This window comes from Bradyrhizobium sp. 26S5 (genome assembly GCF_036923295.1).
Classification (GTDB): Bacteria; Pseudomonadota; Alphaproteobacteria; order Rhizobiales; family Xanthobacteraceae; genus Bradyrhizobium; species Bradyrhizobium septentrionale.
In genome coordinates, this window is record NZ_CP145948.1 from 6,841,799 (window position 1) to 6,897,962 (window position 56,164).

The window sequence follows — 56,164 nt, forward strand, 5'->3', positions numbered from 1 at the left end:
AGATTCCACAGCGAGAACAGAAGAAGTGCTGCGCCGATCCGGTATGGAAGCGGTAGCTTGTCAGCGCGTCTTCACCCTGCAGGAGCTTGATCCCGCCCATCTCCGCCATGACAACGACGGCGCCTCGCATCCGGCAGTAGGAGCAAGTGCAGCGGCGGATCGAATTGAGGCCGTCGCTGAGCGTTGCCTCGAAACGCACCGCGCCGCAATGGCACCGGCCAGCCCGAATGTTCGTGTCGCTCACCATGTTGCCTGTGCTGATTGAGATTGACTTCAACGCAAAGCGTATCCCTGGAATGTGAGCCGGACAATTCAGAAATATTCGCGCAACACGCGAGAAAAACTTGCGCGAAGGCAGGCAGGCTTCAACGGTGTTGGGCGTGAACTACGCGTTTAATGCCAGCCCGCCAACCCGCCGGCTCTGGTCTGTCTCGACGGCGCGCAGATGATCCAGCATCAGGCGGCTGGTGGCCGACAGATGCGCTGAGTCGCGGATCACGATCTTCAATTCGCGGCGGCCCCAGGCGTCACGCAGCGGAATCGCGCGAAGCCCCATACCGGCGCCGACCACCTCGAAGGCGCGATCGGGGATCAGGCCAAGCCCCATATTGGCCTGCACCATGCGGCAGACCGCATCGAAGCCGGGCACGTTGATCCGCAGCCGCATCGTCTTGCCCGCCTGCGTCGCCGCATATTGCGAGCGCAGATAGATCGAGCTCGCGGTGTGCAGGCCGATATGGTCGAAATCGAGCGTCTCGGTAAACAGCAGACTCTGACGGCCGGCCAGCGGATGGTCCGGCCGCATCACGACCACCAGATTGTCGTAGCGGTAGTGGAAGGCTTCGAGCGCGCGGCTGTCGGCCTCGGCCGAGCAGATGCCGAGCTCGGCCGCGCCCTCCTCGATGCCGCGCACCACCTGCCCGCTCGGCCGCTCCTGCAGGTCGACGCGGAGCAATTCATGCGCGCCGAAGAAGGCCGAGAGATCCTCGGGCAGATACTGCACGATCGCCGAAAGGTTGGCGAGCATGCGGACATGGCCGCGCACGCCGTGCGAATATTCCGACAGCTCGACCGCGATCTTCTCGACATTGAGCAGCGTGACCCGGGCGTGATGCAGCAGCGCCTCGCCGGCGGGCGTCAGCGCCATGCCCTTGGCGAGCCGCTTGAACAGCGTGACGCCGAACGCCAGCTCGAAATCGTTCATCCGCTTCGACACCGCCGACGCCGCGATCCCCTCGCGCTGCGCGGCGCGGGTGAGATTCTGCTCGTCGCAGACCGCGACGAACAGGCGAAGCGTGGTGAGATCGACCCGGCGGGTGAGCGCGGTCTCTGCGGGCGTGGAGCTGCGTTGCGTGTCTGATACGAGCGAGGCGAGCGGCATGGGCGGCGTCCTGGCGGGAGAGGACGCAAGGTTAGCCCCGGGGGTGGCGCGGAAGATTCCAAAGCGGTGCGGGATGGCGCGAATTGTTGGTAAATGATTCCAAGAAAGTGCCTAGAAGCCAGATTTCATCCCAAGCCGTCCAATTGGAACCGCCCTTGCGAAGGTGAACAGCTCGCAAGCAAACCTCTCACCGTCACCCCCGCGCAACGGCTTAGCCCTTGTCGCTGGAGGAGCGCGCACTTGCGCGCGTCTCGAAGGGCGACGGCCCGGCCCTCTCCACAAGGCGATCGTCACGCGCCGAAGCAGCGGGGCCGTGCATCCTTCGAGACGCGCGTTCCGCGCTCCTTGGGATGACGGGTTGAATGTGTGCTCAAACGAAAAACGCGGCGCCGGGGCGCCGCGTTTCCGGATGCGTTGATTGGGCGAACCGTCAGCCCGCGACCTTGGAGGCCGGCACGTCGCGCTGGCGCTTCATCACGATCTTGTTCAGCGCGCCGAGATAGGCCTTTGCGGAGGCGACCAGCGTGTCCGGGTCAGCGGCGCGCGCGGTCATCGAGCGGCCCTCATGGGCGAGGCGCACCGAGACCTCGGCCTGCGCGTCGGTGCCTTCGGTCACCGCGTGCACCTGGTACAGTTCGAGCTTGGCCTCGTGCGGCACCAGGCGCTTGATGCAGTTGAAGACGGCGTCGACCGGGCCGTTGCCCTCGGCTTCCTCGATCTTGATCTGGCCGTCGACGTCGAGCTTCATGGTCGCGCGCTGCGGACCATGGGTACCGGCGATCACGGTCAGCGAGGTCAGCTTGATGCGGTCGTGGGCGGCCGCCATCTCCTGGTCGACCAGCGCCTCGATGTCCTCGTCGTAGATGTCCTTCTTGCGGTCGGCCAAGGCCTTCATCCGCGTAAAGGCATCTTCCAGCTGGTTGGCGCCGAGCTTGTAGCCCATCTCCTCCAGCTTGTGGATGAAGGCGTGGCGGCCGGAATGCTTGCCGAGCACCAGCGAGGACTGCTTCAGGCCGACCATCTCGGGCCGCATGATCTCGTAGGTCGAGGCGTCCTTCAGCACGCCGTCCTGATGGATGCCGCTCTCATGGGCGAACGCGTTGCGGCCGACGATCGCCTTGTTGTACTGCACCGGGAACGAGGTGGCGGCCGACACCACCTTCGAGGCGCGGGTCAGCTGCGTGGTGTCGATCTTGTTCCAGTACGGAAACTTGTCGTTCCGCACATTGATCGCCATCACGATCTCTTCCAGCGCGGCGTTGCCGGCGCGCTCGCCGATGCCGTTGACGGTGCACTCGACCTGCCGGGCGCCGCCGACGATGCCGGCCAGCGAGTTGGCGACCGCCATGCCGAGGTCGTTGTGGCAATGGACCGAGAAGATCGCCTTGTCGGAGTTCGGCACGCGCTCGATCAGCGTCCGCATGAAGTGGGTGTATTCCTCCGGCACCGTGTAGCCGACGGTGTCGGGGATGTTCACCGTGGTGGCACCCGCCTTGATCACGGCTTCTACGATCCGGCACAGATAGTCCATCTCGCTGCGGGTGCCGTCCTCGGCCGACCATTCGACGTCGTCGATCTGGTTGCGGGCGCGGGCGACCATCGCGACCGAGGTCTCGATGACCTCCTCGGGGGTCTTGTTCAACTTGACCCGCATGTGCAGCGGCGAGGTCGCGATCACGGTATGGACGCGGCCGCGGCGGGCGAATTTTACCGCTTCGGCGCAGCGGTCGATGTCGGCCGGATGGGCGCGGGACAGGCCGGCGATGACCGCGTTCTTGGAGCGGCGGGCGATCTCGCTGACCGCCTGGAAGTCGCCTTCCGAGGTGATCGGGAAGCCGGCCTCGATGACGTCGACGCCCATGTCGTCCAGCAACTCGGCGACCTCGAGCTTCTCCTCGAAGGTCATGGTGGCGCCGGGGCACTGCTCGCCGTCGCGCAGGGTGGTGTCGAAAATGATGACGCGGTCCTTGTCGGACTTGTTCGCGGTGGTCATGTCAGAAATTCCTTTGAGCTTTTGCGCCCGTCATGTTGCTGCTTGAGCGATTGCCTGGGCGAATATCAGGGTCCGGTGATCTCGTACAAACCCCTGAGTGCCCAGGCGCAAACGCCCAGCCGGCCCTCAGGGGCAGGTAAGAAGCAGGCCGCCAATAAGCAGGGTGGGCCGCGCGGCCGGGATCGTGGCGGTAGCCTGGGCCACCTCCCCCGAAATCCCATCGATTTGGCCGCGAAGCAGCATTGCCAGACCCTGTTGAGCGCCAAAATCCTCGGGCAAAACCGTTGACGGTTGGTTGCCGGGAGCGCTTACGCGCCGTCGTTCTAGACGATTATGGCAAGCCGCCGCAATGGGTAAAGATGGTCAGTGGGATTGACCTAAAGGCGGGCGGCGGGTTGGCCAGACGCCGAGGCACATGAGGGACGCACCGGCGGGAGGGTTCCCTCCTCCTTGCGGGGGAGGGTTAGGGAGAGGGGTGGCCACACGACGTGCTCTCTCCATCTTCTGCCTGGATCATCACGATGCGATCGAGATTGTGAGAACGGGTTCGTTACTGGATCGTCTCGCCCGGGGCGCACCCCTCTCCCCACCGTCCCCCGCAAGGGGGGAGGGAGCTTGAGAGATGTGCTCACCTCACGAGATCGACGCCCTGAATCGTAGGATGGGTAGAGCGCAGCGAAACCCATCGCCTTCCGACGTTGTCACGCGATCAGCGCATCGTCGGCGCTATTAGGCGCTGAGCGCGCTGCACGTATGAAGCCGGACATCCCGCGCAGCGCGCGCTCACATCCGTGCCGGGACAAGTGCGACGAAACCTGACATACACCATGACACCATAAGCGACATCATCAGGCGCCACCCACGGCACGTCCGCCTCCCGATCAATCAATCTTTGTTCAACTGGTTGCACCTAGTCTGCGGGCGGCGACCCGAGCGGACTCATTTCATGGCCGACGAGACGACCACCTGGTAGCCGCGGCGCTTTTGCCGACGATCCAGGCGAAGACTTTTTGGTTAAGGAGATATGATGCCCGCGACGAAATTGGCCGAAGGGCTCAACCAGCGACAGGTCGGCTTCAATCTCTTCCTCGTCGGATTCCTGATCCTGTTCCTCGAGCTGGCCTGCATCCGCTGGTTCTCGGCCAAGGTCGTCTTCCTGCAGTTCTTCACCAACATCGTGCTGCTCGCGGCCTTCCTCGGGATGTCCTGCGGCTGCCTCGCCGCGCGGCGCAGCACCAACTGGCTTGCGCTGTTTCCAGGACTCGCCTTCGTCACCTTCGCCGCCGTGGTCGCGATCATGGTGCTGTATTCCTACTGGGGCGGGCTCGCGGTCGACGTCGGCAATCAGGCTTCGCCGCAGGAGGTGTTTTTCGGCACCGAGTATCGCAACCCCGATCTCGCCCAATTCGTCGTGCCGATCGAGGCGATCGCCGGACTGTTCTTCGTGCTGATCGCGCTGATGTTCGTCGGCCCCGGCCAGGCGCTTGGCCGCGCCTTCGACGCCTATCCCAACCGGGTCGCCGGTTATTCGCTGAACATCGGCGGCAGCCTCGCGGGCATCGTCGGGTTCTCGCTGCTGTCGTTCGCGCAGGCGCCGCCGGTGGTCTGGTTCGGCATCAGCTGTGCCGGCATCGTCTATCTGCTCTACCAGGACAAGGCGCTGTCGATCCTGCGTCTGGTGACGCTGATCGTCGTGGTGGGTTTCATCGGGTTCTACACCGATCGTTCCGAGACCCATGAAAACCGCTGGTCGCCCTACTACGCCGTCGACCTCAACAAATCGAGCGGCGAGATCACCGTCAACAATATCGGCCATCAGGAAATGATGCCGTTCAGCGATCGTGGCTCGTCCTATTCGCTGATCCATCTGCTGCAGAAGCACAGCGGCGGCGCGCCGTTCAAGGACGTCATGATCATCGGCGCTGGCTCCGGCAACGATCTGGCGCACGCCTTGCGCTTCGGCGTCGACCGCATCGATGCGGTCGAGATCGATCCGGTGATCCAGAACATCGGCATCAACAACCACCCCGACAAGCCCTATCAGGATCCGCGGGTGGTGCCGCATCTCGATGACGGCCGGCATTTCCTGCGCACCACCGAACGCAAATACGATCTGGTGGTCTACGCGCTGGTCGACTCGCTGATCCTGCACAGCGGCTACGCCAACATCCGCCTCGAAAGCTATCTGTTCACCGAACAGGCGTTCCAGGACGTCCGCCGCGTGCTGAAGCCGGACGGCATCTTCGTGATGTACAATTACTACCGCCAGGGCTGGATCGTGCAACGCGTCGCAGCGATGGCGAAACAGGTGTTCGGTTGCGATCCGCTGGTGCTGCCCCTGTCCTACAAGGAAACGCTGACATCGTCGGAGGCGGTCGGCTTCACCACCATCATCGCGGGCTGCAATCCGCGCATCTCCACCTCGTTCCGCGACCGTGGCCAGTTCTGGCTGAACAGCCTGCCGCCGGAGAACCTGTCGGTCGACGGCTTCGACAAGCCGCAGGACAAGGTACAGGTCAAGGCGCAAGACAAGACAGCCGCCAAGCACGGCGACTGGGTGCCGCTGGCGCCGGCGAAACTGGTGGTCGACAATGCAGGCGCCGCGCAACCGACCAGCGACGACTGGCCGTTCCTGTATGTCAGCGGCAGGCTGATCCCCGACCTGACCGTTCGCTCGATGATCCTGCTCGGCGTGCTCGGGCTTGGCCTCGTCTATCTGTTCAAGCCGAAGGGCGTATGGCGGCCCAACAACCGGATGTTCTTCCTCGGCGCAGCCTTCATGCTGCTGGAAACCAAGGCCGTGGTGCAGATGGCGCTGCTGTTCGGCAGCACCTGGCTGGTCAACTCCGCGGTGTTCTTCACCGCGCTCGTGCTGATCCTCGCCGCCAATCTCTATGTGATCAAGGTGCCGTCGACCCGGCTGGTGCTGCATTATGCCGGACTGCTGGTGCTGCTGGCGGTCGCGGTGCTGGTGCCGCTCGACACCTTCCTGAGCGGCGGCCTCGTCTGGCGCTACGTGATCCCCTGCGCGCTGGCGCTCGGCCCGATGTTCTTCGCCGGCGTGATCTTCGCCCGCACCTTCCGCGACGAGGCCAATCCCGACCAGGCGTTCGGATCCAACATCGCGGGATCAGTGATCGGCGGCCTCGCCGAGTCCTGCTCGACGCTACTCGGATTCCGCTATCTCCTCATCGTGGCGATCGGGTTCTATCTCTTGTCCGCGTGGATGCCGTCGCGCAAGGGGTAGTGACGGCTGTTGTGCTCTGTTGACGCGACAAGCGAGTAAGAGAGCCACCGGCGGTAGGGTTCCCTCCCCCCTTGCGGGGGAGAGTTAGGGAGAGGGGTGCCACACGGCGTGCTCTCTCGATTCGTCTTTCGACCGCCCGCGATCGAATTGCGAAGACAGCGCTCACGTCGACGATCCCGCCCGGGGCCACCCCTCTCCCCACCCTCCCCCGCAAGGGGGGAGGGTGTCTGACTAGCGTGCTCACCTCACTTGCTAGGTGCTCACCTCAGGTGATGGCGGCACAAATGGCAAAGGACGCGCACTACTTCTTCACAGCCACCTTCTTCTCCGCCGCGCCGCCCTTGCCTTCCGCTTCCAGCGCCGCGCGGACGCGCTTGAATTCGCTTAAGTCGGCCTTGTCGACCTCGGGGAATTTCAGCTCGAGCCGGTCGAGCGCATTGATGATGGTCGAGCCGATCACGACGCGGGCGAACCATTTGTGGTCGGCGGGCACGATGTGCCAGGGCGCTTCCTTGGTCGCGGTGTGGTGGATCATGTCCTGATAGGCGGCCTGATACTTGGCCCACAGCGCGCGCTCGGAAATGTCGGCCATCGAGAACTTCCAGTTCTTGGCCGGCTCCTCGAGCCGGGCGAGGAAGCGCTGGCGCTGCTCTTCCTTGGAGACGTTAAGGAAGAACTTCAGGATCATGGTGCCGTTGCGCGACAGATAGCGCTCGATCGCGGAGATATCCTCAAAACGCTCGCGCCAGATGTTCTTGGTGACGAGGCGCTTCGGAATCTTCTGCTTGGCGAGCACGTCGGCGTGCACCCGCACCACGAGACATTCCTCGTAGTAGGAGCGGTTGAAGATGCCGATGCGGCCGCGCTCCGGCAGCGCGATCATGGCGCGCCACATGAAGTCGTGGTCGAGCTCCCTGGTCGACGGCTGCTTGAAGGAGGAGACCTCGCAGCCCTGCGGGTTGACGCCCTCGAACACGCTCTTGATCGCCGAATCCTTGCCGGCGGCGTCCATGCCCTGGAAGATCAGCAGCAACGACCAGCGGTCCTGGGCGTAGAGCTTCTCCTGGTAGTCGTTCAGCCGCTTGCGGTTGGCCTCGATGATCTTGCCGCCGGCATCCTTGTCGATGCCGCCCTTCTCGGCGGTCGGGTACGATTTGAGGTGAAACTCGCTCGAACCGTCGAAGCGGAACGGTGCGACGTAGGGTTTCAGTTCATCGGCGAGCGATGGGGGCGGTTTGTTGCTCATGACCTCTCGACGGCTTGCGTGGCGATTTGACCAGGTCGATCACGCTACCAAGAATCCCCTTGGGCAGGAAGATGATGAAAAGCACCAGCAGCACGCCATAGACCAGATTGTCCCAGCCGACCGCCTTGGTGCCGAAGCCAATGCGCAGCACCTCGGCCAGCACGATGGTGATGACGGCGCCGACCGTGGGCCCCAGCGCGACATAGACGCCGCCCACGATCGCCGCGAATACCATTTGCAGGGAGACCGCAATGCCGCTCACCGTGTCGGGCGAGATGAACATCTGGTACTGGCAGTAGAGCGCACCGGCGAGCGCGGTCATCAGCGCGCTGATCAGGGTGATCTTCAGCTTCTCCGCGGTGACGTTGACGCCGGCCGCGGCGGCGGCGTCTTCATCCTCCGAGATCGCCTCCATGGCGTGGCGGATCATGCTGCGGTCGATCGCGCGCCAGATCACGAGCCCTAAGACCCAGACCGCAAGCGCGATCAGGTACCAGGTGATCTTGTCGTCGAACTGCAGCGCAAATAGTCCCTTGCCGCTTTGGGCGCGCTGGGGCGTATAGCCGAGCGAGCCGCCGGTATAGTCGCGGGTCGCGGTGATGACCTGGAGCACGATGCCCGACAGCGCCAGGGTCACCAGCACGAAATAATGCCCGGTGATGCGGAAGCGGAAGCAGGGATAGGCCACGATCAGCGCGAGCACGCCCGCGGTTGCCATGCTCAGGGGAATGCCGATCCAGGGCGAGACGCCGAGGTGGTTCCAAAGCAGCGCGGTGACATAGGCGCCGATGCCCATGAAACCGCCATGGCCGAGCGAGACCAGGCCGAAGCGGCCCATGATCGACCATGAGGTGTAGGCGAACGACCAGATCAGGATCAGCACCAGCACATGCAGATGATAGGGATCGCGATGCACGAAGGGCAACGCGACCAGCGCAATCAGCGCGATGACCCAGAAGGCGAGCTTGCTGTTCACGAGCGCCTCGCCAAAAGGCCCGCGGGCCGGATGAACATCATGACGATGAAGAAGGCGAAGGCCAGCACGTAGCCCCATTCGAGATCGGAGAACAGGCCGCCGAGCGAGATGATCTCGGCGAACACGAAGGCGGCGATGAAGCCGCCGATGAAATTGCCGAGCCCGCCGAGCACGCAGATCAGGAAGGTGATCGGCCCGAACGACAGGCCGACGAACGGATGCACGTCATATTGCAGCACCAGGAGGCAGGCGGCGAGACCGGCAAGCCCGCCGCCGATCGCCGAGGTGACGAGATAGATGCGCTTGGGATCGACGCCCATCAGCGGCATGATCTGGCGGTCCTGCGCGATGGCGCGGATCGCGGTGCCGGTGAAGGTGCGGGTCAGGAACAGATAGACGCCGATCATGCCGACCAGCGCTGCGCCGAACGACAACAGTCGCGCGTAACTGAAATTCATCTCGCCGAGCGCAAGCACCGGCAGGCGGATGCCGAGATTGCGGAAATCGATACCGAAGGCGACGGTGGCAAAGCTCTGCAGGATGAACAGCACGCCGCCGGTGGCGAGCAGCTGGTTGATCGGCGGCGCCGTCAGCAAGGGCGCGATGACCAGGAAATGCAACGCGGCGCCCAACAACGCCACCAGCAGGATGACGAGCGGTGCGGCGGCCCAGTACGGCAAATGATAATACTGCACGAGATAGTACATGCCGTACATGCCGATCATCACGAGCTCGGCGTAGCAGATCCAGGTGACGTCGATGACACCGAAGATCAGGTTGAGCCCAAGCGCCAGCAGCGCCAGCACGCCGCCGAGCAGGATGCCGTTGATCACGGCCTCCAGCAGGTAGATGTCTAAGATGTTGAGGAAGGATTGCATCGTCGCTGCCTTTCTTACCTCTCCCCGTCGGGGAGAGGTCGGCGCGCAGCGCCGGGTGAGGGCTGCAGGTCCCACGGGAGAGCGTCACCCCTCACCCGGATCGCATCTGGCGATGCGATCCGACCTCTCCCACAGGGGGAGAGGTGAACCGTCCGAGCGGCCGCATCTCGATAACGTTCGGTCATCATCCCCTACACCCCCAAATACGCCTGCTTGATGGTGTCGCTTGCAGCGAGCTCCGCCGCTGTGCCGGCGGCGCGGATGCTGCCGGCTTCCAGCAGATAGGCGCGGTCGACCACGCGCAGCACCTGCTGCACGTTCTGCTCGACGATCAACACCGTCAGCCCGCTGGCGCGGATGCGCTTGACCAGCTCAAACACCTGCTGCACCACGACCGGCGCGAGCCCGGCCGACGGCTCGTCGAGCAGCAGCAGCTTCGGATTCGACATCAGCGCGCGGCCGATCGCGCACATCTGCTGCTCGCCGCCCGACATCGTTCCGGCCATCTGGTGCTGCCGCTCCTTCATGCGCGGAAACAGCTCGAACACGAAGTCGAGCCGCTCGGCGTAATGCGCGCGGGCGCCCGGCATGTAGGCGCCCATCTTCAGATTGTCTGATACCGTGAGCCGCGGAAACAGCCGGCGATTTTCCGGCACATGCGCGATCCCGAGGCTGACGATGCGATGCGGCGGCGTCGCGACGACGTCGGTGCCTTCCATCGCGATGGTGCCTTTGATCGGACGGATCAATCCGGAGATCACGCGCATCAGGGTGGTCTTGCCGGCGCCGTTCGGGCCGATCACCCCGACCGCCTCGCCCGCCCGGACGTCGAGGCTGACGTCGAACAGCGCCTGGAAGCTGCCATAACCTGCATCGATCGATTTCAGTTCCAGCATGCCGCTCACGCCCCGATCCGGCGGCGCGCCTGCTCGGCGACGGCGGCAGCCAGGCTCGCGTCGGCATCGGTGCCGAGATAGACCTCGATCACGCGTGGATTGCCGGCGACATCGGCCGGCAGCCCTTCGGCGATCTTCTCGCCGTGATCGAGCACCATCACGCGATCGACCACGCGCATCAACACGCCCATGATGTGCTCGACCCAGATGATGGTGATGCCGAGCTCGTCGCGGATCCGGCGCAGCATGTCGGCGGCCGCGTCCATCTCGGTCTCGTCGAGGCCGCCGAGGCTTTCATCCGCGAGCAGGAGTTTCGGGCCGGTGGCGAGCGCTTTTGCCAGTTCGAGCTTCTTCAATCCGGCAGCCCCCAGGCCCTCGACGCTGCTGTGACGATCGGTCGGCAGCCCAACCATCGCCAGCGCGCGCTCGGCCGCCTCCTCGGCCTTGGTGCGGCTGTGACGGCCCTGGCCGTAGAAGCCGGCGAGCACGACGTTCTCGAAAATGCTGAGGCGATGGAACGGCCGCGGGATCTGGAAGGTGCGGCCGATGCCGCCGACGATAATGCGGTGCGGGGCAAGGCCTGCGATCTCGCGGCCGTCGAACAGGATCGAGCCCTCGGTCGGCGGCAAGGTGCCCGACAGCATGTTGAAGATCGTGCTCTTGCCCGAGCCGTTCGGGCCGATCAGGCCGAGGATCTCGCCCTGCGCGACGCGGAACGAGACGTTGTTGACGGCGCAAAAGCCGCCAAACCGCTTGACCAGGCCTTCGACGGCGAGCACGGCGATCCCTTTCGCAGCCGAATTATTTGTAGCTGTAGGTGGTGCCGGCCGGCAGCGGCAGCTCGGTCTCGCGCTGCATCTGGCTCTTCGGCCACACCACATAGGATTTGTCGTCGATATATTGCAGCACCACCGGGAACGAGCGCTCGTTCTGCCCGGCGTACTGCTCGCCCTCGCCGAAGAACTTCACGCCGTAGCCGAGCATGGTGCCGCCCTCGGGAATGTCGGTGTCGAGCGCGGCCTTGCGCAGCGCATCCGGATCGACGCCGCCATATTTCTTGATCGCGCGCGGCAGCACGTCGTCGAAGAACACATAGGCGTTGGAGGCGCCGATGCCGACATGGGCGGAGCGGATCGGCACGCCCGGCTTGAGCTTATCGAATTCCTCGCCGACCATCTTGATGACCGGCGGAAGCTTGGGATCCATGCCCTTCTGGTTGGCGAGCCAGATCGAGATCGGGTCGGTGTTGAAGAGATAGTTGGCGTCGGCGCCAAGGCCTTCCTTGAGCTTCTCGTAGACGCCATAGCCCGCGCCATGGCCGACGATGGCGCCGAACTTCAGCCCCTGCTCGCGCGCCTGGCGGAATAACAGGGTAATGTCCGGATTGTAGCCGGTGTGGAAGATCACGTCGGGCTTGGCGCGCTTCAGCTTGGTGACCAGCGCCGACAAATCGGGCGCGGTCGCCGAATAGCCCTCCTTGAGCACGATGTTGAAGCCGGCCTTCTTCGCGCCGGCCTCATTGCCCTTGGCGACGTCGACGCCATAGGCGCCGTCCTCATGGATGATCGCGACGCGGAGGTCCTTCGGCTCCTTGCCGAACTTGGACATCGAATATTGCGCGATGAAGTCGGTCGTCATCATGCCGTACTGGTTGCCGGCGGCCTGCGGACGGAACACGTATTTGTAGTTCTTGCCGTCGAACACGCCCGAGGAGATGCAGGTCGTGATCCACATGAACCTCTTCATCTGCTCGACCCGGGCCGAGACCGGCACGCATTGCGCCGAGGAGAAGAAGCCCATCACCAGGTCGACCTTCTCCTGCTCGAGCAGGCGGACGGCCTCGTTGATGGCGATGTCGGGCTTGCTCTGCGCGTCGGCATAGACCGCCTCGACCTTGTAGCCCTCGACGCCGGTCTTGACGTAATGGTCGAGCATGATCTTGACGCCGGTATATTGCAGCTCGGAGCCGCCGCCGGCGAGCGGGCCGGTCAGATCGAAGATCACGCCGATCTTGATCTTCTTGTCCTGCGCATGGGCGGCATTGGCCACGCCGAGCGCCGCAATCGCGACAGACAGACCCGCGAGCCAGCGGACAGCCCTCCTGACCGGCATGAATCCCTCCCCAGAGATTGTGCACTGCATTTTTTGTTTTCGTGCGGCCCTATCACAGGGGGAGCGGCCGATGATGTCAAGCGCGATGGCTGCGTCGCCACGGCGCAGGCCTGCGTAAACTTTCGGCGGAGCATCGCGGACGCGCGGCGCCGGCGCGGGTGCTCATCAAACCCGCGGCCGCTTTGCCCTCAAATCAAAAAAGGCCACCCTGTGGGTGGCCTTTTGGTTCACTTTTGCAGGCTTGCGGCGAACAGCTTGGCGGCTTCGGCCTTCGATTCCTGATCGGCCTTGGCATCGTATCTGAGCGGCAAATTGAACTTCTTGCCGAGTTCTGTGGCTTCGGGGTTGGTGAACGCGTGCACAGCGCCGGGATACTCGATGATCCGGTAATCGGCCTTCGCCGCGTCGAAATCCTTCTTCAGCGCATCGTACTGCTCGAGCTTCACGAACGGGTCGTCCGCGCCGTTCAGAATGAGGATCTTCGCCTTGACCGTTCCCGGCGCCGGCGCCGGCGTGTTGAGACCAAGTGTTGCGTGAAAGCCCGCAACGGCGGCGAGATCAGCGCCGGTGCGCGCCATGTTCAGCACCACCGCGCCGCCGAAGCAGTAACCGACGGCGCCGATCCGCTGCGGATTGACCGAGGCCTGCTTGGCGAGCTGCTCGCGCGCGGCGTTGAAGCGCTGCTCCATCACCTTCGGGTTCTTCATCACCGACCCCGAGAGCGCGCCGGCGTCCTTCGGGTTGTCGGCGGTCTTGGCGTCGCCGTACATGTCCGCGATGAAGGCCGTGTAGCCCTGCTCCGCGAACTTCCGCGCCTCACTATGGATATGCGGGGTGATGCCCCACCATTCGTGCACCATGATGATGCCGGGCCGCTTGGCCTGGGTGGCGTCGTCGTAGACGACGAAGCCCTTCATCGTGGTCTCGCCGTCCGTGTAGGTGACCGGCTCTTCCTTCACTGCTGCGTGTGCGCTCGCGACCATTGCGATGGCGCAAAGTGCTCCCATTATGTCTGTTCGCATGTTTGACCTCCTGCGGGTTTGGCACAACACTACATTGGCATGCCAACGATTCCTGCGCTAGGCTCTGCAGGCAGTGTTCGCTAGGGCCGCGCCATGCCCGCCCGCTTGATTGCCGCGTGCATGATATCGCTGTCCGAGGAAAGAAAATCGATCAGGCGCCTGGCTGCTTCCGCCGCCTTGGAGTCGCTGACCACAGCGGCTGTGAAGGTTTGGACAAGCTGAAGATCTGGCGGCAGCAGACCAACCAGTTCAATGCCGGGCTCTTGGACCAGTTCGCTGGTCGGGCCTATCGAGAGATTTGCCTTGCCGGCCCTGAGCGCTTCGGCCGCCTCAGTGCCACGCGCCTCCAGGGTGAGCCTGACCGAGTCCGGCAAATTCAGCTTTGGGAAGACCTTGTCGCGGAAATATTGTCCGCTCGTGCTGCTCGGCGCCACAATCTGGCCTGCGTCGATCAAGGCTTTCCTGAGCGCGAGATCATTGCCGATATCCGGCTTGGGCGAGCCTGCCCGAACCGCGGCGGCCAGAGGCGCCGTCGCCAAACCGGTTTCGGATCCCGCACGAATCCGCCCGTCTTCGTTGAGCTTTCGAAGTCCCTCTCGCGACAGGATCACCACGTCCGCTTTGATGCCGTGGGCAAGCTGATGCCTGATCGTCTTCGGACCGGTGCCCTCCGACGCACCTGATCCGGTTTCCACCCTGATGCCCGTGCTTCGCTCGAATTCAGCAAGAACTTCCCGGTAAACCGCGGCGAAACCGCCGGAAATGATGACCTTGATCGTCGCGGGGGTGTCGGAGATTGCCGGCGTCGATGCCGCAGCAGTGGCGGGTTGCTCGATCATTGCATCTTCCTTGCTTACTGAGGCGAAACTAGCATTACCGGGCTGACCGACAAGGTTTGGTGACTCGCCGGCCTGTCGGTCGGCTCCTCTATCAGAAGCGGGCACCAGACCGAATACAGAGCATGGCCGCTCGGGGTTTCGGGACTAGTCCACCGAGAAAAGAAAAGGACTGACTGAAACGAGCGGCGTTCCGTCGGTCGTTTGCCTCACTCTAAACTCTATTTCTTTTTCCGCGCTCGTGTCCAAAACGCTGACAGACAGTATCGCAATGCACGTGACTTCTCGCGTTGCCTTGTCCCTTGACTTCACGAGTATCGTGCCATCCAGGCTGTAGACAGCGCTTTTCTTTGCACCGTCCAAAATCGCCGATTTTTCAGTTTCCGATTTCGCAGCATTCATCATTGCGTCAAGTGAACTTGAGTATTTGAGGGTAAAAGTCACCAGCTTGTTGTTTTGATCGTCCGAAAATGTCTTGAGTACCGAACTGCGGGCATCCGAAGAACGACACTCCTGCTCCGCCATCTGGTCCGCCGCTTCTCCACAGCCACTCAACAACAGCAGCAGAACGAAGCGTGTCAGAAGCGCCTGCCCTTCCCTCATAGGTCTCATTGGATTGCCCGCGTCGGATTGCCTCGATACGCTTTGCGCCAGACCGACGACAGAGCGACACCGTGGGCAGATTATTGCGCTGGAATTTCGGTCGGCTGAGCCGTTGCACAGCCTCGGTCCAAAGCGGACCATCCGGGCGCCTCAACAGTCGGATTCCGCTTGCGGTCTGTGCCGAACACCTCATCAAAGCGCCGGTCCACGGTACTTGAATTCGGCGGCATGGAGCTTCACGAAATCGCGCGTGTTCACGGGTGCTTCGCCGTGAGCTTGTACATGGTGTCAATCAGTTTCGCGGAAAGAGCCATTTGCCTGCTCCTGGGGACGGGTTTATTATTTAGACGACGTATAATTTATACATTGTAAAAGCAAGAGGGCCAATGCCGAGAACTGCCGATCCGGAGCTGCCTCACAGGATCTTGAAGGCCGCCGACACGCTGTGGCAGTCGGGCGGCGAGGAGGCCGTGACGATCCGCGGCGTGGCGGCAGAAGCAGCCACCACGACGCCGACGGTCTATAGCTACTACGCCGACCGGGAGGCGTTGCTGACGGCGTTGCGCACGCTGGCCTTTCAGCGCTTCTCGGCCTACCTCGCAAAATCCCGCGACTTTCAGGACACCTGCGTACGACATCTCGAGTTCGGCAGCACCCACCCGCGCGATTATGAATTGCTCTACGGGCGTGGCTGGATGGAGCGCGTCACAACGAGTGCGCAGGCCGGCGAGATCGAACGATACACCACCCATATCGTGCGCGCCGGTGTCGACGAAAGCAGGGCCGCGCACGTCGCCTATCCGATCATCATGATGCTGCACGGCGTGGTGATGCATCGGCTGTTGAACAAGAAGCCGGGTCCCCTCGGCCGGACGATTGCTGCAGCCTGCCTCGACGCCTGCATGACGCTGCTCGAAAGCGCGCGGCAGGAGAAATAGCAGATTGCGATTTAGAACCGCGGAGACGATTGGCCCGATGCGCTGAAAGCCAGCTTCCGAACACGGCCGCAATGGGTCAAACGCGGAAGTCGGAGCGCGCAACCGTGACGTCCGCTTCACCCCCGACGCCGGACTTTCGATAGCAAGCGCTACGCTTCCGAAAAGGGCCATGAGCCGACTCATCCAATGCAGCAAACAGCACTCTTACTTGATCACCTCATCGATATTAAGATCGCTCGCCTCCGTTCCCGGCATTGGTGAGCGCTGGGCTGCAACGTTTTCGGTGTTGGTCGGTTCATGTCGGGGCGATCTCCGTAAATGCCGCGCTGCAGAAGTGGCGCAGCTCATCAACGGATCGACACAAAAATTTAGTTCGGGCCCTTCGCGGTTAGAAGCTCCGTGTCCCGATTGCTGCTGTGGACCCTCACCCACTACCGCCCATCTGATCGCGCCGATTTGTCAGGGCCGCTGGCGCTCGCGAGAAACACGTCGTGCTTGGGAAACTTCTCGAATAATTCCGGCGGTTGCGCGAAATTGACGGCGAGCACGTCAGCGGGGTTGCCGGCAATCCACTGCGACAGATTGATCGTCTCGTAAGTGCCAGTGTTGAACCCGATCAGGATGCGCGCAGGCGTATTGCCAACATTTTCGATCGAGTGCCCGTAGCCCTGCGGAATGTAGCCAACGTCGCCTTTCTCCAGCGTCTCGACGCGGAACCGTCCGTGGGAGCCGAACAGGGTGACGGACACCCGCCCGTCGATGACGTATTGCCACTCGTCCGCGTTAGGGTGCCAGTGCAGCTCGCGTAACGCGCCAGGATCGAGATCGAGGATGACGCCGGTCACAGTCGTCGAGATCGGGAACCGACTGGCATCGACGCGCCACTCCCGGCCGCCCTTGTAGACCCCGTGTGGTTCTTGGGCGAGCAAACGGTATTTGTGCGTCTGCGGCGGCAGATTTACGCCTTGCAACGGGGCGGCCGGCTGTGCCGGAGCGATTGCCCCGCGGGCAAAATAGACCTCCGTCTTCGGAAACGAGTCAAACGTCGCCGCGGGCACGCCGAAGTTCTTGGCCAGAAGAGTCTTCGGCGCGTGGCCGATCCAGTCCGTGATGCTGAAGGTGCCGAACTCAGAAAAATACCCGTTGTCGAAAATGAGAATAAAGTGGCAGGCCTGGCTACCGAGACACTGCAGCATGTGGCCGTGCCCGCGGGGAAAGTACCAGATATCGCCAGGCTCGAATTCGTTGGTCTCCGCCCGGCCCTGCGGATCGATGACCGTGGTGCGCACGCCGCCCTCGATGACGAATGCCCATTCGGCTGCTGTGGCGTGCCAATGAAGCTCGCGCATCGCGCCAGGTTCGAGCCGCATGGAGACCCCAGCGATGCCTTTGGAGATCGGCAGCTGCTTGACCGTCGCCTCCTTGCCGTAACTTTCGCCGATAACTTTTCCCTCAGATTTCTCCAGGGCGAACTTGAAGGTCGGCAGGTCATCGGCCGCGAGAAGCGGATCGGGGACGTTGTTCATGAAGCTCGGATCGCCGGCCAGCGCTGGCTTTGCTGCGGCCACAGCTGCCGCAGCAAGCGCTGAGCCGATAAGAACGTCACGCCGCTGCACGTTTGACATGATGATATCTCCATGATGGCGTTGATCGTGATGTACCGAAACCACGCGCCCGCCCGGCCATTCATTGCAGCAGGTTGCCCCGACACCTGATGTCGCACTACCGAGCGACCGCGGTAAGTTGCTGGAAATATTTAGACCGCTCGCGGGCCGGCGCCCCGAATGCCTTGCCTCCTTTTGATGCAATGTTACAACTGGTCTAAACCACCGTACAGGGGTGCTAGTGTCAGCGTCGGGTCAAAAGCCGTCAATGACGGACGATCCAGGCAACGACCGCTTCATCCTCGGAAGCGGAGCTTTACGCGTACGCGCCTACGCCGGAAGCTGCGTCTCGATGAACGCGGTGACGAAACGCGGCATTGCGGCTGTGAGATCGGCGCGGCTGCGCACCAGATGGATGCCGGCGAGCTCCGGATGCTCCTGCCGCGCGAGATTGGCCTCGATCCGCGCACGCAGCGCGTCCGCTGGCATGTCGACGCGCAGGATCTGCATCATCGCCAGCGCAACGCCGGTGTAGATGCAGTGCCAATCGGCATCGGCATGGCAATCCGCGGCGGTGAGGCCGGTCTCTTCCTCGAGCTCGCGCATCACGCTGCCGGCGATATCGACCGTCTCGCCCCTGATATCGTCGAGATCGGGCGTGCCGGAGGGGAAATAGATCCGGCCGGCATTCGCCGTGTGCTTGCCCATCACCCCGCACACAAAGGCGCCGTCGCTGGCAAGCAGCGCGCCCATGCCAAAACCATTGAAGATCTCCTTGTCCGGAAAGCCCCAGTCACGCCAGGCCAGGAAGCTCGCGAAATCGGTCTCGAAATAGCTCGCGCTGAGCCGCTCGCTGGCAAACACCGGATCGCGCCCGAGCAGGACGCGGCCGTTCCACAATTTCGGGTTCAGCCGCTGCTGCTCGGCGAAATGCGCGTCGATCTCGGCGCGCCGTTGGTCCGCGAAGGGCCAGGGACGCCGCTGCAATGCGAGGTCGAGCGCGGTGACGCGACAGATGAGTGGAGACTGCATGTCACTCGCCAAGTAGTTTACTTCGCGCTTCCGGTCGTCTTCTTGGCCTGCTCGACATATTTGTTGGTGTAGGTCTTGGTGACGTCGATGGCGGCCTTCGCGACCTCGGGCGAGCCCTCGCTGAACACCGCGAGCACGGCCTCCGCGCCCTTGGGATCCATCTTGCCGGTTTCCGAATACATCGGGATCGTGTTCCTCAGCGCGGCCAGATATTGCTCCTTGTTCTTGCCGACGAGTTCCTCCGGCATCTTGGCCATGATGTCCTCGGCGGAATGCGAATGAATCCAGGCCAGCGTCGCCATGATCGCATTGGTCAGCGCCTGCACCTCCTTCTCGTGGCCGTTGACCCAAGCGGTGGTCGAATAGAGCGCGCCGCCGGGATATTCGCCGCCGAACACCGCAAGCGTGTCGTGCTGGGTGCGGGTGTCGCTGAGGATCTTGAGGTCAGCGTGGCTGCCCTGCAGCACGGTGACGGAGGGATCGAGCATCACGGCGGCATCGATCTGGCCCTGCTCCATCGCGGCCACTGCAGTCGCGCCGAGGCCGACGCCGATCACGGCGGTGCCGGCCGGATCGAGGCCGTTCTTCTTCAAGAGATATTTCAGGAAGAAGTCGGTCGAGGAGCCCGGCGCACTGACGCCGACCTTCTTGCCCGCGAGATCCTTGATCGAATTGATCTCACCGGTGTGCTTCGGCGAGACCACCAGCACGAGGCCGGGATAGCGGTCATAGACCACGAAGGCCTGCATCTCCTGCTTCTTGGCGGCGATATTGACACAATGGTCGAAATAGCCGGAGACGACGTCGGCGCTGCCGCCGAGCACGGCCTTGAGCGCATCCGAGCCGCCCTTGAGGTCGACCAGCTCGACCGCAAGGCCGGCCTTGTCATATTCGCCAAGCTGCTTGGCCAGCACGGTGGGCAGATAGCACAGGCAGGCGCCGCCGCCGACCGCGATGGTGATCTTGCTTTGCGCCGCGGCAAGGCCCGTGGACAGGGTCAGCGCCAGCAGCGTTCCGGCAAGCTTGCCAAGCAGTTTGTTCATGACGTCCTCCGTTCGACCGGCCGGCAAGATAGAGGAGCCGGCGCGGCTTGAGAAGGCGACTTTCCGACAGCTGGTCAAGCCTGCGGCGGCGGCATAGCATCGCGGATACAAGGAAACGCCGAAGAAGCACCAAGAATACTTCAAGGGAAACACCAAGGGAGGTCTTCATGAATCGGATTGCAACCGCGCTGTCGATCGGCGCCGCCTTCGCCGCCGGCTGCGGCGTCACCCATGTGCTGCGGCCGGCGCTCGCGGCCGAGAGCATCACGGCGCAGGTCATCCACACCGGCGAGATGGAGGGCGACAAGCTCGGCGACGCCAACAAGGTCGGCTTCCGCTCCAAGATGTTCGTCTCGGCCGACGGCGCCACTGTCTCGATCCAGGACGGCAATGTGCCGAAGCACCTGCACCCCAACACCAACGAGATGCAGTTCGTGCTTGAAGGCACCGGCACGGTCTGGCTCGGCGACAAGGAAGTGACGGTGAAGCCGGGCGATCTGATCGTGATCCCGAAGGGCACGCCGCATGGCGGCAACAAGCCGAACGGCCGCGCCATCAAGTCGATCGCGATCAAGACGCCGCCGCAGGCGCCGGATGATACCAAGCTGTTGGATTGACAGCAGCCCCCTTCACGTCATTGCGAGCGAAGCGAAGCAATCCATCTCTCCCTATATGCGGACCGATGGATTGCTTCGTCGCTTCGCTCCTCGCAATGACAGCAGCTTACGGGCGCACGAACACCAGCAGCGGTTCCATCACATGACCACTGACAGATAATTCACTTGCTTCACGCCAGGCCGACTCATAATATGATGATAGTCATTTTATAGAGAGCCGGAACCATGAGCCTGGACGATCACCCTACGGTCAGGGCTGTGCGCGCTCGCAGCAGCCGGCACGTCCACGACGTCCCGGTTTCCTCGGAACTCATCAAGCGGATCGCGCGGGAGTGCAGCGCCGACGATGTCGGCATCATCGAGTTCGACCGGGCGGCCATCGCACCGCAGCGGGACTTCATCCGAAAGGTCTATGGCCGGACGCGCTCGCTGCTCGCGATCGCCTGCCACATGAACCGCGAGCCGGTGCGCTCGCCTTCGCGCTCGGTTGCCAACGAGGAATTCCACAGCACCTACGATCACGTCAACGAGACCGCACGCGCGATCGTTCGCGCGCTCGACGAACACGGCATCCCGTCCTGCAATTCGGTCGCCGCCTTCCCGATGGAGATGGACCTGCCCAGGATCATGATGGTCCAGCACAAGCCGATCGCGGTCGAAGCCGGTTTGGGACGCATGGGCATCCACCGCAGCGTCATCCATCCGAAATTCGGCAGCTTCGTTCTGCTCGGCACCATCCTGCTCGGATGCGAGGCGGATGCCTACGACCAGCCGATCGACTACAATCCCTGCCTGGAATGCAAATTGTGTGTGGCCGCCTGCCCGGTCGGCGCCATCAAGCCGGACGGCGGCTTCGATTTCCTGTCCTGCCACACCCACAATTATCACGACTTTCTCGGCAACTTCGCGCAGTGGGTGGAGAAGGTCGCGGATGCAAAGGACGCCAGGGATTATCGCGCCCGCGTTCCCCGCACCGAGACGCTGAATGTCTGGCAATCGCTGTCGTTCAAGCCGGGCTACAAGGCGGCCTATTGCATCTCGGCCTGCCCGGCCGGCGAAGACGTGATCGGACCTTTCCTCAGCGATCGCGACGGCCATTTCGCCGACGTCGTGCAGCCGCTGATCGACAAGGATGAGTTCGTCTATGTGATCCCGGATACCGACGCCGAGGACACGGTGACGCGGCGCTTCCCGCACAAGAAGGTTCAGCATGTCACCTCCGGCCGCCATACCGGCAGCCTCCAGGCCTATATCTTCTCGCTCTCGCTCGGATTTCAGCGCGGCAGGGCGCGCGGCCTGGATCTCGTGACACATCTGCGCTTCACCGGGGCAAGCGCGCTCGATATGACGGTCACGATCAAGGGTAGGAATCTCCAGGTGGTGCCGGGCCGGCATGTGGGAGAGGCTGGCTTGCTTGTTACCGCCGATACAAAGGCATGGTTAAGCTTGCAAAACCGCGACCTTACGCTTGCCGATGCGATCGCCGCAGAGCTGGTGAGCTACAGCGATGAGACATTGTTTGCGGCCTATATGCGGTGCTTCCCGCTCTGAGCCCGCAGCGTCGCTGCGTAGGGTGGGTTAGCGAAGCGTAACCCACCGTCTCTTTCGCCGCGACATGGTGGGTTACGCCTTCGGCTAACCCACCTTACTCTGCTTGCTACGCGAAATAAGCGGGATGATCGATGTCGGCGATCAGCCCTGGCTGCTGCGGCTGCCAGTCGAGCCGCGACCTGGTGCGGGCGCTCGAGGTCGGCACGTCGAAGGCCGCGAACCTGGCGAACCAACCGAAATGCTCGGCAGCCTCTTCAGGTGATTTTGAGACCAGCGGCACGTTGAGCCGGCGCGCGATCACCTCAGCGATTGCCTTGAACGACACGCCCTCATCGGCGACGGCATGGAACGGACCGCGTTCGACGCCGCGTTCGAGCGCAAGCCGGTAGACGCGGGCCGCATCAAGGCGATGCACGCCCGGCCAGCGGTTGAGTCCTTCGCCGATATAGGCCGAGGCGCCCTTCTCACGCGCGATGGCGACGAGGCGCGGCACGAAACCATGATCGCCATGACCATGCACCGAGGGTGCCAGCCGCACGACGGACGCGCGCACACCGCGCGATGCCAGCGCCATCGTTGTCGCCTCAGACGCACGCGGATAAGCAGACGAGGTAGGAATCGGCGGGTCCTCCTCGGTCGCGACGCGACCCTGCCCGACCCGCGCCACGCCTGATGTCGTGATGAACGGACGCTGCGAGCCTTCGAGCACCGCACCGAGAGTCTCGATCGCGCGCCGATCGGTCTCGCAATTCTCTGCGAACTTCGAAAAGTCGTGGTTGAAGGCGCAGTGGATCACCGCATCCGCCTGCGCGGCGCCGGTTCTGAGGCTGTCGAGATCCTCCAGCGTTCCGTAGTGAACCTCGGCGCCGGCGGCGGCGAGCGCTTCTGCGCCCTTGTCCGAACGGGTCATGCCGAGCACCCGATGGCCGGCGGCAATCAGATCGTCAGTGACGGCCGAGCCGACCCAGCCGGTCGCTCCAGTAACAAACACGCGCATCAGCAAGTCTCCAGGTTTGCTGGAGACAAATCTGGGTCGCAGCGCTATCGTGGTAAAGTAGTGACCTTATCATGGTATAATGACTAACACGATGATCAAGCCGCGCACCCAAGGGAATCTGCATGAGAAGCTGCATGAGAACCTGCTCGGCGCCTATCTGAAGGACCGCCGCAGCAAGCTCGATCCCGCGACGTTCGGCTTTCCGCCAGAGCGGCGGCGCACGCAGGGCCTGCGCCGCGAGGAAGTGGCGCAGCGCGCCAACATCTCAGCGACCTGGTACACTTGGCTCGAACAGGGCCGCGGCGGCGCGCCGTCGGCGGATGTGCTCGACCGCATCGCGCGGGCGCTGATGCTAACCGATGTCGAACGCGAGCATCTGTTCCTGCTCGGCCTCGGCCGCACGCCCGAGGTGCGCTACCACAGAAGCGAAGGTGTGACGCCGCGGCTGCAGCGGGTGCTCGACGCGTTGCTGCCGAGCCCCGCCGTGATCAGGACCGCGACGTGGGACATCGTCGCCTGGAACCAGGCGGCGACCGTGATGCTGACGGACTATGGATCGCTGCCGCCGCGCGAGCGCAACGTGTTGCGCTTCATGTTCCTCGATCCGCGCGTCCGCGCCGCACAGCACGACTGGGCAAGCGTGGCGCGCTTCGTCGTCGGCGCCTTCAGGGTGGACGCGGCGCGCGCCGGAGCTGCCGCCGAGGTGCAACCGTTCGTCGATGAGCTCTGCCGGCTGAGCCCCGAATTCGCGGCGCTGTGGCGCGACAACGACGTGCGAACCCATGGCGAGGGCATCAAGCAGCTCCGGCACCCGATCCTGGGCCCGGTCAAGTTCGAATATTCGGCGTTCGCGGTCGATGGCCGGCCCGACCTCAGCATGATCATCTACAATCCTGTCGACCCGGAGGTGGCGGAGAAGATCCGTGGGTTGATGGAGGCCGCGCCGGAGCACGAGCGCGCGTGGTCGATTGAATGAGATTATCCTCGCACCGACTGACGTTGCGAACATGGCAAGAACCGATAGGGCTCGATTTGCGGAGATGTCAGCAGACCCCGCCGTCATGCAACATCTGCGCCCTCTCCCGACACGAGAATCCAGCGATGCCTGGGTTGATTTCCAGATCGAGCATCAATCAACCCATGGGTTCTGCATGTGGGCCGTGGAATTGAGCCCTTCCGGGACTTTTGTCGGCGCGGTCGGACTGCTGGTTGTCAATTTCCCGGCCCACTTCACGCCCGCCGTGGAAGTTGGCTGGCGTCTGGCACGGGCTTGTTGGAGACAGGGGCTCGCCACGGAAGCAGGTCGCAAGGCGCTTGAATTTGGCTTCCGAGAGCTGGGTCTACCCGAGATTGTCGCGCATGCGAGCGTCCACAACACGCGCTCTCTTCGCGTCATGTCCAAATTGGGGATGACGCACAACCCGGCCGACGATTTTGACCATCCGCGCGTCAAGGAATCGGACCCGCTCCGGCGACAGGCGCTCTATCGCTTGAAACGCAATGACTGGCCTGGCACGGCCGAGCCGCCGCGTCGATGAGTAGCGCAGATCTTTTCAACTGCACGCGGCAGACGAACGGAGATGATCGTCGCCGCCTTTCACACCGCGAAACGCGAATTGAATCGCTCCCGCCGTACGACCTGTAGTATAATGCCCCACCCACCGAGCCAACGGTGGGATTTGGGAGAAGATAGCCATGAAAGCCTCGTTACTCCTCGCGGGCCTAGCTGTCGCGATCTTGTCGATTGCCCCCGCAAATGCCGAGAACAAACCCGCACTCGCTAAGCAGGCAACCTCGGGAGCACCCTGTTCCGTCTCCAGTAGCTGGCCCAATCCTACGCCAGTGGTTTGCTGGCCAGAGGGCGTCAAACGTTTCCACAACTTCAACGAATGTAGAGAATCCCTGCTCAAGTTTGGCCACGATACCAATGGCATTTCGTGGTGGTGCCACAGCCAGGGATACAAGACCTGACGGTTTCGCACCCAGAACGCGTGAGGCCGCCAACGCTGGCGGCCTCTTTTATTGCAGTCCGACGTAGCCAGCTCGCTGGCATCAGCCCAACGCCCGGATCGCGCTATGGAAGTAGGCTCGGACCGCGCGACACGTGCTAGTCCCGCGTGACCGCCGTCGGCCGCCAGACCAAGAGCCGCTTCTCGACCATCGTCACCGCCATATCGATCAGGATGACGAACGCCGACAGCACGAACATGCCGGCGAACACGCCGGCGACGTCGAACACGCCTTCGGCCTGCTGGATCAGATAGCCGAGGCCGGCCGCGGAGCCGAGATATTCGCCGACCACGGCGCCGACCACCGCGAAGCCGACCGAGGTGTGCAGCGAGGAGAACATCCAGGACAGCGCCGACGGCCAGTAGACGTGGCGCATCAACTGCCGTTCGTTCATGCCGAGCATGCGGCCATTGTCGAGCACCGTGGTCGGCACTTCCTTGACGCCCTGATAGACGTTGAAGAACACGATGAAGAACACCAGCGTCACGCCGAGCGCGACCTTGGACGAGACGCCGAGCCCGAACCACAGCGCGAAGATCGGCGCCAGCACGACGCGCGGCAGCGCGTTGACCATCTTCACATAGGGATCGAACACCGCGGCGACGCGCGGCTGCCGCGCGAACCAGAAGCCGACCAGGATGCCGCTGGCCGAGCCGATCACGAAAGCGAGGATCGATTCCCACAGCGTGATCGCAAGATGCTTCCAGATCACCCCGCTCGAGAACCACTTTACAATTTGGCTGAAGACGTCGACCGGATTGGAAAAGAAGAACGGCGGCAGCAGCACCTTGCCGAACACCGGCACGGTGGCAAACAGCTGCCACAACGCCAGCGTGACGACGGCGACCAGAATCTGCAGGAACAATAGCGTGACGCGCGACATCAGGCCGCCCCCGCCTGCGTCGACTGGACATAGCCCTTCATCACCTCGTCCTTCAGCACGCCCCAGATCTCGCGGTGCAGGGCATGGAAATCCTTCTCCATCCTGATTTCAGAGATATCGCGCGGCCGCGGCAGCGTGATGCGCCAGTCGCCGATGATGCGGGCGGAAGGACCTGCCGACATGATCACGACGCGGTCGGCCAGCGCGATCGCCTCCTCGAGATCGTGGGTGACGAACAGCACTGCCTTGCGGTCGGCGGTCCACAATTCCAGCAGCAGATTTCCCATGATCTGCCGGGTCTGGGCATCGAGCGGGCCGAACGGCTCGTCCATCAGCAGGATCTTCGGATCGCGGATCAGCACCTGCGCCAGCGCGACGCGCTTGCGCTGGCCGCCCGACAGCATATGCGGATAGCGGCCCGCAAAGGCACCGAGCCCGACCGCTACAAGCCATTTCTGCGCACGCGCGAGCGCCTCGGTGCGCGGCGTGCCTGATATCTCGAGCCCGATCGCGACATTGTCGATCGCGGTCTTCCACGGGAATAGCGCATCGGCCTGGAACAGGTAACCGGCGTCGCGGTTGAGGCCGCCCAGTGGCTTGTCGAAGATCCGCGCCGACCCGGCGACGGGTTTCAAGAGCCCCGCGGTGACATTGAGCAGCGTCGACTTTCCGCATCCGGTCGGGCCGACAATGGCGACGAACTCGCCATGCGCCACCGCAAGATTGGCCTGCTCGACCGCGGTATAGACGCGTCCATCCGCCAACCGAAACGCCACCGTCGCATTGTCAAGCGCGACCGCCGTCGGCTCCGTCATCCCCACCGCACTGCCTCCCGAACTTTGCAAGATGGCTTAGCGGTTTGGGCAGGCAAGTTCAACGCAGGAAGATGGCGCAGGACGCGCCGACGAGACTGCGCTCACGCCGTTTTCACGGCAGACCGGGTTGCGCATTGATCCGACATCGTCGAGGGTGCGACCAAAGTGACAGGCAGGAGATAAAGACATGCGGATCGCAGTGGTAGGCGCCGGAGGTGTCGGCGGTGGCTTTGGTGCGGCGCTCGCGCATGCCGGCGCCGACGTCACCTTTATCGCGCGCGGCGCCCATCTCGCCGCGATGCGCAGCGAGGGGCTGAAGGTTCAGGGCGGCCGCGGCGAAACCCACCTGGTCCCGACCCAGGCGACCGACGATCCCGCAAGCGTCGGCCCGGTCGATATCGTGCTGTTCTGCGTCAAGCTGTGGGACGTCGAAAGCGCCGGGGCGCACATCAAGCCGATGGTCGGTCCCGACACCGCCGTGATCCCGCTGCAGAACGGCATCGACGCGCCCGACCGGCTGATCCCGATCCTCGGACCTAACGCCGTGATGGGCGGCGTCGCGCAGATCTCAGCCTCGATCATCAAGCCCGGCGTGATCAACCAGGTCGGCACCTTCATGCGCATGATCTTCGGCGAGCTCGACGGCCGCATCACGCCGCGCGGCAAGGCCCTGCTCGAGCTCTGCCTGAAGGCCGGCTTCGATGCGACGCTGAGCGAAGCGATCAACACCGAGCTCTGGATGAAGTTCGTAGGCCTCGCCACCAATGCCGGCATGACGGCCGTGACCAGGCTGCCGATCGGTAGGCTGCGCGACGATCCCGATTTGCGGCCGTACTTCGTGTCGGCCTGCGAGGAGACCATCGCCGTCGCCCACGCCAGCGGCATCAAGCTGCCGCCGGATGCGCTGGAGAAGGTCCTCGCCTTCATCGGGCACGCGCCGCCGGCCATGAAGGCCTCGATGGCGCTCGATCTGGAGCGCGGCAACCGGCTCGAACTGCCCTGGCTGAACGGCAAGGTGGTCGAGCTCGGCCGCAGGCTCGGCGTTCCGACGCCGACGCACGACATGCTCTATGCCGTGCTGAAGCCCTATGCGATGGGCGCGCCGTCCTGATATCCGAGCAGGACTGAAATCTGCCGGCCCGCCGCGCGGACCAGCCTGGAAAATTCCAGCAGCTTCTGCTCATCGATGCGCGCGCTCGGTCCGTACAGACCAACCGAGCCGACGACGCTGCCGCGGTGATCGAAGCACGGCGCGGAGACCGCGACCGTGCCGGCGAAGATCTCGCTGTGGCTGGTCGCATAGCCGTTGCGCCGGGCAAATGCCAACGCTTCCTCCAGCCGCGCACGGTCGGTACTCTTCGGGATGGTGGCGAGGAGTGCGGCCTGCCGCGCCGGGTCCATGAAGGCCAGCATCGCTTTGCCGGTCGAGCCTCGGGTCAGGCTCGAACTGTCGCCGACGCCGCGGCTGATCGAGAGCACGTGACGGCTCTCGCATTCGAGGATGCAGATGCCGCGATCCTCCTGCATGCGAAACAGCGCGGCGGTCTCGCCGGTCGCCTCGCGCAGGCCTTCGACAACGGGGCGCGCGACCGTGACGACTTCCAGCCCCTTCAGCCAGACATGGGACAGCTTCATCACGCCGTGCGACAGCCGGAAGCGCTGCGGATCGCCTTCGGCCTGGATCAGGTCGCGCTGCGCCAGCGTCTGCAGCAGGCGATAGAGCGTCGGCCGGCTCAGCCCGACGCGCTTCTGGATTTCGATCACGCTCATCGCCGGTTGATCGGGCGTGAAGCATTGCAGGATCGCGATCGCGCGATCGACCGCCCGGACGCCTGACGCGACCTGCTCCGCGTCCGGTTCCGTGGCCTGTGCCGTGTCCTGCGCTTCCGCCTTCGGTTTCTTCGCCATCGTCCACATCCGCAAATTCCGCAGGGCGCGCTGCATCCAGCGCGCTTGACCAATCGGCCCGCGCGGATACTATCTCATATTATGAGAATTGTGTCCACCAAATGGACATATCAAAAGTCGACGGGAGGATTGCAATTGCTTCAGACAGACGCCTCGCGCAGATGGGCCGCCGCCACGATCGCCACGCTGATGCTCTCGACGCCGCTGGCGCATGCCGCGCCCGACGGTTCGGGCATCTCGGACGGCGTGGTGCGGATTGCGGTGCTGGGCGACTACGGCAGCGGCCGCGATCTCGGCGGGCCGGGCTCGGTGACCGCCGCCAAGCTTGCCGCTGAGGATTTTCACAACAAGGTGCTGGGCAAGCCGATCGAGATCATCTCGGCCGATCACCAGAACAAGCCTGACGTCGCGGTCGGGATCGCGCGGCAGTGGTTCGACGTCGAGCATGTCGACGCGGTGACCGACCTTGCGGTGAGTTCGGTCGGTCTCGCCGTTGCCGGGCTCGCGACGCAGAGCAACCGGACCGCGCTGGTCTCGGGCGCCGCGACCTCCGACCTCACCGGCGACAAATGCTCGCCCGTCATCACCCATTGGGCCGACGACACCTACGCGCTGTCGGCCGGCCTGGTCGGCGAGCTGGGCCGCCGCGTCGGCAAGGAATGGTTCTTTGTCGCGGTCGACTATTCGTTCGGCACCGCGATGGTGAAGGACGCCTCGCGCGCGGTGATCGATGCCGGCGGCAAGGTGCTCGGCGCGGTGCGCTATCCGTTCAACACCACCGATTTCTCGTCCTTCCTGCTGGCGGCGCAGAGCTCCGGCGCCAAAGTCGTGGCGCTGGCCGGCACCGGCGCCGACACCGTCAACGCGGTCAAGCAGACCCACGAATTCGGCCTGCAACAGGGCGGCCAGACCATCGTCGGCATGCTGACCTTCATCTCTGACGTCCACTCGATCGGGCTGCGCGACGCGCAGGGCATGTACATCGCATCGCAATACTATTGGGATGACGACGACGGCACCCGCGCCTTCGCCAAGCGATTCATCGAGATCGAGAAGCGCGAGCCGACCAAGCTGCAGGCCGCGACCTATGCCGCCGTGCGCCACTATCTGAAGGCGATCGAGGCCGGCGGCAGCGACGAGGTGAAGGCGGTCAATGCCGAGATGCGCAAGCTGCCGGTCGATTTCTTCGGCCGCCCCGCGCATATCCGCAAAGACGGCCGGGTCGTCTACGACCTCTCGCTCTACCGCGTGAAGAAGCCGGACGAGAGCAAATACCCCTGGGACTACTACCAGAAGATCGCTGTCATCCCCGGCGACAAGGCGTTCCGCCCAGAGGGTACCGGCAGCTGCAAGCTCGACAAATAGGACGCACCATCATTCGACGCGACGCAGCGTCGCGCAAGCCAGACAAGGAGAAGCCGATGCCGCTTCGCAACGATTTCGATCAGCTTGTTGACGTCAAGGGTGGCTTCATCAGCCGCGAGATCTTCGTGGACGCCGATATCTACCGGCAGGAGCTCGACAAGGTCTTCACCCGCGCCTGGCTCCTGGTCGGGCACGAAAGCCTGGTGCCCAATCCCGGCGACTTCTACACCTCGCGGATGGGCGAGGAGTCGGTGATCCTCTGCCGCGACAAGAAGGGCGAGATCCACGTCTTCCTGAATTCGTGCCGGCACCGCGGCATGAAGGTGTGCCGCTACGAGCAGGGCAACACGTCGCTGTTCACCTGCCCCTATCACAGCTGGACCTACACCACCGACGGCAAGCTGCAAGGCGTTCCGCTGCACCGGACGCTCTATGACGGCGTGCTCGACCGCGAGGCCAATTCGCTGGTCTCGGTAGCGAAGCTCTGCAACTACAAGGGCTCGATCTGGGCGACCTGGGACAAGGATGCGCCCGACTTCATCACCTATCTCGGCGACGCAAAAATCCATCTCGACCAAGCGCTCGACTGCCGCGACGGCCGCGAGGGCGGCTCCGAGGTGATCGGCGTCCACAAATGGGTGTTCCCCGCCAACTGGAAATTCGCCGCCGAGAATTTCCTCGGCGACACCTATCACAATCCGAGCCACCGCTCGGTCGATCTGATCGGCATCGGCCCGAGCGCTGCCGCCGGCAAGAAGGGCCGCCGCGACGACGAGCTGGAGAAGGCGCAGCACGTCTGGATCAGCTTTCCGGAAGGCCATGGCGTGCACAGCGCGATCCAGCCGGAGGCCAACGAATATACCGAGTCCTTCCTCGATAATCCGATCCTCGAAAAATACTTCCGGCACTGCTTCGAGGAGCGCAAGCGGCGGCTCGGCGAAGGAGCAAGGCTGCTGCCGTTCGTCGGCACGATCTTCCCCAACACGTCCTATCACGGCCGCCAGCCGCGCGGATTGTGCGCCTGGCATCCACACAGCCCGACCTCGACCGAAGGCTGGCGCTTCTTCCTGGTCGACAAGGACGCGCCGCAGGAAGCCAAGGATTATCTGCGCCACTACTACATGCGCTACTCCGGCCCGGCCGGCATGACCGAGCAGGACGATATGGAGAACTGGCTCTATGCGACCGCCGCGAGCACCGGCACCGTCGCGCGGCGCTATCCCTTCAACTATCAGCAGTCGATGGGCGCCTACACGAGCGACCATCCGCTCGGCGGCGATGTCTCGACCCAGGTCACCGAGCAGATTGCACGCGGCTTCTACCGCCGCTGGACCACCTACATGCAGGGCGGCGACTGGCACGAGCTGCTTGGATCGCCCGCAAGCAACCGGCAGGCCGCAGAATGACCGCGCCCCGAAAAACCGTCCTCGTCAGCGGCGGCACCTTCGGCATCGGCCGCGCGATCACGCTCGGCCTCGCCAGGCGCGGCCATATGGTGGTGGCGTTCGGCCTCGAGGCGCCGCAGGTCTCGAGCACGGCGCAGAACGCCATTCCGTCCCTGCGCGAGGAGCTCGATCGCGAGGGCCTCTCCGCCGAACTGATGGAAGCCGATGTGTCGCAGTCTCGCGACGTCGCGCGGGTGGTCGAACACGCCATGACGCGGTTCGGCCGCATCGACGGCGTCGTCAACAACGCGGCGATCGGCCCGCTCGGCACCGTGCTCGACACCGACGAGGCGCTGTTCGATCGCATCATCGCTGTCAACCTGAAGGGACCCTATCTGACCAGCCGCGCCGCGATCCCCCACATGATCGCGCAAGGCGGCGGCTCGATCGTCAACATCGGATCCGGCGCCGGCTGGGGCAAGCCGAACATGGCGGTCTACAGCGCGAGCAAGGGCGGCGTTGTCGCGCTCAGCGCGGCGATGGCCTACGACTTCTTCCACCAGCGCATCCGCGTCAACACCGTGATCCCCGGAGGCGGCGGGATCGTTAGCGGCATGAGCCTCGGCCGTGTCGGCGGCGATGCGGCGCGCTTCGGCAAGGGCGCACAGGGCACCGCGGCCGGGCGTGTCGCCGCCGGCGACGACATCGCCAATGTCGTGGCGTTCCTGCTGTCGCCGGAGGCGGAAACGCTGTCCGGCACCGTGATCGATGTCGGCTGCTTCGCCCAGCAGGGCGGACCGATTCCGCCCAAGCCGGCGCTGTGACAAGTCAGCGATACCCGATGAGGAGATCATGATGACGACAACCGTTCAGGATCAGGACAGACAAGCGCAGGCTTCGAACGCCACGATCGAACGTTCGGCGGCCTACTACCGGCTGAAGGCCGATGTCGAGGATTTCTACTACCACGAGGCCGACCTGCTCGATGACCGGCGCTTCCGCGACTGGCTCGAGCTGCTCACTGAAGACATCAGCTATTTCATGCCGATCCGGCGCAATGTGAAGTTCGGCCAGCAGGCCGCACGCGAGAACACCAGACGCGGCGAAGGCATCAGCTGGTTCGACGAGGACAAGTGGACATTGACCAAGCGGGTCGAGCAGATCCTGACCGGCGTGCATTATGCCGAGGAGCCGCTGTCGCGGATCACGCACATGGTCAGCAATGTGCAGATCAAGGGCGCGCGACCGGATATCGACACCGCGCGCGAGCTCGATGTCACGAGCCGCTTCCTCGTCTACCAGAACCGCGTCGAGTACGAGACCTACATCTTCGTCGGCCGCCGCAACGACACGCTGCGCCTGACCGACCATGGCTGGAAGATCGCAAGGCGCGAGATATTGCTTGAACAGAACATCCTGCTGGCCAAGAATCTCACCACGTTCTTCTGAGCGAGGCCAAGGAAAGCAAGGGAAGCGATGATTGACGTGACGGCGATCAAGGTGGGGACGCGGCTGAAGCTGGAGGCGGGCGTCGTCGCCGAGGTGGTGGAGAACATGGACGATGGGCAATGGCTGCAGGTGCGCTATCTGGAATCCCCTGCCCGGCCCGGCGACGTCGGCATGGTCGAGCTGTGCCACGCCCAGGATGTCCTCAAGGTGCTCAGCGAGTAGCTCCGGCCAACGGACCAACCATCATGCTGCGATTTGAATACATGCCGAGCGATTTCAATCCGCTGTTCCTGTTCCTCGGCGAGGCCGCCGATCTCGCCGCGCTGGCAAAACTGTTGCGGCGCTTTGCCGAGAACCCGCAAACCATTGCTGTGGCGGAGCGGATTCCCGGCGCCATCTCGCGCAACGCGCTGGTACTGGTGCCTGCCGACGACGAATTCGGTATGCGCGATCTCGGCGGCGCCTTTGCCTGGAAGCTGACGGATTGGCAAGCGGTGCGGATCGCCGAGCGCATCGAGCTGCTGACATCAGAGGATAACAAGTCGGGCTCGGAAATCGTCGAGATCGGCAGCGAGGGCGAAATTCCGGTCAAGCTGTCGCGCGGCGAGTTCACCGACGACTTCCTGATCACGCGCAGATAACGGCGGCATGGCGCGTGAGTGAACAACGCACACCAAAAGTCCTGATTGCCGGCGCCGGGATCGGCGGCCTCACCGCGGGTTTGGCGCTGCTGCAGCGAGGTATCGAGGTCGAGATTTTCGAGCAGGCGTCCGAGCTGCGCGAGCTCGGCGCCGGCGTCCAGCTCAGCGCCAACGGCACCAGCGTTCTGATTGCGCTCGGCCTCGAGCAGGCGATGCAGGCGATCGCCTGCGAGCCATCCGGCAAGGAGATCAGGCTGTTCAGCACCGGGCGGACCTGGAAGCTGTTCGATCTCGGCGCCTCCTCGCGCGCGATCTATGGCGCACCCTACTGGATGGTGCATCGCGGTGACTTTCACCGCGTGCTGGTCGACGCGTTCAACGCACGCGCCCCTGGCAGGCTGCATCTCGACAGCCGCTGCGCCGGCTTTGACGAGGACGGCGACGGCATATGGCTGCGTCTCGCCAATGGCGCGCGCCACCGCGGCGACGTCGTGGTCGGCGCCGACGGCGTGCACTCCGAAATTCGCCGGCAGATCGGCGGTGACACCAAACCGTTCTTCTCGGGCGTGGCCGCCTGGCGCGGCCTGGTGCCGATGGCACGGCTGCCGGAAAGCCTCAGGCGCGACGTCGGCACCAACTGGGTCGGCCCGGGCGGCCACGTCATCACCTATCCGGTGCGCGGTGGCGAGCTGTTGAACTTCGTCGGCATCTTCGAGGGCGAGAGCTGGTCGGTCGAATCCTGGACCGAACGCGGCACGCGCGAGGCTTGCAGCGGTGCCTTTGCCGGATGGAATGGCGAAATCCACAGCATCATCGACAACCTCGATGTACCCTACAAATGGGCGCTGCTCGGCCGCGATCCGCTCGATCGCTTCGTCGCGGGGCGCGCCTGCGTGCTCGGCGACGCGGCGCATCCGACGCTGCCGTTCCTGGCCCAGGGCGCCAACATGGCGATCGAGGACGGCATGGTGCTGGCGCGCTGCCTCGAACGCTTCCCTCCCGAGGAGGGGCTGCAGCGCTACCAGGCCGCGCGGCTCGCGCGGACCAATACGATCGTGGTGAAGTCGGCCGAGAATGCCAAGCGCTTCCATAATCCGGCGCTCGCCGACGCCGAAGGCGCCGACGCCTATGTCTCGCGCGAATGGCAGCCGGACCGGGTGCGCGAGCGCTATGACTGGCTGTTCACCTACGATGCGCTGAACGTGCCGGTCTGACGGCGTCCCGCGTCAGTAAGCGCGATGATGCCGTCCGCGATGCGCCCGGCGCTTCGGGGGCGGTTGCGGGGCGAAAAACGGATTCACCGAGCACATTGCGCCACGGCCCGATGCGCTCGCCTGGCACTGCGGGATCGAGGTGAAGCTGCAATCGATGTAGTTTCCGCCGAACCGGCCGCCATAGACATGCATGCACACCGGATAGTTCGGATCGTAGGCCTGCCCGGCGGCAGGTCCGGCAAGCACACCACCAAAAGCGGCGACCGCACATGCGGCGATCGCGAACAGTTTCAGGCGCATCGGTCTCTCCTTGTCGTCCGGAAGGTTTCCACGCAACTGCCGGAGTGTGTCAACAGCACCGGCGAAGCGTCCGCCATACGGGCCGGCACGGGCGAACAATATGCCAGTGCCCGGACGCGCTACTCCGTGCGTTGGCGTTGCCCCTTCTTCGGCGCCGTTTTTGGACCCTTGTAGAAGGGATTGACCGAGCATGTCGCCGATCGCCCGGAGGCCGTTGCCTGGCACTGCGGAAGCGATGTGAAGCTGCAATCGATGTACTCGGGCGTCATCCTGCCCTCATAAACTTCCATGCACACCGGATAGTTCGGATCGTACCTTTGTGCGGCGGCGGGCCCGGCGATGCACACGCCAAGGACCGCGGTGACAAGCGCGGCGGCGACGGTGAATTTCATGCGCATCGCGTTCTCCTCACGCCTGATCCGGAGCGCCGGGCATTATCGCTGGCCGTCTGCCGGCTTGCTGTCGTCTTCGCCGAGACAGCGGATCATGAAGGCCGTCGTGTCCCGCGGCAGCACTTGCGCGGCGCGCGCCTTGAGACGGCATTCGAGCTGCGCGATCTGGCGCGCCCGTTGCCGTTCCGACGGCAGCGTTGATTGCCGCAACCGGCGCAGCGTCATCGGCGAGCCATCCGACTCGAAGCTCAGTTCGTACTTCTTGCCGTTCTGGTCGGTGGCGGCGCAGGTGATGGTGGACACCTGCCGCGTGATGAAGCTTCCGACCTGGCGGCAGGAACCCGTCGACATCTCGACCAGCGGCACCGGCAGGCCGTCGACGCGCGGGCGGTCACTCGACTTCAGCAGCATGCGGTCGACCGCAAGCTCGAACAGATTATCCTGGGTGCGCTCGGTGCTCTCGCCGGAGAACGAGATGATGTGGCTCTTGTCGGCGGGATCGTCGAGCACCACGGTGAATTCGGAACGGCCGCGCAGGGTGTGGAAATAGGCCACCGCCTTGCAACTGTAGCTGCGGCCCGCGACGGTGACATTGCGGCAGGTGCCCGACATCAGCGCATACAGGTCGACATCGTAGACCGGCCCGGCGGCAACAGCGAGCGCAGGCCGGCAGACAATGGCGATCGCAATTAGTTGAGCGAAACGGGAGATCATGCTGAAACGGTCGAAAACGCGGTCGTTGGAGAAGTCCATGGCGCAAAGTCGCTGATTTCCACGGACTGTGCAACGATGAAGCAGGCCTAAATGTGGAGACTCCGCGAACGGTCGGGGAACGGAAGCGCGATCCGTGCTGAAAGGCCGCGGCCCGCGTGCGCCTGGCGTCAGATCTGCGGGCCGGACAGCGTGACCTCGCGCTCGGCGCGGAACACGTTGCTGTAGAGGTTCGCGATCCACTGGCGGCCGCTTGCCGTCATGTTCAGGCAGTTGATGGCGCCCTGGATGTGCGGCGCAACCATATTCCAGTAAAATTGCGGATAGCGGTCGACGATATCGGCCGGCGATTCATAGCCGAGCTGACGGTTGATGCCGACTTCCTCGAACTCGTGATAAAGCGCGTTGGCCTTCCTGATGTAGTTGGGATCGCCGAGCTGTCCGATGAAATCGGCCGCCCGGACGATCGCCGCCTCATCGTCATACTGCTGGCCTTCGGGCGCCGGAAACCGCGTCCCCTCGATGTTGCGCGCGACGCGCTCGCGATCGAGCGGAAGCACGGCCTCGAGTCTATCAAGCACGTACAGCTTGGAGCGGTCGACATGATACGGCATCAGGCCCGCATCCGACGAGCCGCGCGGCAGCACCACCTTCTTGCCGGAGGCATCGATGACGTAGCCGTCCGGCCCATCGCCCTTCAGCAGGCCGCGTACATAGCCGATGTCGTGGGTCAGGCAGGCGATGATCGTGTGGGTGTAGTCCTCGGCGGTGACGTGGGTGTGCAGCGCGCGGCCGCGGATGATGTCGTGCCCGGCCAGCGTGACCAGCATCGTATGTTCGACATTGTGATACAGCGCATCGCTGTTGCCGATGCATTCCAGCGCGATGCGAGCGGCGGCCGGCAGCAGTTCGCCGAAGCGCGCCTGCGAAGCTCCAAAGGTGCGGCTCACATGCGTTGCGAGAAACTTCTCCAAAGCACCTGCCGCCAACTCAGGTAACGTCATCATCGATGCAGCCCCGACCGCGCAACGTCCCTCGCTGGCCCCGATCTCACGTCGTAGTTGGGCGGCAACTATAGCGTATCTGCGCGCGTGCGGCTACGCGCTGGCGGACGCGGTGATTCGCTCCAGCCGTACTTTCCCGGTCTAGCCGGGCGCGACGTCAAGGCTGCTGATAGTGGCATGAACCCTGCATGAGTCGGTACAGACCGGGTTAACCCCACCGATAAAGGCTATCATGCTCGTTACGCTCGTCGCCATCCTCTGCAATTCTCAGCTCTGTATGGAAAAGGTCGTTACCACCAGTGACCAATCCGGCATCACCATGGGGGCCTGCGCAGTGAATGCGCAAATCGGCATCGCCGACTGGCTCGCCAAGGGGCCGTATCACGAATGGCACCTGCAGAGTTACAAGTGCATCATGGGCAAGTACGTACCCAAGAACGAAGTGTGATGTATGCTCACAGCCCCCGAAGGGGCTGATCCACTTCAGTTGCCCGACTGGAACAGCCTGCGGGACCACGCGGCGCAGCTGCGCCTCAAGTCAAAGTCCGTTTTATGGGCTATCACTGTCGTTCACGATGGTGAGACATGAGGTTGCACTGGAATGCCCGCAACGCCGCTGATTGCCTACGCGCATGTCGGCAAGAGTTTTGACGATGGTCGCGTGGTGGCGGTCGACGACGTCTCGCTTGACGTAGCCGAGGGCGAATTCCTGGCTGTTGTCGGCGGCTCGGGCTCGGGCAAGACGACGCTGCTCCGGCTCGCCAACCGGCTGATCGAAGCCGATCGCGGCAACATCGCCGTTGAGGGCGAGGACGTCAGCCGCATCGACCCGATCCTGCTGCGGCGCCGCATCGGCTATGTCTTCCAGAGCGGCGGGCTGTTTCCGCATCTCACCGTCGCCGGCAATATCGGCATCACGCCAAAACTTCTCGGCTGGCCCAAGCCGGAGATCTCGGCCCGGATCGACGAACTGCTCGACCTCGTGCGGCTCGACCGCTCACAATATCGCGACCGTCTGCCGCACGAGCTGTCCGGCGGCCAGCGGCAACGCATCGGCGTCGCGCGCGCGCTGGCTGCGAAGCCGCGCATCGTGCTGATGGACGAGCCGTTCGGCGCGCTCGATCCGCTGACCCGCGACGCGCTCGGCGACGACTATCGAACCCTGCACCGTGAGCTCGGCCTGACCACGGTCATGATCACCCACGACATGACCGAGGCGTTGCTGCTTGCCGATCGTGTCGCGGTGATGCACGGCGGCAGGCTGCTTGCGCTGGGCACGCCGGCTGAGCTCACGGCCAGCACCGATGGCTATGTCGGCGAACTCTTGCGCACGCCGCGGCGACAGGCCGAGCGGTTGGGCGCATTGCTGCCGCGGGACGGCGCGGCATGAGCCTGTCAGCCGATCCGCGCTGGAGCGAGGCGCTTGTCCACCTGCCCGATTATCTCGGCAATCATGTGCGGGTCAGCGTCGCCGCGCTGGCGCTCGGACTTCTGATCAGCCTGCCGCTCGCGATCATCGCCCGCAACCGGCCGGTGCTGCGCACCGCCCTGCTCGGGCTTGCCAGCATCGTGCAGACCGTGCCCGGTCTTGCGCTGCTTGCGCTGTTCTATCCGCTGCTGCTGGCGCTCGCCGCGCTGACGGCGGCGTGGCTCGGCTTCAGCTTTTCCGCCTTCGGCTTTCTGCCCGCGGTGCTGGCGCTCGCGCTCTATTCGATGCTGCCGGTGTTGCGCAACACCATCACAGGACTGTCGGGCGTCGACCCCGCCGTGTTGGAGGCCGCCCAGGGCGTCGGCATGACGCCGCGGCAATCGCTCACCATGGTCGAGCTGCCTCTGGCGCTGCCGGTGATGATGGCGGGCATCCGCACCGCGGCGGTGTGGGTGATCGGCACCGCGACGCTGTCGACGCCAATCGGCCAGACCAGCCTCGGCAATTACATCTTCGCAGGCCTGCAGACCCAGAACTGGGTATTCGTGCTGTTCGGCTGCTTCGCCGCGGCCGTGCTCGCGCTGGTGGTCGACCAGTTGCTGGCGCTGATCGAGAACGGCCTGCGCAACCGGAGCCGGATCCGGACCGCGCTCGGCGGGCTCGGCATCGCCGCCCTGATCGCGGCAACGCTGGTCCCGGCGATCGCGCGTCCACATGCGCGCTACGTCGTCGGCGCCAAGACCTTCACCGAGCAATATGTGCTGTCGGCATTGATCGCGCAGCGGCTGCAAGCCGCCGGCCTTTCGGCCACGACCCGCGCCGGCCTCGGCTCCAACGTGATCTTCGACGCGCTCGCATCCGGCGATATCGATGTCTACATCGACTATTCCGGCACGCTGTGGGCCAACCAGTTCCACCATACCGATATCAAGCCGCGCGCCGAGCTGCTGGGCGAGCTCAAGACGACGCTGGCGAAGCAGGACATCACGCTGTTCGGCGAGCTCGGCTTCGAGAATGCCTATGCGCTGGTGATGCCGCGCAAACGCGCCGACGCATTGGGCATCCGTTCGATCGCCGACCTGGCGTCGCGCGCCCCGACGATGTCGATCGCCGGCGACTATGAGTTCTTCTCGCGGCCGGAATGGGCCGGCATCCAGAAGGCCTACGGCCTGACGTTCCGCGGCCAGCGCCAGATGCAGCCGGATTTCATGTACGCCGCCGTTGCCTCCGGCGAGGTCGACGTCATCGCCGGCTACACCAGCGACGGGCTGATCGCGAAATACGACCTGGTCACGCTCTCGGACGACAGGCACGCCATTCCGCCCTATGACGCGATCGTGCTGCTGTCGCCAAAGCGGCGCGACGACGAGGCATTCAAGGCCGCGCTGCGGCCGCTGCTCGGCAAGATCGGCATCGCCGAGATGCGCGAGGCCAACCTGCGCGCGTCGGGCAATGATGCATCATCGTCGCCCGACATCGTGGCGCGCTGGCTGTGGGAGAAGGTCGGGGGAAAATCGCAGGATCGCTAAAGTCCCTTGATGATCCCGGCGTCGATCAACATGCGATTGAAGCGGCGCGCTTCCGCGCCGTCCTTGCAGGAATAGAACGCGCCGTTGCAGCGAAGCATGATGGCCTTCTGCTCCTCGAACGACGGATCGAGCGGAATGCCCGCGGCCTCCTGGATCACCAGCGGCAGATAGGCGGCATCGATCGTGTCCATCACCGCCGGGCTCTTCACCGGTTCGAAGTTGACGGCATCGATCGCATAATATGTCGCGTAGTAGCGCGGATCGTAATCCATCAGCTTCTTGCCGATGCCGGCCTCGTCGAGCTTGGGATCGAGCAGCTGCGGCGAGAACTCCGGCTGATGATCGCCATAGCGCACGATCAGGAACGGCTGCGCCGGAAACTTCTTCTTCAGCGCCGCGACGAAGCCGGCATAGTCGCCGGCGCTCATCGCCTGCCGGCGCAGATATTCGTCGACCGACTGCGTGTTGCCCGGCCGCTTCCAGGCCGGCAGCAGGTCCGGCCGGAACTTGGTCTCCCACGGGAAATGGTTGGCGGCGAGATAGACGAAGGTGAACAGCGGCGTGGTCGATGTCTTCTGCTCCGCCATCAGCTTCAGCGCCTTGTCGTAGAAGAAGCTGTCGGGCTCGACGTCCTTGGCATGCAGATCATGCGCGTCGTAGAATTGCTGGATGCCGGTCGTGGTCTGGAAGTTGCGCGCGCTCATGAAGGCGCCGAACGCCGGATACAGCGAGAGCGTCTCGTAGCCGCAGCGGCGCAGCGCCAGCGGCAGGCCGCGCGCGACCCGGCCGGATGCGATGCGGGTGACGAAATAGGAGAACCGGCCGAACGAGCGCGACGACAATCCCGCCAGCACGTTGTACTCGGTGAACCAGCTCGGCCCGCCATTGCTCTCGGCGAGGAATTTGCGCTCGACGCCGTCATAGGACTTGAACTGGCTGCCATAGCCCGGCGGCACCTTGATGCCGGAGGCGGCACGGATGTCGAAGCTCGATTCATCATGGATCATGATGATGTTCGGCCGTCGCCCGGCGGGATGGCAGGCGTCGACCAGCGGCACCTTGAGCTGCTCGCTCGCGGTTGGATCCGACTCCATGAAGCCGTAGGCGACGAAGTCGGACACCGCGGTCACGCCGGAGCGCGCGAATTTCGACAGATAGCCGTCGTCGTAATAGCCGCGCCAGGCTTCATCGGGCCAGGCGAAGGCATAGCCGGAGAGCGCCGCGGTGCAGGCCAGGCAGGCGGCCGCGGCCGGCAGGCGGCGGATGCGGAACGGATCGAGCCACCACAACGCGTACATCAAAGGCAGCGTGACGAGGCCGGCGCCGATGATCGACCAGCGCAGGTTCGGAAAAATCGTGAGCAGGAACGCCGCGGTGTCGCGATCGATCACCATCAGGTCGACGAAGTTCGCGGTCATCTGCACCACGTCGTGCTTGAACCGCGACAGCAGCACCAGCACCACGACCAGCGTCAGCGACAGCGCGCCCGACAGCGCCGGCCGGCGCAGCAGCGCGATGAACACGAAGTTGAGAATTCCCCAGGTGAGCAGGAAGCAGAACCGCGAGCCGAAATCGGTCTCGGTCCGCAGCATCAGGATCAGCGCGCCGAGATGCGGCGCGGCGACCGCCATCAACCGCCAGATGCCGAGCGCAGCGAGACCGCCGGCGAGCGCGGCAACCGAAGAGTTTTGCTGAGGCGCGGGCGCCATGGGCGGGACGCAATACAACCCGGCGCAATGGCACGGCCTTGGCTGGCAATGGCCAGGAGGCACACCGCACAGCCGGTGTCTGCGCCGTGTCACAAAATCGTAATTGAATCGTCATGAACGCGCAATGAATTTGCCCGCCCCGGAGTGCCGCAGCAGGCAGCGCGCGCCTTAGACCTTGGCCGCAGGCGCCGCGCTCCCCGCGATGCCGGCAATGAAGAGATCGACGATGTCAGCGGCCATCTGTTCGACCTCTGTTTCGCCGACGCCCCAGCGCGGCAAGTGACCGTCGATGCGCATCCGCGCAAAGCCATAGACCAGCGCGCGGCCGGCGATCTGGACCTGCTTCAGATCGCGCGCGGCGAGCTGACCGGCCGCAAATGCCTCGGCCAGCGTGCGCTCGGTCAAGCCGATCAGCTCGGCATTGTCGCTGGAGACGCCGGCCGAGCGGTCGTGGTCGAAGAAGCGGCGGCTCGAGATGATCTCGAAATGGGTCGGGTTCTTCATCGCCCAGCGCAGATAGGCGATCCCGAGGCAGCGGAAGCGGCCGAGCGGATCGTCCGGCGGCGTCTCGGCCAGCGCGGCCCCGATCTCGGCGCGGAAGCGGCGCTGCGCCTCCTCCGCCACCGCCTTCATCAGGGCGTCCCGGCTCGGGAAATGCCGGAACGGTGCCCCCGGCGAGACCCCGGCCCGGCGGGCGGCCTCGCGCACGCTGACCGCCTCCGGCCCGCCCTCGCCGACCAGTTGCATGGCGGCATCGATCAGGACCCGGCGGAGGTCGCCGTGGTGGTAGGGCTTGGCCGCCGGTGCCCGCGCTGGACGCGGCTTGGACGACCGGCGTCCGGCAGGCTGGCTGCTGGGGGATCTCTTGGCGGGACGGCGCATGGCGCACCTCTAGCATCACCCGCTTGTGAATGTAAGCACCGATTACACAGATTGACCTGCCGCACCCGCGATATGTAACTGGTGATTACATCAACAGCGGGAGGCGGGATATGGCGACGGGTCGAAACTGGTTCGAAGGCTGGCGGCTGTTCGGCCTGCTCACGCTGACCCTGATCGGGCTTTCGATCTGGATCGCCGCGATGCGGCAGTTCGAGGTCGAGGGCGTGCGGATGGTGATCCGCTTCACGGCGCGGACCTCGCTGCTGTTGTTCTGCCTCGCCTTCTCGGCCGCCGCGCTGGCGCGGCTCTGGCCGAACGCCTGGACGCACTGGCAGCGCCGCAATCGCCGTTACCTCGGCGTCACCTTCGCGGCCTCACACGCCATCCATGCGGTCGCGATCGCCGCGTTCGCGGTGCTCGATCCGGCAGGCTTCGCGGCCGCGAGCTCGGTGGTGTCGTACGTCTTCGGCGGCATCGGCTATGTCGTCATCATCGCGCTGACCGCGACCTCTTTCGATCGCACGGCTGCGATGCTGGGCCCGCGCGCCTGGCGCACGCTGCACCTGGTCGGCGGCTATTATCTGCTGCTGCAGTTCATGGTCTCGTTCGGCAAGCGGATTCCGGAGATGCCGCTTTACGCGCTGTTCCTGGTGCCGCTTGCCGTCGTGTTCGCGCTCAGGATGATCAGCATGGCCGCGCGGCCCGCGCCACGCCGGGCGTCGGCGAACTGAGGCACGACCGGATCAGGTCCCCTCACACAAGGTGAAACTGGCGGCCAAGCCGGCGATGCACCGACAGCACCGCGCGATCGACGTCGCTGATCAAGCTGTCGCCGAGCACGACGTTCGGAATCTCCCAATTGCGCCCGATCTGCGCATCGGGCAGCGCGGCGACCGCCGGCACGCGCGCGGTCTCGCAGCCGGGCTGGGCGCGCAGCGCGTCCTCCGCGAGCTGGGTCAGTTCGTCCTGGCTTTTTCCGTCGGTCATGATCGCGGTCGTGACACCGGAACATGCCTCACTGATGGCCAAGATTCTCCAGTTCCTTGGCCCGGGTCTCGGTCATGCTGCGCATGCATTCGCCGGCATCGAGGCGGGCGATGGTGCCCTCGCCGAGGTCGTAATACAGGCAATTGGCGTCACGGTACTGGATCCACAGCCGTTGCGCGGTGCGGAGCTGTTCGCGCTGCTTGTCGCCGGCGGCATCCTTCAGCGCCTGCTGATAGGCGACGTTCATCCGTTTGTCCCACTGCGCGGTCTTGGCCTTCAGGCATTCGACCATCTGGTAGGTGTTGCCGTCGCAGGACGGCTCGGGATCACCCTGGTCGCCGGCATGAGCCGCCGCTGCGAGGGCGGTGACGAACACGGCCGTGAGCAGAGGCCTTAGCTTAAACACCGTTTTCATGCCGCCGTCCCTTTCCGATCGATCCCCGCCATCGAACCATACATTAGTGCCGCTGCAGCGTATCCCGTTCACCCCCGACCGCGCCGTGCAACCGCTAGCCTTCCCGATCCGCGCAGGATATTTCATGGATGTGGAGGGACCATGCGGCGCGCGGTGACGCCTGCGATCGTTCTGGCCGTGTTCGGTCTGCTCGTCGGCGGACTGTTTCGCTACGCCTTCGATGAATCCGACGAGGCCTCGGTCGCGAACTATTCGCGCAGCGGCCTCGAGGGCGCCGCCATCTCCCTGATCGTCTGGGCGTCGCATCTCTATCTGGTCGCGCGCGGCGGCTGGCTGCGGCGGCGGCCGCTCATTGTCGAGTTGATCGGCCGCTCCGTGATCCTGGCCGCCATCGTCGCAGTCGCCGCGATCGTGCTGGAGATCGTTCTGTACGGGCATGGGCTCGAGGCGAAGTGGATTCGCGACACCTTCCTGAAGATCATCGGCGTCGGCCTCTTGATGTCGATCCCGATCACGACGATCTACGAGTTGGTCCGGATGATCGGCGGTCGGACGCTGCTCAATGTCGTGCTCGGGCGCTACCGCCGACCGGTGCGCGAGGAGCGCGTGCTGCTGTTTCTCGACCTGGTCGGCTCGACGTCGCTGGCGGAGGCGATGGGCGAACTGCGCGTGCAGGAGCTCTTGACGCGCTTCTTCTTCGACATCGACGACGCGATCGTGGCGCATGGCGGCGAGGTGCATGCCTATGTCGGCGACGAGGTCATCGTGACATGGCCGGCCGGTGCGGACGAGACATCGCGGCGCTATCTCGACTGCGTGTTCGCGATCGAGGACCGCTTGGCCAGGCGGGCCGATCACTATCGCAAGGAGTTCGGCGTGGTGCCCGCATTTCGGGCCGGAATGCATGCCGGTCCGGTCGTGATCGGCGAATGCGGGGACTCGCGGCGGCAGATCGCCTATTTCGGCGACACCGTGAACGTCACGGCGCGGCTGCAGGCGCATTGCAAGGAGGCCGGCCGGCCGCTGCTGATCTCGGGCGAGTTGCTTCGCCTGCTGCCTTCGGAACAGGATTTCGTCATCGAGCCGCTCGGCTGGACGCAATTGCGCGGGCGCGCCGCATCGATCGACATCTTTGCCGTCGCGCGGCGTGCGTCGTCCTAAATAATCTCTTAATGCGCATTAGAGCGCTTTCGAGCGAAGTGGGCACCGGTTCGCGTGAAGAAAACGCGTCATAACAAGAAGCCAGAGCTTCGGTTCTGATTCAATCAGAACCGAAGCTCTAGCTCCGACGGCTCCGTCGAAAGCGTAAATTGCATCGTGTCCGGTCGCGCCCTGTTAAGGATGCGATGCACCCGTATTTGCACCGGGTTCCACCTTAACGCACGTGTAAGACCGCGCCCTGCATGGTGCAGATCAGGTGTCATTCAACAAAAACAAGGTTGCCCATCGATGGCGCAACAGGCGTCACAATCGATTATTGCCGAACTCGAAGATGCGGTCAGGGACGGGACATCCGCCAAGCGCGTGCAGACGCTGCGGCAGGTCACCGATCTGTTCCTGAACGACGGCGACCGCCTCAACGATGAACAGGTCAAGGTGTTCGACGACGTGCTCTGCCTGCTCGTCGCGCGCGTAGAGACGCGGGCGCGGGCCGAGCTCAGCAAGCGGCTCGCACCGCTCGACTACGCGCCGTTTGAGGTGATTCAGCACCTCGCCTGGGACGACGACATCGGCGTCGCGGGCGACGTACTGACCCACTCCAGCCGCCTCTCAAGCGACGCACTGCGCGAGATCGCGAGCAGCAAGGGACAGGATCATCTGTTCGCGATCTCGGCGCGGGAAAACCTGCCCGCCTCCGTCACCGACGTGATCATCGACCGCGGCGAAGACAGAGTGATCCGGCGGCTCGCCAACAACGCCGGCGCGCAGTTCTCGGACAACGGCTATTCCTCGATCGTCGCCCGCGCCGCAGGCGATGACGAGCTGGTCGAGATCCTCGGGCTGCGCATCGACATTCCAGCCAAGCTGCTGCGCGACCTGCTGCAGCGCGCCAAGGATACGGTGCGCGCCCGCCTGCTCGCGATCGCGTCGCCCAGGGCGCGCGAGGAAATCAGCCGGGTGCTGAACGACATCGCGCAGGAAGAGGCCGCTGCTCCGCGCCGCAACTACGGCATCGCCGAAGAGCTGGTCAAGCTGATGAAGCAGCTGAACGAGCTCGATGACGCGGCCGTCTACAAGTTCGCCGAATCCGGCAAGTTCGACGAGGTCACGGTCGCGCTCGCCGTGCTCAACGACATGCCGATCGCGATGATCGAACGCCTGATGCTCGGGCTGCGCTCTGACCTGATCCTGATCCCGTGCCGTTCGGCACGGCTGAACTGGCCGACGGTCGAAAGCATCCTGCGCAAGCGGCCGCTGCCGCATTCGATCGACAACGCAACGCTCGAGATCGCACAGCGCGATTACCGGCGGCTGTCGCTGGAGACCGCACAGCGCACCGTGCGGTTCTGGCAGCTGCACAACAGGATCGAGAAGCAGCCGATCGCGGCGGGTTAACTGCCGCTACGTCGTCGTGACAACGAAAAAGGGTGGGCAACGCGTTTGCCCACCCTTTTTGATTTGATGCGTAGGGTGGGTTAGCCGAAGGCGTAACCCACCATGCCGAGGCGAAGCAGCGGCGGGTTACGCTTCGCTAACCCGCCCTAAGTTCGCGTCCAGCGCTTAGTTCTTGGTCTTGTCGACCAGCGCGCCCTTCTTGATCCAGGGCATCATGTCGCGCAGCTTGGCGCCGACTTCCTCGATCGGGTGCTGGGCGAGCTTGGCGCGGGTCGCCTTGAACGAGGTCTGGTTGACCTTGTTCTCCAGCATCCAGTCGCGGGCGAACTTGCCGCCCTGGATGTCGGCGAGCACGCGCTTCATCTCCGCCTTGGTCTCGGCCGTGACGATGCGCGGACCGGTGACGTACTCGCCAAATTCGGCGGTGTTGGAGATCGAGTAGTTCATGTTGGCGATGCCGCCTTCATAGATCAGGTCGACGATCAGCTTCACTTCGTGCAGGCACTCGAAATAGGCCATCTCGGGCGCGTAGCCGGCCTCGACCAGCGTCTCGTAGCCGCCCTTGATCAGCTCGACCAGGCCGCCGCAGAGCACCACCTGCTCGCCGAACAGGTCGGTCTCGCACTCTTCCTTGAAGGTGGTCTCGATGATGCCGGCGCGGCCGCCGCCGATCGCCGAGGCGTAGCTGAGGCCGAGGTCATGGGCGTTGCCCGACGAATCCTTGGCGATCGCGATCAGGCAGGGCACGCCGCCGCCGCGCTGATATTCCGAGCGCACGGTGTGGCCGGGGCCCTTCGGCGCGATCATCAGCACGTCGAGGTCGGCGCGCGGATCGAGCAGGTTGAAGTGCACGTTGAGGCCGTGGGCGAACACGAGCGCCGCGCCCTTCTTCATGTTGTCGTGCAGGTGCTCACGATAGATGTCGCCCTGCAGCTCGTCCGGGGTCAGCATCATCACGAGGTCGGCCCACTTGGCGGCCTCGGCGACTTCCATCACCTTGAAGCCGGCGGCTTCCGCCTTCTTGGCCGAGGCCGAGCCCTTGCGCAACGCAATGGCGACTTCCTTGACGCCGGAATCCTTCAGGTTCAGCGCGTGGGCGTGGCCCTGGCTGCCATAGCCGACGATAACAACCTTTTTGCCCTTGATCAGGTTCAGGTCGGCATCGCGATCGTAGTAAACTCGCATCGTGGTTTCCTCGTTTGAAGGGGGCCAAAATCGGCCGATGAATCAGGCTTTCGGAAGGTCAGAACCGCCGGGCGCCCGCGAATTTCCGGCGTTGTCTAGAGCATTTTCCCCCTCAGGGGAAACCCCCATCTCGCATGGCGCGGTGCGGCATCATGCGTCCATGAAGACCGGGTAGAGCGAGGCCATCAGCAGGATGGCCATGACGACGTTGAAGGCACGGATCGCCCGGGGCGAGGTCAGGATCGGCCGCAGCGCGGTGCCGAACAAGGCCCAGACGATGCAGGACATCGTCCCCAGGATCAGGCTCAGGCCGACCTGGATCGCGATGTTCCACGGAAAGGCAGCGATCGCCGCATAGGCCGTGATGGTGCCGATCACCATCACCCAGCCCTTGGCATTGATCCACTGGAACATGGCCGCGCCCCAGAACGTCATCGGGCCGCGGCCGCCCTTGTCGTCCTTGTCCGCCGAGGGCGGCTCGGCCATGGCGATGACGGCGGCGAGATAGACCAGGTAGGCCACGCCGCCATATTTCAGGATCGTCTGCAGCACCGGATAGGCGAGGAAGACCGCCCCTAACCCGACCCCGACCGCCCCGACCATGAAGGCGAAGCCGACCGTGATGCCGACGATGTGCGGCACGGTGCGGCGGAAGCCATAGGTCAGCCCCGACGACAGCAGCATGATGTTGTTGGGGCCCGGCGTGAAGAACATCACGACCGCGAACACGACAAAGGCGAACAGCAGCGAATTCGACATTGTGCCCTCACGCGACTTTCGGCAGAGTTTTTGGCCGTTTCGACAGCAGCATCACGGCGATGCCGGCGATGACAGTGACCATGCCGGCCAGCCGCAGCGGCCCGAACTTCTCGCCGAACACGACGCTGGAGGCGGCGGAGCCGACGAACGGCACCAGCAGCGCGAACGGCACCACCTGCGCCGCCGGATAATCCCGCAGCAGCCGGCCCCAAAGCCAGTAGGCGATGCTGGTGGAAATGGCGCCGACAAACAGCATCGAGACAATGCCGGCCGGCGACAGATGCGACAGCGACTGCCAGATCGGCTTCGCGCCCAGCGTCAGCAGCGACAGGCCGAACAACGGGACCGCCGCGCACAGGCACAGCCATGCGAACAGATCGAACATCCGCGCGCCCTGCGCCGGCCGCAGCAGCAGGTTTCCGATTGCGAACGAGACCGGCGAGATCATCAGGATGGCAAAGGCGGTGACGCTGAAATCGTAGCCGACGGTGCCGCAGATCATCAGCAGGCCGATCGCGGCGATGGCGATGCCGACGGTCTGCGGCCGCGACGGCAATTCGCCGAACAGCAGCGCGGCAAAGCCGATGGTGAACAGCGCCTGGCTCTGCACGATCACGCTGGTGAGCCCGACCGGCACGCCATGGGCGATTGCGATCGACTGCGCAAGGAATTGGCCGAGGAACAAGGTGAGGCTGATTCCGATCAGGAGCGGCCACGAGACCTGGCGCGGCTTGCGCAGCAACAGGCACGGCAGGGCCGCGATGCCGAAGCGCAGCGCCGTCATCAATTCGGGCGGCAGCTCATCGAGCGCGATCCGGCTTGCCACGAACGCAAGTCCCCAGATCACCGCGACCATGACGGCGATGCCAACATCGGCCGGCTTCATTGTTGTTCTTCTTTTGCTTCCGTTACGGTCGGGATCTAGATTTGTTGGTCCGGCATCGGTTTGCGCAGCAGGTAGGTACCGTGCAGCGGCGCGTGGTAATCGACGGAGACCAGCGTGAAACCGGTCTCGGTCAGCATGCGCTCCATCACCCAGCCGAAGGTCGAGTATTCGTCGCGCATGTGGGTGATCACGCTTTCGCGCTCGAAATCGTGATTCTTGATCGAGAAATCGGCCCACCCTTCGACATCGCGATCGACGCCGTCGGGCATGCTGACGAACACCATGTCGCGCAGATAGAAGTTCGCGCCGGGCTTCAGGGCGTTGAAGATCCGCGACAGCGCCACCGCCTTCCAAAAGTCGGGCAAATGATGCAGCGTGAACTCGCTGACGATCAGGTCGTAGGAATTCGGCTGATATGCGAACGACAGCAGGCCGGCCGGCTGGGTCCGGATCTTCGCCTTGCGGTCGCGCGCATAGATTTCGGCGAGCCCGATCATCGCGGGCGAGATGTCGATGGCGTCGACCTCGGCGCCCAGCAGCGCCGCCTCGGTCGCCAGCACCCCGTTGCCGCAGCCGATATCGGCGATCCGCCAGCCCGGCTTGGCGCCGAGCATGGTCAGCGCCTGACGGGCACGGACGTCGCTGTCCTCGCTGACGTCATAGATCGAGGCCACCGCGGTATCGAGACCGACCTGCCGCCGTTGGGTGTAGTACCAGTCGCGCGCCAGCATGATTCACATCCCTTCCGGCCCGCGCGTGATCGCGGCCACCCCGGTTCGTGACACCTCGACCAGCCCCAGCGGGCGCATCAGGTCGATGAACTGACTGATCTTGGACGAGTTGCCCGTGATCTCGAACACGAAGCTCTCGGTCGTGGCATCGATCACCCGGGCGCGGAACGCGTCCGCCAGCCGCAGCGCCTCGACGCGGTGATCGCCACCGCCCCTCACCTTGACCATCGCAAGTTCGCGCTCGATCGAGCTGCCGGTCAGCGTCATGTCGACGACGCGGTAGACCGGAATCATGCGGTCGAGTTGATGCTTGATCTGCTGGATCACCATCGGCGTACCCGTGGTGACGATCGTGATCCGCGAGAGGTGCTTCTGGCTCTCGGTCTCCGAGACGGTAAGGCTCTCGATGTTGTAGCCGCGGCCGGAGAACAGCCCGATCACGCGCGCGAGCACGCCGGGCTCGTTCTGCACGAGCACCGACAGCGTGTGCGTCTCGTTGGGATCGTGGCGCTCTTCGAGGAAGTAGGCGGATGCGGGCTGGTTCATGGTCGTCCCCTTACATGCTTTTCACGCCACCGCCCGCTGGGCGGCCGGCGCGGCATCCGTCCCGATCCAGGTCCGGAACAGATCGAAATCGATATTGCCGCCGCTCAGGATCAGGCCGACCCGCTTGCCGGCGAGCCTGGTCTTTTCCTGCAGCGCAGCCGCAAGCGCCGCAGCACCTGCGCCCTCGGCGAGATTATGGGTGTCGGTCCAGTAGGCGCGGATCGCCTGCCCGACCTCGTCGTCGGTGACCTGCACGATGCGGGATGCGCCCTTGCGGATCAGGGCGAACGCGTCCGCGTCCGGAATCCGCGTCGCCATGCCGTCGGCAAGGGTGTTGCTGGTCTCGGTGGTCACGATCTTTCCGGCCGCAAGCGACAGCGCATAGGACGGCGCCTCGGTCGACTGCACGCCGACGATCTCGGTCTTCAGCCCGAGTAGGTCGCGCGCCATGATGCAGCCCGAGATGCCGGAGCCCTGCCCGATCGGCACGTAGAGAATGTCGAGGTCGGGCGCGGTGCGGAACAGTTCGAGCGCATAGGTCGCAACGCCGAGCACCAGGTCCGGGTGGAACGACGGCACCATGTGCAGGCCGGCGAACTGAGCGCGGCGCTCGGCCTCTTCCCGCGCCGCCTGAAAATCCTCGCCGTGCTCGACCAGTTCGGCGCCAAACGCGTGCATGGCGCGGTTCTTCTCGACCGAGTTGCCACGCGGCACATAGATTGTCGCCGGCACGCCGTGACGGCCCGCGGCAAAGGCCAGGCTCTGACCATGATTGCCGCGCGTCGCCGAGATGATGCCGGGCACATCGGGCCGCTCGCGCTTCAGACGTTCGAGATAGACCAGCCCGCCGCGCACCTTGAAGGCGCCGGTCGGGGTGTGGTTCTCATGCTTGACCACGACCTCGGCGCCGAGCCGCTCGGCCAGCAGCGGCCAGGCATGCGCCGGCGTCGCCGGCACCGCGGTGCCGACGATCCTGTGCGCGCGCTCGAGCTCGTTGAGGTCAAACATGATCCGTCCTCACCTCACACCAGCGCCTTGCCACCCGCGAAGGCCCTCGCGGTGGCCTCATCGGTGGCTTCTTCCGGCAGCAGCATCTCGTTATGCGCCTTGCCCGACGGGATCATCGGGAAGCAGTTCTCCAGCGCGGCGACGCGGCAGTCGAACAGCACCGGACGCTTGATCGAGATCATCTCCTTGATCGCGCCGTCGAGATCGGAAGGCTTGGTCGCCTGCAGGCCGACGCAGCCATAAGCGTCGGCGAGCTTGACGAAGTCCGGCAGCGCCTCCGAGTACGAATGCGACAGGCGGTTGCCGTGCAATAGCTGCTGCCACTGCCGCACCATGCCCATGTACTGGTTGTTCAGGATGAAGATCTTGATCGGCAGCTCGAACTGGACCGCCGTCGACATCTCCTGGATCGTCATCTGCACCGAAGCGTCGCCGGCGATGTCGATCACCAGGCTGTCCGGATGCGCCACCTGGACGCCGACCGCGGCCGGCAGGCCGTAGCCCATGGTGCCGAGACCGCCGGAGGTCATCCAGCGGTGCGGCTCCTCGAAGCCGAAGAACTGGGCGGCCCACATCTGGTGCTGACCGACTTCGGTCGTGATGTAGGTATCCTTGCCGCGGGTCAGCTCGAACAGGCGCTGGATCGCATATTGCGGCAGGATGATATCGTTGTTCTTCTTGTAGGACAGCGACTTGCGCGCGCGCCATTGCGCGATCTGCTGCCACCACGCCTTGATGTCGGGCTTTTTGGCTTCCGCCTTGAACACCTGCAGCAAGTCGCCGAGTATGTTACCGGCGTCGCCGATGATCGGCACGTCGACGCGGATGTTCTTGTTGATCGAGGATGGGTCGATGTCGATGTGGATCTTCTTCGAGCCCGGCGAGAACGCGTCGGTGCGGCCGGTGATGCGGTCGTCGAAGCGCGCGCCGACGCACAGCATGACGTCGCAATCATGCATGGTCATGTTGGCTTCGTAGGTGCCGTGCATGCCGAGCATGCCGAGCCAGTTCGGCCCCGACGCCGGATAGGCGCCCAGCCCCATCAGGGTCGAGGTGATCGGGAAGCCGGTCGCCTCCACCAGCTGGCGCAGCAGTTGCGAGGCCTCGGAGCCCGAATTGATCACGCCGCCGCCGGAATAGATCACCGGACGTTTGGCATTGGCGAGCAGCGCCACCGCCTTGCGGATCTGGGTCGCGTCGCCCTTCACGCGCGGCGTGTAGGAGATGTGCACGTCCGACTTGCGCGGCGGATGATAGGTGCCGGTCGCGAACTGCACGTCCTTCGGCACGTCGACCACGACCGGGCCGGGCCGGCCGGTGGTGGCGACGTAGAAGGCCTCGTGCAGCACCTTGGCGAGGTCGTTGACATCGCGCACCAGCCAGTTGTGCTTGGTGCAGGGCCGCGTGATGCCGACCGTGTCGCACTCCTGGAAGGCGTCGTTACCGATCAGATGGGTCGGCACCTGGCCGGTGATGCAGACCAGCGGGATCGAATCCATCAGCGCATCGGTCAGCGGCGTCACCATGTTGGTGGCGCCGGGACCCGACGTCACCAGCACCACGCCGGGCTTGCCGGTCGAGCGCGCATAGCCCTCGGCGGCATGGCCGGCGCCCTGCTCATGGCGGACCAGGATGTGCTCGACCTCGCTCTGCTGGAAAATCTCGTCATAGATCGGAAGCACCGCGCCGCCGGGATAGCCGAAGACATGCTGCACGCCGTGATCGATGAGCGCGCGCACGATCATCGCGGCGCCGGTCATCTGATTGGGATCGTGGCTCTTGTCGGTCATGGTTCGCTCCGGATGCGCTTGTTTTTGCGCGGCTTTTGTCAGTTCTCGTCAGTTCGGCTTCGGGCAATAAAAAGGGGCCCCAGAGGCCCCATGCACACCGCCCGAATTTGGATGGCCGCTAGCCATCCCCGGCGGTGTGCCTGGGTACGACGGCGATAAGGAGTTTGGTAATAATATTGCGCACGATACGACCCAGTCTTCCCAAAGGTTGCGCGAACATAGCGGCCAAAGCCCGAATGTCAAGGCAAGGCAAGCACTTTCGCGATTTTTGGAGTGTAACGGGGTTCCAGCCGTTCGGCGAGCATTTTTGCGCGGCGCAATGCGCATGGCAGACGGGCGCGCGCCGCCACGGGCCCGGCGGAGCGGGCTCCATCCGGGCTTCTGTAACGGGCCTTTGTAAGTCAATCCCTTTTTGCGTGATCCACTCGCCGGGCACTTGCTTCTGTACGGGATCGGCGCGAAGGCCGTCGCCTGATGGGGTGCATTGAGGAGCCGGCCGGCCAATCTACGGAAGCGTGGTTGTGAGCCACTTCCCGGATGGCGGCCTGACCGGATCCATCGTCCCGGCGCAGGGACCTCGCTCAGGGAGAGCCTGGTGTCGTGGCCCGCCCAGAACCGATTGCTGCTCCTTGCTTAGGTTGCCGAGGCCTTGGCCATCGGGTTGAACGGTTTGGCGTCGGCGAGCATGCGATGCAGAACGACGGCGAGCTTGCGTGCGAGCGCCACCTTGGCCTTGCGCAGGCCTGCGCGCCGGGCGATCCGCATCGCCCAGCCTTTCAGCGCCGAGCAGTTCCTGACCGGCTTGGTCAGCATGACGTGAGCCGCCTGATAGAGCGCCTCGCGCACGGAGGCATCGCCGATCTTGCTGATGCGGCCGGTATAGTCGGTTTCGCCCGATTGGTACTTCTTCGGGGTGAGGCCAAAATGCGCTCCCGTCGCCTTCGAGGACCGGAAGCGCTTCGGGTCGTCGACCGCCGAGGCGTAGGTAAGCGCCACGATCGGGCCGACGGACGGTGTCGTCATCAGGAGGCGGGCTTGAGGGTGCGACCTGGCGAGCTTTTGGGTGTGCTTATCCAGGCCATTGAACTCGCGCCGCAGCACGGCGTGGGCTTCGAGCAGCGCCTGTGCCACGATCTCAAGTCCGGGATGGCCCGCTACGAGCTCCCGGATGCGTTCGGCGAACGTGCGCTCGGTGGTCGTGCCGACCTTCAGACCGAAGCCGCGGAGCACGCCGCGCAGGCTGTTCTCGATGTCGCGCAGCTTGGACTGCAGCAGCTTGCGTGCCGTCAGAACCGCCCGCGTCTCCTGCGCTTCGATCGACTTGCAGTGCACCGGCCGGAACCAGCCCAGCCGCATCAGTTGCGCGATCCCGCGGGCATCGTTGCGGTCCGACTTCACCGGCATCGCCTTGAAGGCATCGCGGACGTGCCGCGTCTCCAACAGTTCGACTGCCAGGCCCGCATCCCGCATCGCTGCGTAGAGCCATTGCGACAGCGGACCAGCCTCCAGCCCGATCCGTTCCAGCACCAACCCCAGCGACCGCAACCAGGTGATCAAGGCCTCCGGCTCACTCGCAACCCTCGCCTCGCGCAAAATCTTACCTGTCCCATCGACAAGGCAGACGCTCGAGCATTCCAAAGACACGTCGATTCCTGCATAGTGGTACATGGTCGTCCCTTAATGATGCTTGGAGCGGGCTTGCCCGACTCCGTTTATTGACACCATCAGTTTGAGGGACGACCGCCTTCCAACCAACAGGCCGCTCGCGAGCGCGCTTCCAAATCGCGCCGTAGCGAGCGGGCGGCCGGCCCGTTACCCCATCTACGAGGTCCGCTCTTGCAGCCATTCCTTCGCCGCCTCGGGCGCGACCCATTCGAACTCGGGGAGCTGGTGGCGGAACCAGGTGAACTGGCGCTTGGCGTAATGGCGGGTGTCGGCGCGGCCGATCTCGGCGGCCTCCTCCCGGCTGATCTCCCCCTTCAGGTGCCGGATCAGCCCCGGAACGCCGTGCGCCTTCATGGCCGGCAGCAGCGGATCAAGCCCGCGCGCCGCCAATGCGGCGACCTCGTCGAGCGCACCGGCATCGAGCATCGCGCCGAACCGCGCGTCGATCCGCGCATAAAGCCAATCTCGCTCCGGCGCGAGAAACACCGCGTGGAATTGGCCCGGCGGCAGCAGCGGTGGCAGGCCCTCGCGATGCCAGTCCGGCAGCGGGCGGCCGGTGGCCTCGACGACCTCGAGCGCGCGCGCGATGCGGGTGCGGTCGCGCGGCTTCAGCCGCTCGGCCGACACCGGGTCGCGCTCGGCAAGCTCGGCATGCAGCACCTACGAGGTCCGCTCTTGCAGCCATTCCTTCGCCGCCTCGGGCGCGACCCATTCGAACTCGGGGAGCTGGTGGCGGAACCAGGTGAACTGGCGCTTGGCGTAATGGCGGGTGTCGGCGCGGCCGATCTCGGCGGCCTCCTCCCGGCTGATCTCCCCCTTCAGGTGCCGGATCAGCCCCGGAACGCCGTGCGCCTTCATGGCCGGCAGCAGCGGATCAAGCCCGCGCGCCGCCAATGCGGCGACCTCGTCGAGCGCACCGGCATCGAGCATCGCGCCGAACCGCGCGTCGATCCGCGCATAAAGCCAATCTCGCTCCGGCGCGAGAAACACCGCGTGGAATTGGCCCGGCGGCAGCAGCGGTGGCAGGCCCTCGCGATG

General features: G+C 64.3%; 56 protein-coding genes and 1 pseudogene (2 of these 57 cut by a window edge). 20 read left to right on the top strand and 37 right to left on the bottom strand.

What is annotated here, in order from left to right; all coding sequences use genetic code 11:
- From V5279_RS32305 to V5279_RS32315, 3 genes are all read right to left on the bottom strand, one after another.
- A protein-coding gene (locus tag V5279_RS32305; protein WP_338701503.1) for a GFA family protein crosses the window boundary here: on the bottom strand, positions 1–247 show its 5' portion. The gene continues 179 nt to the left of window position 1, outside the view; only the first 247 of its 426 coding nucleotides appear in the window; its start codon is at positions 245–247; the stop codon falls past the left edge of the window.
- A 138-nt stretch (positions 248–385) separates the two neighbouring features.
- Positions 386–1,381 carry a LysR substrate-binding domain-containing protein gene (locus V5279_RS32310; RefSeq protein WP_338691171.1) on the bottom strand — a complete coding sequence of 332 codons (996 nt, stop codon included), beginning with the start codon at positions 1,379–1,381 and terminating at the stop codon, positions 386–388.
- Positions 1,382–1,811: 430 nt separating this feature from the next.
- Entirely contained in the window at positions 1,812–3,374 is a 1,563-nt protein-coding gene (locus V5279_RS32315) for a 2-isopropylmalate synthase (RefSeq protein WP_166305154.1), read from the bottom strand.
- Positions 3,375–4,401: 1,027 nt separating this feature from the next.
- Here V5279_RS32315 and V5279_RS32320 point away from each other — a divergent pair.
- Entirely contained in the window at positions 4,402–6,621 is a 2,220-nt protein-coding gene (locus tag V5279_RS32320; RefSeq protein ID WP_338691172.1) for a hypothetical protein, read from the top strand.
- A gap of 301 nt (positions 6,622–6,922) precedes the next feature.
- On the opposite strand, the gene V5279_RS32325 is transcribed toward V5279_RS32320, so the two are convergent.
- The 9 genes from V5279_RS32325 to V5279_RS32365 form a co-directional block, all read right to left on the bottom strand.
- Positions 6,923–7,867: a polyphosphate kinase 2 family protein gene (locus tag V5279_RS32325; protein ID WP_338691173.1), complete on the bottom strand. Its 945-nt coding sequence runs from the start codon at positions 7,865–7,867 to the stop codon at positions 6,923–6,925.
- Positions 7,833–8,843, bottom strand: a complete 1,011-nt coding sequence (locus tag V5279_RS32330) for a branched-chain amino acid ABC transporter permease (RefSeq protein ID WP_338691174.1) — start codon at positions 8,841–8,843, stop codon at positions 7,833–7,835. The genes V5279_RS32325 and V5279_RS32330 overlap by 35 nt, the downstream gene beginning before the upstream one ends.
- Complete coding sequence (locus tag V5279_RS32335) at positions 8,840–9,721, bottom strand: branched-chain amino acid ABC transporter permease (protein ID WP_338691175.1); 882 nt, start codon at positions 9,719–9,721, stop codon at positions 8,840–8,842. Before V5279_RS32335 ends, V5279_RS32330 begins: the two co-directional genes overlap by 4 nt.
- 191 nt (positions 9,722–9,912) lie before the next feature.
- A complete protein-coding gene (locus V5279_RS32340; protein WP_029078783.1) occupies positions 9,913–10,617 on the bottom strand; it encodes an ABC transporter ATP-binding protein in 705 nt (234 codons plus the stop codon).
- Between the two features lie 5 nt (positions 10,618–10,622).
- Complete coding sequence (locus V5279_RS32345; protein WP_338691176.1) at positions 10,623–11,396, bottom strand: ABC transporter ATP-binding protein; 774 nt, start codon at positions 11,394–11,396, stop codon at positions 10,623–10,625.
- A gap of 22 nt (positions 11,397–11,418) precedes the next feature.
- Entirely contained in the window at positions 11,419–12,729 is a 1,311-nt protein-coding gene (locus V5279_RS32350; protein WP_338691177.1) for an ABC transporter substrate-binding protein, read from the bottom strand.
- Between the two features lie 227 nt (positions 12,730–12,956).
- A complete protein-coding gene (locus tag V5279_RS32355) occupies positions 12,957–13,751 on the bottom strand; it encodes a dienelactone hydrolase family protein (protein ID WP_338691179.1) in 795 nt (264 codons plus the stop codon).
- An 80-nt stretch (positions 13,752–13,831) separates the two neighbouring features.
- Positions 13,832–14,590, bottom strand: a complete 759-nt coding sequence (locus tag V5279_RS32360; RefSeq protein ID WP_338691180.1) for a substrate-binding domain-containing protein — start codon at positions 14,588–14,590, stop codon at positions 13,832–13,834.
- A 144-nt stretch (positions 14,591–14,734) separates the two neighbouring features.
- Positions 14,735–15,190: a hypothetical protein gene (locus V5279_RS32365; RefSeq protein WP_338691181.1), complete on the bottom strand. Its 456-nt coding sequence runs from the start codon at positions 15,188–15,190 to the stop codon at positions 14,735–14,737.
- A gap of 386 nt (positions 15,191–15,576) precedes the next feature.
- Here V5279_RS32365 and V5279_RS32370 point away from each other — a divergent pair, with 386 nt between their 5' ends.
- Positions 15,577–16,128 carry a TetR family transcriptional regulator gene (locus V5279_RS32370; RefSeq protein WP_338691182.1) on the top strand — a complete coding sequence of 184 codons (552 nt, stop codon included), beginning with the start codon at positions 15,577–15,579 and terminating at the stop codon, positions 16,126–16,128.
- A gap of 431 nt (positions 16,129–16,559) precedes the next feature.
- Here the strand turns inward: V5279_RS32370 and V5279_RS32375 are convergent, their stop codons facing one another.
- The 3 genes from V5279_RS32375 to V5279_RS32385 form a co-directional block, all read right to left on the bottom strand.
- On the bottom strand, positions 16,560–17,753 hold the full coding sequence (locus V5279_RS32375; RefSeq protein ID WP_166305127.1) for a cupin domain-containing protein: 1,194 nt from the start codon (positions 17,751–17,753) through the stop codon (positions 16,560–16,562).
- Between the two features lie 309 nt (positions 17,754–18,062).
- Positions 18,063–18,764, bottom strand: a complete 702-nt coding sequence (locus V5279_RS32380; RefSeq protein WP_338691183.1) for an NUDIX hydrolase — start codon at positions 18,762–18,764, stop codon at positions 18,063–18,065.
- Positions 18,765–18,781: 17 nt separating this feature from the next.
- Entirely contained in the window at positions 18,782–19,807 is a 1,026-nt protein-coding gene (locus tag V5279_RS32385) for an ABC transporter substrate-binding protein (protein ID WP_338691184.1), read from the bottom strand.
- A 167-nt stretch (positions 19,808–19,974) separates the two neighbouring features.
- Between V5279_RS32385 and V5279_RS32390 the strand changes: the two genes are divergently transcribed.
- Both V5279_RS32390 and V5279_RS32395 read left to right on the top strand, forming a co-directional pair.
- Positions 19,975–20,424: a cupin domain-containing protein gene (locus tag V5279_RS32390; RefSeq protein WP_338691185.1), complete on the top strand. Its 450-nt coding sequence runs from the start codon at positions 19,975–19,977 to the stop codon at positions 20,422–20,424.
- 225 nt (positions 20,425–20,649) lie between these two features.
- Positions 20,650–21,975 carry a 4Fe-4S binding protein gene (locus tag V5279_RS32395; protein WP_338691186.1) on the top strand — a complete coding sequence of 442 codons (1,326 nt, stop codon included), beginning with the start codon at positions 20,650–20,652 and terminating at the stop codon, positions 21,973–21,975.
- Positions 21,976–22,081: 106 nt separating this feature from the next.
- On the opposite strand, the gene V5279_RS32400 is transcribed toward V5279_RS32395, so the two are convergent.
- Positions 22,082–22,972 carry an SDR family oxidoreductase gene (locus V5279_RS32400; protein ID WP_338691187.1) on the bottom strand — a complete coding sequence of 297 codons (891 nt, stop codon included), beginning with the start codon at positions 22,970–22,972 and terminating at the stop codon, positions 22,082–22,084.
- Positions 22,973–23,063: 91 nt separating this feature from the next.
- On the opposite strand from V5279_RS32400, the gene V5279_RS32405 reads away from it, so the two are divergent.
- Both V5279_RS32405 and V5279_RS32410 read left to right on the top strand, forming a co-directional pair.
- Positions 23,064–23,948, top strand: a complete 885-nt coding sequence (locus V5279_RS32405; RefSeq protein ID WP_338691188.1) for a helix-turn-helix transcriptional regulator — start codon at positions 23,064–23,066, stop codon at positions 23,946–23,948.
- Positions 23,949–24,012: 64 nt separating this feature from the next.
- Positions 24,013–24,510, top strand: a complete 498-nt coding sequence (locus tag V5279_RS32410) for a GNAT family N-acetyltransferase (protein ID WP_338691189.1) — start codon at positions 24,013–24,015, stop codon at positions 24,508–24,510.
- A gap of 569 nt (positions 24,511–25,079) precedes the next feature.
- Here V5279_RS32410 and V5279_RS32415 read toward each other — a convergent pair.
- Together V5279_RS32415 and V5279_RS32420 are read right to left on the bottom strand one after the other, a co-directional pair.
- The gene (locus V5279_RS32415; RefSeq protein ID WP_338691191.1) at positions 25,080–25,865 is read right to left on the bottom strand and encodes an ABC transporter permease; all 786 of its coding nucleotides are present in this window, start codon (positions 25,863–25,865) and stop codon (positions 25,080–25,082) included.
- Positions 25,865–26,680, bottom strand: a complete 816-nt coding sequence (locus V5279_RS32420) for an ABC transporter ATP-binding protein (protein WP_338691192.1) — start codon at positions 26,678–26,680, stop codon at positions 25,865–25,867. Before V5279_RS32420 ends, V5279_RS32415 begins: the two co-directional genes overlap by 1 nt.
- A gap of 187 nt (positions 26,681–26,867) precedes the next feature.
- Between V5279_RS32420 and V5279_RS32425 the strand changes: the two genes are divergently transcribed.
- Positions 26,868–27,791, top strand: coding sequence for a 2-dehydropantoate 2-reductase (locus V5279_RS32425; protein WP_338691193.1), 924 nt, complete (start codon positions 26,868–26,870; stop codon positions 27,789–27,791).
- Here V5279_RS32425 and V5279_RS32430 read toward each other — a convergent pair.
- Complete coding sequence (locus V5279_RS32430) at positions 27,767–28,588, bottom strand: IclR family transcriptional regulator (protein ID WP_338691194.1); 822 nt, start codon at positions 28,586–28,588, stop codon at positions 27,767–27,769. The genes V5279_RS32425 and V5279_RS32430 overlap by 25 nt on opposite strands.
- A gap of 129 nt (positions 28,589–28,717) precedes the next feature.
- On the opposite strand from V5279_RS32430, the gene V5279_RS32435 reads away from it, so the two are divergent.
- Genes V5279_RS32435 through V5279_RS32465 form a run of 7 tightly spaced genes read left to right on the top strand, consistent with a single transcriptional unit; the run spans position 28,718 to position 34,642 of the window.
- On the top strand, positions 28,718–29,953 hold the full coding sequence (locus tag V5279_RS32435) for an ABC transporter substrate-binding protein (protein ID WP_414645859.1): 1,236 nt from the start codon (positions 28,718–28,720) through the stop codon (positions 29,951–29,953).
- Between the two features lie 56 nt (positions 29,954–30,009).
- Complete coding sequence (locus V5279_RS32440; RefSeq protein ID WP_338691197.1) at positions 30,010–31,359, top strand: aromatic ring-hydroxylating dioxygenase subunit alpha; 1,350 nt, start codon at positions 30,010–30,012, stop codon at positions 31,357–31,359.
- Positions 31,356–32,162 (top strand): SDR family oxidoreductase, encoded by an 807-nt coding sequence (locus V5279_RS32445; protein ID WP_338691198.1) that lies wholly within the window; start codon positions 31,356–31,358, stop codon positions 32,160–32,162. Before V5279_RS32440 ends, V5279_RS32445 begins: the two co-directional genes overlap by 4 nt.
- Positions 32,163–32,193: 31 nt before the next feature.
- Positions 32,194–32,787 (top strand): 3-phenylpropionate/cinnamic acid dioxygenase subunit beta, encoded by a 594-nt coding sequence (locus V5279_RS32450; protein WP_338691199.1) that lies wholly within the window; start codon positions 32,194–32,196, stop codon positions 32,785–32,787.
- Between the two features lie 27 nt (positions 32,788–32,814).
- Complete coding sequence (locus tag V5279_RS32455; protein WP_338691200.1) at positions 32,815–33,009, top strand: hypothetical protein; 195 nt, start codon at positions 32,815–32,817, stop codon at positions 33,007–33,009.
- A 23-nt stretch (positions 33,010–33,032) separates the two neighbouring features.
- Positions 33,033–33,428: a hypothetical protein gene (locus V5279_RS32460; RefSeq protein ID WP_338691201.1), complete on the top strand. Its 396-nt coding sequence runs from the start codon at positions 33,033–33,035 to the stop codon at positions 33,426–33,428.
- A 14-nt stretch (positions 33,429–33,442) separates the two neighbouring features.
- Positions 33,443–34,642 (top strand): FAD-dependent monooxygenase, encoded by a 1,200-nt coding sequence (locus tag V5279_RS32465; protein ID WP_338691202.1) that lies wholly within the window; start codon positions 33,443–33,445, stop codon positions 34,640–34,642.
- A 12-nt stretch (positions 34,643–34,654) separates the two neighbouring features.
- Here the strand turns inward: V5279_RS32465 and V5279_RS32470 are convergent, their stop codons facing one another.
- The 4 genes from V5279_RS32470 to V5279_RS32485 all read right to left on the bottom strand — a co-directional run bounded on the left by V5279_RS32470 (position 34,655) and on the right by V5279_RS32485 (position 37,052).
- Complete coding sequence (locus V5279_RS32470) at positions 34,655–34,942, bottom strand: DUF3551 domain-containing protein (protein ID WP_166305040.1); 288 nt, start codon at positions 34,940–34,942, stop codon at positions 34,655–34,657.
- Between the two features lie 119 nt (positions 34,943–35,061).
- On the bottom strand, positions 35,062–35,340 hold the full coding sequence (locus V5279_RS32475) for a DUF3551 domain-containing protein (RefSeq protein ID WP_338691204.1): 279 nt from the start codon (positions 35,338–35,340) through the stop codon (positions 35,062–35,064).
- A 36-nt stretch (positions 35,341–35,376) separates the two neighbouring features.
- Positions 35,377–36,087 carry a hypothetical protein gene (locus tag V5279_RS32480; protein WP_338691205.1) on the bottom strand — a complete coding sequence of 237 codons (711 nt, stop codon included), beginning with the start codon at positions 36,085–36,087 and terminating at the stop codon, positions 35,377–35,379.
- Between the two features lie 128 nt (positions 36,088–36,215).
- On the bottom strand, positions 36,216–37,052 hold the full coding sequence (locus tag V5279_RS32485) for a hypothetical protein (protein ID WP_029078817.1): 837 nt from the start codon (positions 37,050–37,052) through the stop codon (positions 36,216–36,218).
- A 229-nt stretch (positions 37,053–37,281) separates the two neighbouring features.
- Here V5279_RS32485 and V5279_RS32490 point away from each other — a divergent pair, with 229 nt between their 5' ends.
- The 3 genes from V5279_RS32490 (at position 37,282) to V5279_RS32500 (ending at position 40,007) form a co-directional block, all read left to right on the top strand.
- Complete coding sequence (locus tag V5279_RS32490; protein ID WP_166215098.1) at positions 37,282–37,497, top strand: hypothetical protein; 216 nt, start codon at positions 37,282–37,284, stop codon at positions 37,495–37,497.
- 153 nt (positions 37,498–37,650) lie between these two features.
- Positions 37,651–38,439, top strand: a complete 789-nt coding sequence (locus tag V5279_RS32495; RefSeq protein ID WP_338691207.1) for an ATP-binding cassette domain-containing protein — start codon at positions 37,651–37,653, stop codon at positions 38,437–38,439.
- Positions 38,436–40,007 carry a glycine betaine ABC transporter substrate-binding protein gene (locus tag V5279_RS32500; protein ID WP_166305031.1) on the top strand — a complete coding sequence of 524 codons (1,572 nt, stop codon included), beginning with the start codon at positions 38,436–38,438 and terminating at the stop codon, positions 40,005–40,007. Before V5279_RS32495 ends, V5279_RS32500 begins: the two co-directional genes overlap by 4 nt.
- Here the strand turns inward: V5279_RS32500 and V5279_RS32505 are convergent.
- Positions 40,004–41,716 carry a sulfatase-like hydrolase/transferase gene (locus tag V5279_RS32505; RefSeq protein WP_338691209.1) on the bottom strand — a complete coding sequence of 571 codons (1,713 nt, stop codon included), beginning with the start codon at positions 41,714–41,716 and terminating at the stop codon, positions 40,004–40,006. The genes V5279_RS32500 and V5279_RS32505 overlap by 4 nt on opposite strands.
- A gap of 168 nt (positions 41,717–41,884) precedes the next feature.
- Entirely contained in the window at positions 41,885–42,598 is a 714-nt protein-coding gene (locus V5279_RS32510; RefSeq protein WP_338691210.1) for a TetR/AcrR family transcriptional regulator, read from the bottom strand.
- 110 nt (positions 42,599–42,708) lie between these two features.
- Here V5279_RS32510 and V5279_RS32515 point away from each other — a divergent pair, with 110 nt between their 5' ends.
- Positions 42,709–43,329 (top strand): hypothetical protein, encoded by a 621-nt coding sequence (locus tag V5279_RS32515; RefSeq protein WP_338691211.1) that lies wholly within the window; start codon positions 42,709–42,711, stop codon positions 43,327–43,329.
- A 22-nt stretch (positions 43,330–43,351) separates the two neighbouring features.
- Here the strand turns inward: V5279_RS32515 and V5279_RS32520 are convergent, their stop codons facing one another.
- Together V5279_RS32520 and V5279_RS32525 are read right to left on the bottom strand one after the other, a co-directional pair.
- Positions 43,352–43,585, bottom strand: coding sequence for a hypothetical protein (locus V5279_RS32520; protein ID WP_166305020.1), 234 nt, complete (start codon positions 43,583–43,585; stop codon positions 43,352–43,354).
- 28 nt (positions 43,586–43,613) lie between these two features.
- Entirely contained in the window at positions 43,614–44,000 is a 387-nt protein-coding gene (locus tag V5279_RS32525) for a lysozyme inhibitor LprI family protein (protein WP_338691212.1), read from the bottom strand.
- A gap of 141 nt (positions 44,001–44,141) precedes the next feature.
- On the opposite strand from V5279_RS32525, the gene V5279_RS32530 reads away from it, so the two are divergent.
- A complete protein-coding gene (locus V5279_RS32530; RefSeq protein ID WP_338691213.1) occupies positions 44,142–45,161 on the top strand; it encodes an adenylate/guanylate cyclase domain-containing protein in 1,020 nt (339 codons plus the stop codon).
- Between the two features lie 288 nt (positions 45,162–45,449).
- A complete protein-coding gene (locus tag V5279_RS32535; RefSeq protein WP_338691215.1) occupies positions 45,450–46,556 on the top strand; it encodes a DUF2336 domain-containing protein in 1,107 nt (368 codons plus the stop codon).
- Positions 46,557–46,721: 165 nt separating this feature from the next.
- Here V5279_RS32535 and ilvC read toward each other — a convergent pair whose 3' ends face one another.
- The 10 genes and pseudogenes from ilvC to miaA form a co-directional block, all read right to left on the bottom strand.
- On the bottom strand, positions 46,722–47,741 hold the full coding sequence (gene ilvC / locus V5279_RS32540) for a ketol-acid reductoisomerase (RefSeq protein WP_338691217.1): 1,020 nt from the start codon (positions 47,739–47,741) through the stop codon (positions 46,722–46,724).
- A 150-nt stretch (positions 47,742–47,891) separates the two neighbouring features.
- Entirely contained in the window at positions 47,892–48,500 is a 609-nt protein-coding gene (locus V5279_RS32545; RefSeq protein WP_338691219.1) for a LysE family translocator, read from the bottom strand.
- Positions 48,501–48,507: 7 nt separating this feature from the next.
- Positions 48,508–49,386: an EamA family transporter gene (locus V5279_RS32550; RefSeq protein ID WP_338691221.1), complete on the bottom strand. Its 879-nt coding sequence runs from the start codon at positions 49,384–49,386 to the stop codon at positions 48,508–48,510.
- A gap of 35 nt (positions 49,387–49,421) precedes the next feature.
- Positions 49,422–50,117 carry a class I SAM-dependent methyltransferase gene (locus V5279_RS32555; protein ID WP_166215076.1) on the bottom strand — a complete coding sequence of 232 codons (696 nt, stop codon included), beginning with the start codon at positions 50,115–50,117 and terminating at the stop codon, positions 49,422–49,424.
- Between the two features lie 3 nt (positions 50,118–50,120).
- Positions 50,121–50,663 (bottom strand): acetolactate synthase small subunit, encoded by a 543-nt coding sequence (ilvN, locus tag V5279_RS32560; protein WP_016841057.1) that lies wholly within the window; start codon positions 50,661–50,663, stop codon positions 50,121–50,123.
- A gap of 21 nt (positions 50,664–50,684) precedes the next feature.
- A complete protein-coding gene (locus V5279_RS32565; RefSeq protein ID WP_338691229.1) occupies positions 50,685–51,671 on the bottom strand; it encodes a threonine dehydratase in 987 nt (328 codons plus the stop codon).
- A 14-nt stretch (positions 51,672–51,685) separates the two neighbouring features.
- Positions 51,686–53,461, bottom strand: a complete 1,776-nt coding sequence (locus V5279_RS32570) for an acetolactate synthase 3 large subunit (RefSeq protein WP_338691230.1) — start codon at positions 53,459–53,461, stop codon at positions 51,686–51,688.
- Positions 53,462–54,094: 633 nt separating this feature from the next.
- Positions 54,095–55,129: an IS110 family transposase gene (locus V5279_RS32575; protein WP_166294930.1), complete on the bottom strand. Its 1,035-nt coding sequence runs from the start codon at positions 55,127–55,129 to the stop codon at positions 54,095–54,097.
- 153 nt (positions 55,130–55,282) lie between these two features.
- Positions 55,283–55,783 (bottom strand): annotated as a pseudogene (locus V5279_RS32580) (tRNA (adenosine(37)-N6)-dimethylallyltransferase); the annotation flags it as partial.
- Between the two features lie 3 nt (positions 55,784–55,786).
- On the bottom strand, positions 55,787–56,164 hold the final stretch of the coding sequence (miaA, locus tag V5279_RS32585) for a tRNA (adenosine(37)-N6)-dimethylallyltransferase MiaA (protein ID WP_338691236.1). Its footprint extends 552 nt past the window's final position; the window shows 378 of its 930 coding nt (coding positions 553–930); the start codon falls outside the window, past its right edge; its stop codon occupies positions 55,787–55,789.

Coding starts and splice junctions, on each gene's coding strand:
- V5279_RS32310 (WP_338691171.1), bottom strand. CDS start 1,381: ATGCCGCTCGCCTCGCTCGTATCAGACACGCAACGCAGCTCCACGCCC.
- V5279_RS32315 (WP_166305154.1), bottom strand. CDS start 3,374: ATGACCACCGCGAACAAGTCCGACAAGGACCGCGTCATCATTTTCGAC.
- V5279_RS32320 (WP_338691172.1), top strand. CDS start 4,402: ATGCCCGCGACGAAATTGGCCGAAGGGCTCAACCAGCGACAGGTCGGC.
- V5279_RS32325 (WP_338691173.1), bottom strand. CDS start 7,867: ATGAGCAACAAACCGCCCCCATCGCTCGCCGATGAACTGAAACCCTAC.
- V5279_RS32335 (WP_338691175.1), bottom strand. CDS start 9,721: ATGCAATCCTTCCTCAACATCTTAGACATCTACCTGCTGGAGGCCGTG.
- V5279_RS32340 (WP_029078783.1), bottom strand. CDS start 10,617: ATGCTGGAACTGAAATCGATCGATGCAGGTTATGGCAGCTTCCAGGCG.
- V5279_RS32350 (WP_338691177.1), bottom strand. CDS start 12,729: ATGCCGGTCAGGAGGGCTGTCCGCTGGCTCGCGGGTCTGTCTGTCGCG.
- V5279_RS32355 (WP_338691179.1), bottom strand. CDS start 13,751: ATGCGAACAGACATAATGGGAGCACTTTGCGCCATCGCAATGGTCGCG.
- V5279_RS32360 (WP_338691180.1), bottom strand. CDS start 14,590: ATGATCGAGCAACCCGCCACTGCTGCGGCATCGACGCCGGCAATCTCC.
- V5279_RS32365 (WP_338691181.1), bottom strand. CDS start 15,190: ATGAGGGAAGGGCAGGCGCTTCTGACACGCTTCGTTCTGCTGCTGTTG.
- V5279_RS32370 (WP_338691182.1), top strand. CDS start 15,577: ATGCCGAGAACTGCCGATCCGGAGCTGCCTCACAGGATCTTGAAGGCC.
- V5279_RS32375 (WP_166305127.1), bottom strand. CDS start 17,753: ATGTCAAACGTGCAGCGGCGTGACGTTCTTATCGGCTCAGCGCTTGCT.
- V5279_RS32380 (WP_338691183.1), bottom strand. CDS start 18,764: ATGCAGTCTCCACTCATCTGTCGCGTCACCGCGCTCGACCTCGCATTG.
- V5279_RS32385 (WP_338691184.1), bottom strand. CDS start 19,807: ATGAACAAACTGCTTGGCAAGCTTGCCGGAACGCTGCTGGCGCTGACC.
- V5279_RS32390 (WP_338691185.1), top strand. CDS start 19,975: ATGAATCGGATTGCAACCGCGCTGTCGATCGGCGCCGCCTTCGCCGCC.
- V5279_RS32395 (WP_338691186.1), top strand. CDS start 20,650: ATGAGCCTGGACGATCACCCTACGGTCAGGGCTGTGCGCGCTCGCAGC.
- V5279_RS32400 (WP_338691187.1), bottom strand. CDS start 22,972: ATGCGCGTGTTTGTTACTGGAGCGACCGGCTGGGTCGGCTCGGCCGTC.
- V5279_RS32405 (WP_338691188.1), top strand. CDS start 23,064: ATGATCAAGCCGCGCACCCAAGGGAATCTGCATGAGAAGCTGCATGAG.
- V5279_RS32410 (WP_338691189.1), top strand. CDS start 24,013: ATGTCAGCAGACCCCGCCGTCATGCAACATCTGCGCCCTCTCCCGACA.
- V5279_RS32415 (WP_338691191.1), bottom strand. CDS start 25,865: ATGTCGCGCGTCACGCTATTGTTCCTGCAGATTCTGGTCGCCGTCGTC.
- V5279_RS32420 (WP_338691192.1), bottom strand. CDS start 26,680: ATGACGGAGCCGACGGCGGTCGCGCTTGACAATGCGACGGTGGCGTTT.
- V5279_RS32425 (WP_338691193.1), top strand. CDS start 26,868: ATGCGGATCGCAGTGGTAGGCGCCGGAGGTGTCGGCGGTGGCTTTGGT.
- V5279_RS32430 (WP_338691194.1), bottom strand. CDS start 28,588: ATGGCGAAGAAACCGAAGGCGGAAGCGCAGGACACGGCACAGGCCACG.
- V5279_RS32440 (WP_338691197.1), top strand. CDS start 30,010: ATGCCGCTTCGCAACGATTTCGATCAGCTTGTTGACGTCAAGGGTGGC.
- V5279_RS32445 (WP_338691198.1), top strand. CDS start 31,356: ATGACCGCGCCCCGAAAAACCGTCCTCGTCAGCGGCGGCACCTTCGGC.
- V5279_RS32450 (WP_338691199.1), top strand. CDS start 32,194: ATGACGACAACCGTTCAGGATCAGGACAGACAAGCGCAGGCTTCGAAC.
- V5279_RS32455 (WP_338691200.1), top strand. CDS start 32,815: ATGATTGACGTGACGGCGATCAAGGTGGGGACGCGGCTGAAGCTGGAG.
- V5279_RS32460 (WP_338691201.1), top strand. CDS start 33,033: ATGCTGCGATTTGAATACATGCCGAGCGATTTCAATCCGCTGTTCCTG.
- V5279_RS32470 (WP_166305040.1), bottom strand. CDS start 34,942: ATGCGCCTGAAACTGTTCGCGATCGCCGCATGTGCGGTCGCCGCTTTT.
- V5279_RS32475 (WP_338691204.1), bottom strand. CDS start 35,340: ATGCGCATGAAATTCACCGTCGCCGCCGCGCTTGTCACCGCGGTCCTT.
- V5279_RS32480 (WP_338691205.1), bottom strand. CDS start 36,087: ATGGACTTCTCCAACGACCGCGTTTTCGACCGTTTCAGCATGATCTCC.
- V5279_RS32485 (WP_029078817.1), bottom strand. CDS start 37,052: ATGATGACGTTACCTGAGTTGGCGGCAGGTGCTTTGGAGAAGTTTCTC.
- V5279_RS32490 (WP_166215098.1), top strand. CDS start 37,282: ATGCTCGTTACGCTCGTCGCCATCCTCTGCAATTCTCAGCTCTGTATG.
- V5279_RS32495 (WP_338691207.1), top strand. CDS start 37,651: ATGCCCGCAACGCCGCTGATTGCCTACGCGCATGTCGGCAAGAGTTTT.
- V5279_RS32500 (WP_166305031.1), top strand. CDS start 38,436: ATGAGCCTGTCAGCCGATCCGCGCTGGAGCGAGGCGCTTGTCCACCTG.
- V5279_RS32505 (WP_338691209.1), bottom strand. CDS start 41,716: ATGGCGCCCGCGCCTCAGCAAAACTCTTCGGTTGCCGCGCTCGCCGGC.
- V5279_RS32510 (WP_338691210.1), bottom strand. CDS start 42,598: ATGCGCCGTCCCGCCAAGAGATCCCCCAGCAGCCAGCCTGCCGGACGC.
- V5279_RS32515 (WP_338691211.1), top strand. CDS start 42,709: ATGGCGACGGGTCGAAACTGGTTCGAAGGCTGGCGGCTGTTCGGCCTG.
- V5279_RS32520 (WP_166305020.1), bottom strand. CDS start 43,585: ATGACCGACGGAAAAAGCCAGGACGAACTGACCCAGCTCGCGGAGGAC.
- V5279_RS32525 (WP_338691212.1), bottom strand. CDS start 44,000: ATGAAAACGGTGTTTAAGCTAAGGCCTCTGCTCACGGCCGTGTTCGTC.
- V5279_RS32530 (WP_338691213.1), top strand. CDS start 44,142: ATGCGGCGCGCGGTGACGCCTGCGATCGTTCTGGCCGTGTTCGGTCTG.
- V5279_RS32535 (WP_338691215.1), top strand. CDS start 45,450: ATGGCGCAACAGGCGTCACAATCGATTATTGCCGAACTCGAAGATGCG.
- ilvC (WP_338691217.1), bottom strand. CDS start 47,741: ATGCGAGTTTACTACGATCGCGATGCCGACCTGAACCTGATCAAGGGC.
- V5279_RS32545 (WP_338691219.1), bottom strand. CDS start 48,500: ATGTCGAATTCGCTGCTGTTCGCCTTTGTCGTGTTCGCGGTCGTGATG.
- V5279_RS32550 (WP_338691221.1), bottom strand. CDS start 49,386: ATGAAGCCGGCCGATGTTGGCATCGCCGTCATGGTCGCGGTGATCTGG.
- V5279_RS32555 (WP_166215076.1), bottom strand. CDS start 50,117: ATGCTGGCGCGCGACTGGTACTACACCCAACGGCGGCAGGTCGGTCTC.
- ilvN (WP_016841057.1), bottom strand. CDS start 50,663: ATGAACCAGCCCGCATCCGCCTACTTCCTCGAAGAGCGCCACGATCCC.
- V5279_RS32565 (WP_338691229.1), bottom strand. CDS start 51,671: ATGTTTGACCTCAACGAGCTCGAGCGCGCGCACAGGATCGTCGGCACC.
- V5279_RS32570 (WP_338691230.1), bottom strand. CDS start 53,461: ATGACCGACAAGAGCCACGATCCCAATCAGATGACCGGCGCCGCGATG.
- V5279_RS32575 (WP_166294930.1), bottom strand. CDS start 55,129: ATGTACCACTATGCAGGAATCGACGTGTCTTTGGAATGCTCGAGCGTC.